Here is a 57,671-nt window from a genome sequence, read left to right as displayed (position 1 = left end):
GGAAAGGCCTGGCCCTGTACGAAGCCGGCGACTATGCCGGCGCCGCGCAACAATTTGCCAAAGGCAGTAGCGCCAGCGCCCATTACAATCGCGGCAATGCCCTGGCCCGCAGCGGTGAACTGGAAGCCGCCCTCGACGCTTATGAGCAAGCCCTGGAGCTTCAACCTGACTTGCAGCCGGCGTTACAAAACAAGGAACTGGTTCAAGGCCTGCTGGACGCCAGTCGCCAGCAGGCCGCTGAAGAAGCCGCCAGGAAGGAACAAAGCGCCAATGAGCAGGCGGCGCAAAACGCTCAGGCCGAAGCCGACAGTGCCGCGCAGCAAGAAGCCGCTGCCAGCGAGTCCGAGCAGAAAAACAGTGAAAATAGCGACGAACAGGCCAAGCCTGCCCAGCCCTCGACCGATGCAGCCCAAAAAACCACCGGCGAAGGCACCGACGACGAGTCGACCACCCGTCCACCGCCACGCCCTTCCAGCAATACACTGGACGGTGAACAGCGCCAGGCACTCGAACAATGGCTGCGGCAGATCCCCGACGACCCGGCGGAACTGCTGCGGCGTAAATTCTGGTATGAACAGCAACAGCATCAGGAAAAAACCCGATGAGTCGCATCAGCGTCATTTTACTCAGCCTGTTGATCGCCCTGCAGGTCGAAGCCGCAGAGCTGGTCGCCAGTGTCGATCGCACGCGGCTCAATTCAGGCGAAACCGTGGAACTGACCCTGGAAACCCGGGATGTCACCCAGTTCGGCAAACCCGACCTGTCGCCCCTGGATGCAGTGTTCGAAGTTCGCGACACCCGCCAGGTCAACCGCCTGACCACCATCGACGGCAACACCCAGGCCACCACCCGCTGGATCATCACCCTGTTGCCGCGCCAGAACGGCACGGTGGAAATACCCGCGCTGCACCTGGGCGAGGCGCAAAGCCAGCCGATCAGCCTGCAAGTCATCCAGAGCGAACAGAATGCTGCCACCAGCCTGGCACCGGTCTTCATCGATGCCAGCGTGGACGAGAACAGCATCTACGTTCAAGCCCAGGTCATCCTGACCCTGCGCATCTATCACTCGGTCTCCCTGTACGACGACAGCAGCCTCACCCCGCTGCAGATTCCCGATGCCCGTATCGAGCAACTGGGGGAATCGCGGACCTATGAAAAACTCATCAATGGCGTGCGTCATGGCGTCATTGAAATGCGCTACGCGATCTACCCACAAAAAAGCGGCACGCTGATCATTCCTGCCCAGGTGTTCAGTGCCACGCCCGTGGAGACCAGCACGGGCCAGGACGCCAGCGCGCCCAGGACGGGCAAGCAGACCCGGGTCAGCTCCAGTGAAATCTCCCTGACGGTCAAGGCCAGACCCGCCGACTATCCGGCCGACCAGCCCTGGCTGCCGGCACGCAGCCTGAGCCTCAGTGAAAGCTGGAACCCGGACACGCCGCAGATCAAAGTCGGTGACTCCGTAACCCGGACCCTGACCCTGAAAGCCGACGGCCTTTCCAGTGCGCAATTGCCGCCCTTGCCCGCCACCGAAGCCAATGGCCTGCGGCGCTATCCGGACCAGCCGCAACTGAGCAACGAGAACAGTGATCGCGGCCTGATCGGCATTCGCGATGAACGTGAAGCGCTGGTCCCCACCCGCAGTGGTAACATCGAGTTGCCGGCACTGGAGGTGGTCTGGTGGAATACCCATGAGGATCATCTGGAACACAGCAGCCTGCCCGCACGCAGTCTGCACGTGCTGATCAACCCGGAGCTGGCGGTGGATACGCCGGCCAGCAGCGACAGCTCGATCCCCTCCAGCACCGCACTGTGGCCCTGGCAGCTGAGCACCCTGCTGCTGGCCTGCACCACCCTGCTGGGCTTCGGTCTGTGGTGGCGAGCACGCCGGCAACCGGCGATCCAGCGTGCAGCGCAGAGCGGGCCCAGCCCGCGCAGCCTGCTCGACGACATCAAGCGCGCCTGCCAGGCCAACGACCCGCAGGCCACCCGCCAGGCCCTCGATGCCTGGGCGCGCCAGCAACCGGAAACCCTGGCCGACATGGCGGCACGCTTCGTGCCCCTGTCCGATGCACTCGATGGCTTGAACGGTGCGCTGTACAGCGAAACGGGCCAGTATTGGCAAGGCGAGGAGCTCTGGCGGGCGATCGGCACCATCCCACCCGCAGAGCATATTCAGGCACCGGTCACCGACCCCAGCAGCCTGCCGCCGCTTTACCCTAAATGAACTCTACATTAAATAAAACTCGGCCCGGATCGACAGGATCCGGGCCCATGTTGCGGAACTCTTCATGCGTCTGTTTCACACCTCCGACTGGCACCTGGGGCAAAACCTGCATGGCCAGGAGCGTGACTTCGAACACGCCTGCTTCCTCGACTGGCTGCTGGGGCAACTGGCCCGGCGCCAACCGGATGTGCTGTTGATCGCGGGCGATATCTTCGACACGGTCAACCCACCGGTCAAAGCCCAGGAACGTCTCTACGACTTCATCGTCAGCGCCCATGAGCAGCAGCCCGGCCTGACCATCGTGATGATTGCCGGCAACCACGATTCCGGCTCGCGCATCGAACTGCCCGCGCCACTGATGCGTCGCCTGCGCACCCATGCCCTGGGCCGGGTGCTGTGGCTGGACGATGGCCAACTCGACGCCGAACGCCTGCTGATCCCATTGCCGGACGCCAGCGGCGAGATTGCCGGCTGGTGCCTGGCGCTGCCCTTCCTGCGACCGTCCGAGGTCACCGGCGCGCACCTGGGCGACGACTACCTGCGCGGCATCGGCCAGGTCCACGAATGGCTGATCGAGGCGGCGCTCAAGCAGCGCAAGCCCGGCCAGGCGCTGATCGCCGTCAGCCATGCGCACATGGCCGGCGGTTCGGTCTCCGAAGACTCCGAACGCAGCCTGATCATCGGCAACGCCGAAGCGCTGCCCGCCAGCCTGTTCGGCGCGGACATCAGCTATGTCGCCCTCGGCCACTTGCACAAGCCGCAACGGGTCAATGGCGAGGAACGCATACGCTACAGTGGCTCGCCGATCCCCCTGTCGTTTTCGGAAATCGGCTATCAGCATCAGATCCTTGAAATCGAGCTGGATGGCGCCGTACTGCGCAGCGTCGAGCCGCGCCTGATCCCCCGCGCCGTGCATCTGCAACGGCTGGGCCCGGCGCCGTTGTCGGAGATCCTCGGGCAACTGGCCGAATTGCCGGACGTCGACCTGCTCGACGATCCGCAGCGCCAGCCCTGGCTGGAAGTGCGGGTACGCCTCGACGAACCGCAACCGGACCTGCGCCAACAGATCGAGACCGCCCTGCAAGGCAAGGCCGTGCGCCTGGTACGCATCGCCGCCGAATATGCCGGCAGCCAGGGTGCCGACGGCGACGACAGCGCGCGCCTGATCGAGCTGGGCCAGCTGAGCCCGCAGGAACTGTTCAGCCGTGCCTGGGAGCAGGCCTACGGCAACAGCGTCGATGAGCAGACCCTGGCCGACTTTGCCCTGCTCCTGCAGGACGTCCAGCAGGAAGAGGAGCAGCCATGAAGATTCTTGCCATCCGCTTGAAGAACCTGGCCTCCCTGGCCGGCCCCTTCGAGATCGATTTCACCGCCGAACCGCTGGCCAGCGCCGGCCTGTTCGCCATCACCGGCCCGACCGGCGCCGGCAAGAGTACCCTGCTCGACGCCCTGTGCCTGGCGCTGTTCGGCACCGTGCCGCGGCTGAGCAGCATCGGTCGGGAAACCAAGTTGCCGGAGGTCGATACCGACATCCTCACCAGTGACCCGCGCACCCTGTTGCGCCGTGGCACCGGCAGTGGTTTTGCCGAAGTGGACTTCGTCGGCATCGACGGCCGCCGTTACCGCGCCCGCTGGGAAACCAATCGCGCCCGCGACAAGGCCACCGGCAAGCTGCAAGGCAGTCGCCAGAGCCTGCAGGATCTGGACAGCAACCAGTTGCTGAGCAATCAGAGCAAACGCGAGTACGAACAGCTGATCGAGGCCCGCCTGGGCCTGAACTTCGAGCAGTTCACCCGCGCGGTGATGCTGGCCCAGAGCGAGTTCAGCGCCTTCCTCAAGGCCGACGACAAGGAACGCAGCGAGCTGCTGGAAAAGCTCACCAACACAGCGATCTACAGCCAGTTGGGACGCCGTGCCTACAGCAAGAGCAAGGAAGCCGAAGAGGCACACAAGGCCCTGCTGGATCAGGCCAGCGGCATCACGCCAATGGCACCCCAGGACCGTGCCGAACTCGACCAGCGCTACACCGAGGCCCAGCACCGGTTCAAGGCGCAACAGGCGCAGCTGCGCCAGCTGGAACAACAACGCAACTGGCTTGCCGAACTCAAGCAATTGCAAGACCAGCAAGGCGCCGCTACCGAGCAACTGCACAGTGCCCAGCAACACTGGGAGCGGCTCCAGGCCGAACGCCTCAACCTGGCGCGCCTCGAACAGCTCGCACCACAGCGTCATCAGTTCGCCCGGCAACTGGAACTGGTCAGCCAGCTCGCGCCGCTGGCCGCCAGCATCGAACAACAACGCCAGCAACACAGCGAGCTGCAGGTTCGCCAACAACAATTGGGGCAGGACCTGGGCGCTGCCAGCGAGGCACTGAGCCAGGCCCTCGCCCGGCAGACGGAAAACGCCCCGCTGCTGCGTCAGGCCTTCGCCCTGCAGAACACGCTGGCGCGCCTTGAGCAGGAATCGAGCACAGGTACCGCGCTCTGCCAGCAGGCCGAGCAGGCCAGTGCCAAAGGCCAGCAACAGCTCCTGGCACTGACCGGACAACAACAGCGCAACAGCGAACGACTGAACCAGATCAGCGAGCAGCTCGACCAGAGCGCGCACCTGGCAAGCCTGGGCGACGCCTGGAGCGCCTATCGCAGTCAGCTGCAGCAATTGATGCTGATCGGCAACCGGCTCAACAAGGGCCGTGAAGAACTGCCCGGACTCAAGCAACGTGCCGACCAGGTGGCTGGTCAGTTGCAGGAACACCGTGCCGCCCTGGCACTGCTCTACCATGAAGCCGGTGCCGAACCCGATGCCCTGGCCGAGCAGATCGGCCTGCTGGGCACGCTGCTGCAGGACAACCGCAAACAACAGCGCGCGGTCGAAGAGCTGGCTCGGCTCTGGGCCAGCCAGCAGGAACTGGAGCAACGTGTCCAGGCCTTGCGTGAACGCCAGCAGGCGGCTCAGCAACATCGCGAACGGCTCATCAGCGAAGGCCTGCAAGGCAAGAATGAGCTGACGGCCGCCGAACAGGCGCTGAACATCACGCGACAATTGCTCGAGCGCCAGCGCCTGGCCCGCAGCGCCAGTGTCGAGGAACTGCGCGCGCAATTGCAGGATGACCAGCCCTGCCCCGTCTGCGGCAGCCAGGAGCATCCTTACCACCAACCTGAAGCGCTGCTGCAAAGCCTCGGACGCCACGATCAGGACGAAGAGGCCAGGGCCCAGCGCGTCGTGGATGGGCTCAAGGACAAGCTCGACGAACTGCGCGCGCAGCTCGGTGGCGTGAATGGTCAGATCAAGGAGTACCTGCACCAGCAAGAGCAGTTGGCCAAGGAGCAGCAAGCGCTGGCACCAAGCCTGGAAGCGCACTCACTTTATCCACAACTCGCCGACCAGGACGCCAGCGCGCGTTCGACCTGGCTGGAGCAGCATCTGCGTCGCCTGAACGACAGCATCAGCCGCGACGAGCAACGGCAGAACACCCTGCTGACCCTGCAAAAGGACGCCGCGCGACTGCAGCAACAACTGCAGGCCACAATCGACGCCAGCCAACAGGCCGCCCAGCAGCTGAGCCAACAGCAGCATGCACTGAGCGCCGACGAGGAACGCCTGGAACAGGAGCTGGCGAGTTTTGCCAACCTGCTGCCGGCCGACATCCTTCAGGCCCTGTGCCAGGAACCCGCTGCCACCTTCCTGCAACTCGACCAGCAACTGGCCCTGCGCCTGGAACTGCAGGATCGGCAGAAGGACGAACAGCAGGAACACGGCGAACGCCAGCAGCAGTTGGAAAAAGCCCAGCTGCTGCAACAGACGCGGGTCCAGAAACAGGAAGAACTGCAACAGCAGGTCGCAGCGCTCGGCAATCAGATGCAACAGACCCGCGAGGCCCTGGCTGCGCTGATCGGCGAGCACAACAGTGCCGAACACTGGCAGCACCAGCAAGAGCTGCGCGTAGAGCAGACCCGCGACGCGGAAGCCACGGCCAACCGGCAATTGCAGGAGGCCCTCGCCCAGTCCATCGAGCAAGCGGGCGAACTGAAGGCCAAAGAGGAACGACGCGACGCCCTGGAACGGGAAAACCGTCAGCTGGACAGCGCCATTGGGCAATGGCGCCAGAGCCATCCGGAGCTGGACGATGCCGGGCTGGCACAACTGCTGGCGGTCGACGACGAGCAGTTGAACCAGTTGCGCCAGCGCCTGCAAAGCGCTGAAAAAGCCATCGAGCAAGCCCGGGTGCTGGTGCAGGAGCGGGAACAGCGCCTGCAGCAACATCAGGCCCTGGCCAGTGGCGAGCTGCCGACGGAGCCACTGGAACAGGCCCTGAGCGACCTGCAACAACAACTGGTCGCCAGCGAACAACAGTGCGCCGAACTCCGTGCCGAACAGGCCGACGACCAGCGTCGCCAGCAGGCCAACCAGGCCCTGGCCGAACGCATTGCCCAGGCCTATGGAGAATGGCAGCGCTGGGCGCGACTGAACGCGCTGATCGGCTCGGCCACGGGCGACGTTTTCCGCAAGATCGCCCAGGGCTACAACCTCGATCTGCTGGTGCACCACGCCAACGCCCAGCTGCGGCAACTGGCCCGGCGCTACCGGCTCAAGCGCGGCGGCAGCCTGCTCGGCCTGCTGGTACTCGACACCGAAATGGGCGACGAGCTGCGCTCGGTGCATTCGCTGTCCGGTGGCGAAACCTTCCTGGTTTCCCTGGCCCTGGCCCTGGGCCTGGCCTCGATGGCCTCCAGCACCCTGAAGATCGAATCCCTGTTCATCGACGAAGGTTTCGGCAGCCTCGACCCCGAATCCCTGCAGCTGGCCATGGACGCCCTCGACGGCCTGCAGGCCCAGGGCCGCAAGGTCGCGGTGATCTCCCACGTGCAGGAAATGCACGAACGCATCCCGGTACAGATCCAGGTGCGCCGCCAGGGCAACGGCTTGAGCAGTGTGGAGGTCAGCGGATGATTCTTTACTCCTTCCGCCGTTGCCCTTATGCCATGCGTGCGCGCATGGCGCTGCGCTACAGCGGCTGTCCGGTGGAAATCGTCGAAGTCAGCCTCAAGGCCAAGCCGGCAGAAATGCTGGCCTTGTCGAGCAAGGGCACGGTTCCGGTATTGAGCGTTGACGGGCAGGTGATCGATGAGAGCCTGGAGATCATGCGCTGGGCACTTGCACGCAACGACCCGCAGGACTGGCTACTGGGTGACGCCCCCGAAGCCCGGCTGCACGCCGACCGGCTGATCAGCGAAAACGATCAGGTATTCAAAGTGCATTTGAATCACTACAAGTACGCCGATCGCTATCCGCAACACTCGCTTGAGCACTACCGCGAGCAAGCCTGCGGTTTTCTGCAAACGCTCGAGGAGTGCTTGCAGCAGCAAGCGTATCTGTTCGCCGATCACCCGAGCCTGGCCGACATCGCCATCATGCCCTTCATCCGCCAGTTCGCCGCCGTCGACCCCGACTGGTTCGGGCAAGCGCCATACCCACGCTTGCAGGACTGGCTCAAGGGATTGCTCGAGTCGTCGCTGTTCAAGGCCATCATGGCCCGTTGAATCAAACCGCCGCCGGGTCCGCCACCGGAATGCAACGTGGCAACACGGAGCAATCGAGCAGGAACGGTCCGGCGATCACCTGCCGCGGCTTGCTCGGCGGCGTGCCGGCCAGCATGCCGTGCGCCTTGGCATTCTCGATACTGTGGGCGATGTTGTGATTGGACTCGATACCCTTGGCCAATGAGCCCGCCGAGGCCTGCCCTACCCCGAGCAGAGAGTCGCCATTGGTGAGCACTGCCAGAAAGGCGGCCACCCAAAGTCTTGTCCCTTTCATACGCCCACCGCGAACTGAGTCGAGATAATCGCGGCGAAGATAACGGCGAGGTACAAGGCAATGACCAGGTAGGCGCCAAGCTTTGCGGAATGAAGAATTGAACTGGCCATGGGGATCTCCGGGGGCGTCTGTCTTGCCCACAGAATCGATCAAACCCAGCTCAATGAGTAGCAACCTATGTTAATGGTCGCTATCGATTTCATTGATCCAGATCCCGCTGCTCAGCGCTGGACCACGCTGGCTTCTCGGTCGCGCACGGCATCGCCTTCCAGCGTGGCAGCCAGAATGGGTGTGGAATAGAGAAACAGAACGACAGTCGCGATACGCCAAATCATGCTTCGAATCCCATAGCGAGATAGAGTCAATATTTCAGCGTCAAATTTAAGCACATGGCTATGTGCCAGTGCCAAGGGTATTTCACCGTCGCGACAAAATAGGTCGAAGGTCTGTCTGCGCGAGTGCTCTGGTCAGGTTCAAGCGAGCATTCGCGCAGGCAGGCGGTTGTGTTCAGTGTTGGGCTTTGTGATCGAGTGCGGCGTAGAAGTGGGCGCTTTTCTGCAGGTATTGCTGGGTGTAGCTGTGGGTACCGGTTTTTTTGTCGTTGATTTCGACCTGAGCGCTGGCGGGCAGTGCGACGGTAGCGGAGATGGCCGATGCAGCGATAACGGAGAAGATATTGAAGTTCATGGCATTAACCCTCGAAGTCTTTGGTTTGAATGCATGCCCGGTTGGGCCGTGAATCAAACTTACGCCGCGAGGTTCATCGATAGAAATGCATTGGAACAGTAGCGAATATCAGCGCCATTAATAGATGAATTTCAGGTCCGACGGTGAGTCGATTGCCAGCTTCTGCACCGTCTTGCCCAGCAGGCCCGTGCGCGGATCCCGCTTGAGTACGGTGATCTCGTTGCTCTTCTGATTGGCAATCAACACGAACTTCCCGCTTGGATCAAGGCTGAACTCTCGCGGATGATCGCCTTCCACCGAGCGCCGCTGCAAGGGTTTGAGCTGGCCGTTGCCCGGTGCAATGGCAAAGGCCAGCAGCTCGTTGGCCGTGCCACGATTGCTGACATAGAGAAACCTGCCGTCGGCAGAAACATGAATCGCCCCGCCCGCCTTCGCCACCGTGTCCGGCGCATCGGTCAACGCCATGACCTGACGCTGCACCAGGTTACCGCCCTGATAATCGAAAACCGCCACCTGGGCACTCATCTCCAGCGTCAGGTAGGCCTGCTTGCCGTTCGCCCCGAACACCAGGTGTCGCGGCCCGCTACCCGGCGGCAAGGCCACTGCCGGCGGGTTGGCGGGAGTCAACGGATGCGTTTTATTCAGCGGGTCGAAACGGTAGACGAACACCTTGTCGGCACCCAGATCACAGGCAAACACATAACGGCCATCCTTCGATGACACGACCGAATGCACATGGGACGAAGCTTGCCGCTCAGGGTTGACGTGACTGGCCTCATGGTTTTCCTGTTGCACCACGGCCGACAACTTGCCATCGGCCGCCACTGGCAGCACGACCAGGCTGCCCCCGAGCTCGGGTTTCACCGCATAGTTGGCGACGAACAGATACGTCTGATCTTTGCTCAGGCTCGAATAGGTCGGTTCATCACCCAGGCTTTGCACCTGATTGATCGGGCTCAGTTCATGGGTTTTCGGGGCGATGGCGAAACTGCTGACCCGTCCGACCGGATCTGCCTGGCCAGGTCCGTTTTCGTTGACCACGAACAGATGTTTTCGATCACGGGACAGGGTCAACCAGGACGGGTTGGGGCTTTTAACCACCTGCAGCGGCTGGCTGGAAATCCGGCCTTTGTTGCTGTCGAAGCGATAGCGGTAGATGCCTTCGCTGCCACCCTGGGTGTAGGTCCCCACCAACAGGTCGTATTCAGTCGCTGCAGCATGCTGGGCAATCAGTCCCAGGGCACCGATAAGCAAAAGAGGGATCAGTAAGCGCTTCATCAAGTCGTTCCTCGCAGGCCCTTTCAACAGACAAGGATTCTGCGAGGCAGTTGGCAACCATCACGAAGGGACTTATTCCTCTTCGCTGTCGTCATCGCTGGCAGAAAAGGCGCTCATGCAGACTAGCTGGTGATTGCCATTGGCGGCGTTGATCAGCCATGCCTGTTGGGTTGCATCGAAAGTTGCTGCCTCGATTTCGGCCGGGGTGAAAAACCAGCGTTTCATGTCGCGGCCGTCCATGGACTCGATGCGCAGCCCTCCCTCCTCGGGCTGGGTGAAATCGAAGGCATGCAGGCCATCGATCAACAACATGTCGCAGGCATCAAGAACATCGAGCAGGGAATCGGTAGTACCAGTCATGACAAACAATCGCTTGGGGGTAGCCGGGCATTATACGCCAGTAAATCGGCAGTGAGGCCATCGCGGGGAAGCCCGCTCCTACAGGGTACGCTCCTCTCGTTCCCACGCTCTGCGTGGGAATGCCGTGTCAGACGCTCTGCGTCGAGCCGTGCGAGCGTGACGCGGAGCGTCTCGGAATGCATTCCCACGCGGAGCGTAGGAACGAGGTGGGGGCACAAAAAAAACCGCAGCCTGGGCTGCGGTTTTTTATTTCTGAGCTAATCAGTGAGCAAACAACGACCCACCCACCTTGCCCGCCAGTTTCTCCGGCTTGATCAGGAACCGGGCCAGCGCCGGCAACAGCCACAACGCACCGAACATGTTCCAGAGCAGCATGAAGGTCAGCATCAGGCCCATGTCTGCCTGGAACTTGATCGCCGAGAAGATCCAGGTCGCCACGCCGATGGCCAGGCACAGGCCGGTGAACAGCACGGCTTTACCGGTGGATTTCAGCGTCTGGTAGTAGGCTTCCTGCAACGGCATGCCGGCACGCAGGAAACTCTCCAGGCGGCTGTAGATATAGATGCCGTAGTCGACACCGATACCTACGCCAAGCGCTACCACCGGCAAGGTCGCCACCTTCACGCCGATGCCCATGAAGGCCATCAGGGCGTTACCCAGCACCGAGGTCAGCACCAGCGGCAGAACGATACACAAGGTTGCCGCGAACGAACGGAAGGTGATCATGCACATCACCGCCACGCAGATGTACACCAGGATCAGGATGGTCAGTTCCGACGACTTGATCACTTCGTTGGTGGCCGCCTCGATCCCGGCGTTACCCGCGGCGAGCAGGAACTCCAGGCCTTCCTTGTTGTTCTCCTGGGCGAACTCCTTGACGGCCTTGACTGCGCGGTCGAGGGTCTCGGCCTTGTGGTCGTTGAGGTAGATCAGTACCGGCGCCAGCGAACAGTCGTTGTTGTACAAGCCATCGGCGCGAGCGATGGAGTTGTTCAGCACATCCGGGTTACGCGACAGGGATTCCCATTTCAGGTTGCCCTCGTTCATGCCCTTGATCATCTGCTTGGACACGGTCACCAGCGAGACGGCCGATTGCACGCCCGGGGTGTTCTGCATCTTCCACATCAATTCATCGATCGGGGCCATGGCCGCATAGGTCGAGCAACCTTCGGCCTTGGTCTTGACCATCACCACCAGCACGTCGGAGCTGGTCGAATAGTTGTCGATGATGAACTGGTTGTCCTTGTTGTAGCGCGAGTCCGGACGCAGCTCCGGCGCACCCTGGTCGAGGTCGCCGATCTTCAGGTTCTGGCTGTACCAGAAGCCGCCGCCGAAGGCGAGCAAGGCCAGGACGATGGACACAGGCGCCACCTTGGGACTGGCGAATTTTGCCAGCAGGCGCCAGAACGGATGCTCGCGGGTTGCATCCTTCTTGCTGCGGGTGATCGCTCTTTTACTGATACCGACATAGGAAATCGCAACCGGCAGCAGGATCAGGTTGGTGAACACGATCACCGCCACACCGATCGATGCGCCGATGGCCAGTTCGCGGATCACGCCGATATCGATGATCAGCAAGGTGATGAAGCCCACGGCATCGGCAAGGATCGCGATCATGCCCGGCAGGAACAACTGCCGGAAGGTACGCCGGGCGGCCGTCAGGGCGTTATCGGCATCACTGGACTGCAGGGCGATACCGTTGATCTTCTGTACGCCATGGGAGATACCGATGGCAAAGATCAGGAATGGCACCAGCATCGAGTAAGGGTCCAGGCCGAAGCCGACCGCATGCATCAGGCCCAGCTGCCAGATCACCGCCACCAGGGTGGTGATCAGCACCGCGATGGTGCTGCGGATGCAGCGGGTGAACCAGTACAGCAGCACCAGGGTAATCATGAACGCGATGCCGAAGAACGCCACCACCATGATCAGGCCGTCGATCAGGTCACCGACCTTCTTGGCGAAACCGACGATGTGAACCTTCACATTGGGGTTTTGCACCTGGAACTTGTCACGGATCTTCTCTTCGAGCTGATGGGAGAACTGCTGGTAGTCCAGCTTCAGTAGCTTGCCCTGATCTTCCGGGTCCGGGTAGGACTCGAGCAGCGGCACGTCGACGATGCTCGACTTGAAGTCGTTGGACACCAGGCGACCGACCTGTCCGGACTTGAGCACGTTGTTGCGCAGGTCTTCGAGGGTGTCGGCCGAACCGTTGTAAGTCTGCGGGATCACCTCGCCGCCGGCGAAGCCTTCCTCGGTCACTTCGGTCCAGCGTACGCTCGGGCTCCACAGCGACTTGAGGCCGGAACGGTCCACGCCGGGGATGTAGAACACCTCGTCGTGAATCTGGCGCAGGGTCTCCATGTACTCCTTGCTGAAGATGTCGCCATCTACCGCTTCGACCGAGATACGCACGGTGTTGCCGAGGTTGGCCAGGTCATTGCGGTGCTCGATCATCTTCTGGATGAAGGGGTGCTTGAGCGGGATCATCTTTTCGAAGCTGGTCGAAGGTCGGATCAGCGTGGCCTGGTAGAACAGGAAGGCACTGACCAGCAGACAGATGAAAATCACTACCGGGCGATTGTTGAAAATCAGGCGCTCGAGAAGGGTCGCCTTTTCTTGTTGCTGGTTATTCATTGGAAACTGCTCCGGACCTGTCATTGCTGGCTCCTTTCGGCGCCGGTGGCCGCCGCAACACGCACGCCCCCCTGTCCGACCAGGATCAACTCGTCACCGTCTTTTGCCGCAACCCCGGCCAGCGAGATGCGGTCCGGACGGTTGTAAACGCGGAAGCTGCGGCCATCGTCGCTGCTGCGCAGCACACTGCCGCCGTTGCCGACCAGGACCAGCGAACCGTCCTTTAGCAACGTGGCGCCGGACAGGCCGAATTCGAGCGAGCCGCGGGCCCCCTTGAGCTCTACCTTTTCCCAGGTGCTGCCGAAGTCGCTGGAGCGGTACAGGTTGCCGCGCAGGCCATAGGCCAACAACGTCGAAGCCTGGGCCGTGCCGACCACACCGAACAGCGACCCCTCGTAGGGCCCGTCAACGCGTTCCCAGGTCTGGCCCCAGTCGGCGGAGCGGAACATGCTGCCCTGCTCGCCGACAATGAACAGACCGGCGTCTTTCACTGCGGCAATGCCGTTGAAGTGATACTGGTCTTCGTTGTCGATGCGGTCGCTGACATCTTCCCAATGCTTGCCGCCATCGGTGGTTGCCAGCAACGCGCCATAGGCGCCCACGGCATAACCGCTGCTGACGTCCTTGAACCAGACATCGAGCAACGGGGCTTCGCGTTTGAGGTCTTCGTATTGCTTGGTCCAGGTGGCGCCGGCATCGCTGCTGACGAGGATCTGCGCGTCGTGCCCGACCGCCCAGCCATGGCTGGCATCGACGAAGTACACCGCCGTCAGCAATTGCCGGGTCGGCACCTTGGCCTGGGTCCAACTCTGACCCTGGTCGTCGGAATAGAGGATGTGACCACGATCGCCCACGGCAACCAGGCGTGCGCCGGCTTGCGCCACATCGAGCATCAGCCCGTGTTGCGCCTTGGTCGATTGAATGGAATAAACGGCATCAGCGCTCTGCGCTGCGTGCACCGGCAGTACGATGGCGGTGGCCGAAAGCACACCGATCAACGACAACGCAGCAGTACGCAAGACGCCTCTGTGAAATGCCGACGGGCGCTTTGCCCCCATCTGGATTACGGGCCCAGTGCCAGCCATCACAGGCTCACTCATAGACTTGTCCCCGATTATTGTTATTTGGGTATAGCCGCAGGTTGCGCCTGGATTGCTCCGACTTCCGCCTGCTTTGGCTGGAAGCGGCAATCTAGAGCCCCTCGGTAGTTACCCCAATCCTATCGGGCTTTGCAAACGGAAAACAACGAATACGACGTTATGATTTGTTAAGAGCGCGCAGTGGCCTTTTGCCAAGACGCACTGGATAAAGGGCTGCGGCGGTGCTGGGGCCATTTTTCAACCCGACCATTGCGCCCGGATGAATACCAGCCCATCAACCAGGCCAATAAAAAAAGGCCCTTTCGGGCCTTTTTCTCACAAGCATCCGTCTCACGCGAGACTCTTGCTCACCACCTCGAACACATCGCTGGACAGCTCACCGGAGGCCAGGATGCGCTCCAGTTCAGCGCGCATCAGTGCCTGACGGGCGCTGTCGTATTTACGCCAGCGGGTCAAAGGCGCCAGTTGCCGCGAGGCGATCTGCGGGTTGAAGGCATTGAGCTCGATGACCAGGTCGGCGAGGAAGCGATAGCCCGTACCATCGGCAGCATGGAAATTGATCAGGTTCTGCCCGGCGAAGGCACCGATCAAGGCGCGGACCTTGTTCGGGTTTTTCAGGTTGAAGGCAGGATGCTTCATCAATTCCTGAACGCGCTGCAGGCCACCCGGCAAGGTACTGGCTGCCTGCACGCTGAACCACTGATCCATGACCAGGGGATTGTCCTTGAAGTGATCGGCGAAGCTCGCCAGGGCCTTGGCCTTCTCATCGGAGTACGGCGAGTTGACCAGCACCGCCATCGCCGTCAAGCGCTCGGTCATGTTGTCACAGCCGTCGAACTGCTCCAGGGTCGCGGCCAGCACTTCGGGCCTGGTGCTGAGCATCAGGTAGGACAACACAATGTTCTGCAGGCTGCGCCGGGCAAAGTGCTCGGCTTCGGCCACGTAGGCGGTCTGCTTCGAGATGTCGCGATTGGCCTGGTAGCGCTTCCACAGCGCATCGAACAGCGAATCGGCCAGCTGCATGCGGGCAAACTCGCGCGCGGCGTGGATGGCATCGACATCGGCCACTTCGCTGATTTCGGTGAGGTAGGCTTCGCTGGGCAGCGAAAGCATTTCGGCGACCATGGCCTGGTCCAGCTGTTCGTTGCCCAGGACGCTGGCGAGCGCCTTGACCAGACGCTGGTCGAGGACCAGTTGAGCACCTTGCTGGTACTGCCCGATCAACTCCTGCAGCACCTGTACCGACAGTTGCTGGCCCGCTTCCCAGCGATTGAAGCCATCGCTGTCGTGTTGCATCAGGAACATCAACTGATCGCGATCGTAAGGGAAGCTCAGCTTGACCGGCGCACTGAAGCCGCGCAGCAACGAAGGCAATGGCTTTTCGTTGATATCGACGAAAGTGAAGGTCTGCTCGGCTTCGGTCACCGATAGCACGCGAGTGGTGCCGGCGGTGGCGGTTTCACTCACAAGACGCAGGGCCAGTTCGTTGCCCTGGCCGTCGAGCAAGCCCACTTCCACCGGGATCACGAACGGCTTTTTCTCGACCTTGTCCGGGGTCGCCGGGCAGCTCTGTTGGAACGTCAGGCTGTAGGTCTTCGCTGTGCTGTCGTAGTGCTCGCTGACGACCAGACGGGGCGTGCCGGCCTGGCTGTACCAGCGCTTGAACTGGGTCAGGTCGACGCCGTTGGCGTCTTCCATGGCCTTGATGAAGTCATCGCAGGTCACGGCCTGGCCGTCATGGCGCTCGAAGTACAGGTCGCTGCCCTTGCGGAAACCCTCGGCACCGAGCAGGGTGCGAATCATGCGCACCACTTCCGAACCCTTCTCGTAGACGGTCAGGGTGTAGAAGTTGGAAATCTCGATGAAGCTGTCCGGGCGTACCGCATGGGCCATGGGGCCGGCATCTTCGGCGAACTGGTGGGTGCGCAGATAAGCCACGTCTTCGATGCGCTTGACCGTGCGCGAGTTCACGTCGGCGGAGAATTCGGCATCGCGGAACACCGTGAAACCTTCCTTGAGCGACAGCTGGAACCAGTCGCGACAGGTCACGCGGTTGCCCGACCAGTTGTGGAAATACTCGTGGGCGACCACCGCTTCGACACGCTGGTGCGCCGCATCGGTGGCCGTCTCGGCGCGGGCCAGCACGCAGCTGGAGTTGAAGATATTGAGGCCCTTGTTCTCCATGGCCCCCATGTTGAAGTCGTTGACCGCAACGATCATGAAGATGTCCAGGTCGTATTCGCGGCCGTAGACCTCTTCGTCCCAGCGCATGGACTTCTTCAGGCTGTTCATGGCGTGCTGGCACTTGTCGATGTTTTCCGGCTCGACATAGATGCGCAGGGTCACTTCACGCTGGGACATCGTGGTGAACGCGTCTTCCACGCACCACAGGTCGCCGGCCACCAGGGCGAACAGGTAGGCCGGTTTCATGAACGGGTCTTCCCAGGTCGCCCAGTGCCGCCCGCCTTCGTCCGGCCCGCTGGCAATCGGGTTGCCGTTGGAGAGCAGCACCGGGTAGCTGTTCTTGTCCGCGCTGAGCGTGGTGGTGAAGCGGCTCATCACGTCCGGGCGATCGAGGTAATAGGTGATCTTGCGAAAGCCCTCGGCTTCGCATTGGGTGCAGAACATGCCGCTGGACTTGTACAGGCCTTCGAGCGCGGTGTTGGTTTCCGGGTGGATGCGCACGCTGGTGTCGACAGTGAACTGTGCCGCGGTGGGCTGCAGGGTCAGGTGATCGTCGCTCAACTGATACTGACCGGCCTCAAGCACCTGGTCGCCCATGGCGAGCGACAGCAGTTCCAGTTGCTGACCGTCGAGCACCAGTGGCGGCAACCCCGGGCCACGCGCCGGATTACGGCGCATGACCAGTTGCGCGTGGACCAGGGTGTGGTCATCGAACAATTCGAAGGTCAGGTGCGTCTCGTCGATCAGGTACTCAGGCGCCTGATAGTCCTTGAGGTAAATCACTTGCGGCTGTTCTGTACGCATGCTGAAGTCCTTCTACTGATGCACGGCGAGCTGGTAGGCCGTGTACTTGCGGATATTGATCACACCGGTATCGAAGATCAGGTACTGGCCCTTGATCCCCAACAACGTGCCCTCGGCCACCGGGTTCTTGTCCAGATTGAAACTGACGATCTTGCCCGGATATTCCTGAACCGGATAGCGGATCTCGATCGGGTCGACATCGTGCACGGGCTGGATGGCTTGCAGGCCAAAGCGCGCCTGCAACTCGACAAGGCCATCGGCGCAGGTCGAGAAGAGCTGCTCACGCACCGCCGGCAGATCCACCGATTCGGCATCGCCCTTGAGCAGCGCGCGCCAGTTGGTGCGGTCGGCAACCTGGGAACGGAACAGGTCTTCGACCAGCCCCGACTGTTGCCGGGTCGCCACACGCATGATCGGCAGGGCCTGGCTGGCGCCCTGATCGAGCCAGCGGGTCGGCAATTGCGTGGCCCGGGTGATGCCCACCTTGATCCCCGACGAATTGGCCAGATACACCACATGGTCGGTCATGCAGAACTGCTCGCCCCACCCCGGCTCGCGACAGGTGCCGGCGTCGTAGTGACACTTTTCCGGGCTCATGATGCACACATCGCACTGGGCCAGCTTGCTCATGCAGGGGTAGCAATAGCCCTGGCTGAAGCTGGTCTTGGTCTTGCGCCCGCAATGGATGCAGTGAATCGCGCCCAGGTACTCCAGGCGCAGGGTCTTGCCGATCAATGGATTGACCGGCACCTCGCTGTCGCCCAGGCGAAAACCGTACTGCACCACAGGCCCGTCAAGACGCGCCGACATTTTGCTGAGGGTACCGCGACCAATCTCGATCAATGGACGGCATCCGACTTGAACAGGATATTGGGCACCGGTGCCGACTTGGAGCTGCACTCCTGCGGGCCCATGTAACCGGTGCGCTGATCCTCGGGCAGGTGCTGCATTTCCCAGGCGATCATGGCCTGCAGCGAGAGTTCGCGCTGCTCGGCGGTGAGCTTGCGGCCATCGGGCCACTTGCCGATCTCCACCGCCAGTTTCAGGCTCTGGTAGATGTCAGGGGTGATGTTTTCGATCATTTCAGCAAAAGAGGACATAACTTCTCCAAATTAGGCGGTCAGTTTACGCCGCGCCAGAGCCCCACCCAAGAGGCCCGTCAAGCAACCGACCAACAACCCGCCGACATGCGCCGCGTTGGCGATCTCGCCGAAGCCGAGCATGCTGATCAGGCCGGACATGCACAGCACCAGCCAGACCAGCATCATCACCAGTACCCCTCGGGGCATCTGGAACACCGGATCAGGCGCCAGCCATTGATAGATCCAGATATGCCCCAGCAGGCCATAAAGCACGCCGGACAGGCCACCAAACAGGCTGGGCCCGCCGAACAGGTACTGGGCGTAATTGGAAACCAGGCTCATGACCAGGGTCAGGCCCAGCATCGACCAGCCCCCCTGGCGCAACTCGACGCGGCGGCCCAGCTCCCAGTACCACATGGCATTCATGGCCAGGTGGAGGATGCCGAAGTGCACCAGCATCGGCGACACCAGGCGCCACCATTGGCCGGCGGCCAGGCTCTCGGCCAGCGGAGTGAAATAGATGTATTCACCCCCTACGCGGAAATCGAGGAAGGTCAGCCAATGCAGGGTCTGGAGATTGTCGCCGAGCCAGGTCAGCCCCGCGACGACCAGGCACAACAGCAGCACGCCCGTGGTGATGGGGCTGCTGCGCATCTGTGCAACGAAGCCTGGCCGGCTGCGTTGCTCGCGCACGGGCAAGTCCGCCAGTTCGTTGTCGATATCGCCCTGGGGAAAGCGCTGATAGAGCTGGCGGATATCTTCAGCCAGCTGTTCGTTGGCCACCCACAGCACCTGATCACCGCCCTCCTCGCTGACCCGGTGCGGCACCTGCAGGCGGCGCAACAAGCCGACGAAGCCGCTCAGGTCGATATTCAAGGGCAGGCGAAATACTGGCACCGGGCTCATTGCAAGACCTCCGGACGTTCCACATCGACCCAGACGAACTTGCGCGGATCGAGCCGGGTTTCCTCATCGAGCCGGTAGGCGACCAGTTTCCCGTAGAGCACCGCACTGTAGTCCAGGCAGGCCAGGTTGGGTCGGATCGGCGCCGGCTTGCCGCTGCGCCAATAATGGCCGACGAACAGCATCGGTTCGTCGAGGCCATAACGCAGCAGTGCGTTCTTCTGACTGGCGCTCAGCGGCGTACGGGCAACCTGCTCGGGCAAGGCGTCGGGCTGGAACACGATATCTCCATAGGTTTGCGGGTCTTCTTCCCAGAATTTGGTGCGAAAGAAGGCCCGCGTCAGGCCGTCGCCGCCGGTCAGCGTAAGGCCGTCCGGCAGGCGCATGTCGGTGCCGCGCAGCAAGCGGTCGAACACCGTACAAGCAAAACTGCCCGGCACGGCGGCGGCCTGGAGGAAGTGTTGGTCGATGCAGCCGTTGGCATGGTGGGCGCGCAACGAATCGATCAAGCCGCCATCCCAGCAGGCATGCACCAGGCGGAAGCGACCGGCATCGAGGAACAGCGGCAGTTCGTAAAACCATCCGAGAAAGTCATGCCAGTCGCCCGGGTGCTGGTCGAACTGGGTCAGCGTGGCCTCGATCAGGCGAGCATGCCGCGGTGTGTGCTCGCGCACATACTGCTTGCCGCTTTCAGGGGGCGCCGCCGTGCTCCAGCCCAGGGCATTGAACTCATGGTTGCCCATGATGCAACGTGCCTGGCCGGCTTCGACCATGTCATGGACGATGTGCAAGGCTTCGCGAATCCGTGGGCCGCGATCGATGATATCGCCCAGAAACAGCGCCATGCGTTGCGGGTGCCGCCAGACACCACCCTGGCGGCGATAACCGAGCATGTCGAGCAAATGCTCAAGGGTATGGGCGCAACCGTGCACGTCACCGATCAGGTCGTAGCTACGCGCGGGATCGAGCATCACTCGCCTCCACCGCCCAATCGGCTACCCCAGCCAAGCTTGGTACGACAGACCTCATAGTAATTGTGGTCCAGCGGATGGATCAGGCGCAGCTTCTGCGGTTTCTTGTTGATCGTGATGGTATCGCCCGGCGCGCAGGTGAAATGATTCTGGCCATCGCAGGAGACTTGCGGGTAGATCTGCATGTCCTTGGATACCACTATCTTCAGCTCGCTGTTGCCGTCGACCACGATCGGCCGGCCCGACAAGGTATGTGGATACATCGGCACGATGACGATGGCATCGAGCTTGGGGTGCATGATCGGGCCGCCGGCCGACAGCGCATAGGCGGTGGAACCGGTCGGCGTGGCGACGATCAGGCCGTCGGCCTTCTGGCTACAGACGAACTGGCCGTCGATGTACAGCTCGAATTCGATCATTCGCGTCGATTTGCCGGGGTGCAGCACCACGTCGTTGAGCGCATCGCCCTGGCCGATGGCCTCACCGTGCCGGCGCACTTCGGCCTGGAGCAGGAAGCGATTCTCCACCAGGTAATGGCCGTCGAGCACCTCGGCGACCTTGACCTCCAGTTCGTCGGGGCGGATATCGGTCAGAAAGCCCAGGCTGCCGCGGTTGATACCCAGCACCGGCGTGTTGTGGCGGGCCAGCGCACGGGCAGCGCCCAGCAGGCTGCCGTCACCACCAACGACGATGACCAGGTCGCAGACCTCACCGAGCATTTTGCGCGAAGACGTCTGCAGGCCGTGGCCGGGCAGCACTTCGGCGATGGTGTCCTCGAGGATCACGTGCAGGTGTCGTTCCAGCAGGAACCTCTTCAGGCGGCGAATGGTGTCGAGCACCTGGGAGCTGCCGAGACGGCCGATGATACCGATATTGCGAAATTGCTCCATGGGGCTCCCGCTGGGTCTGGGCCAGGCGCATAGGCGTGATACGCCAGCCAAAGAAGTAGATTATGGGGGAAAGCGCCGGGTAGCGGCAAACCCGGGACAAAATGCTGAATGCCCGCGCACAAGGGGCTATGCTCGCAGCATGAGCCTGTTTCCCAGCCTGACCGACCTGCCCCGCCAACTCCGCCAACCCCATGTGCGCGATCTGGCGTGGGTGATTCTTGCCCCACCGATGCTCAGCGTCACCCCCTGGACCCAGCGTCATCCCTTGAGTGGCAGCGACTGGGTCGACCAGCCGACGCAGCTGGCGCAGTGGCTGTTGCAACTGGATGAAGACAGCAGCGACCTGCTGGACTGGCTGTCCCAGGGCGCGACCCGCCGCCTGGGGCTGTATTACGAGCGGTTGTGGCAATTCGCCCTGAAACAGGCCCCGGGGGTGGAGCTGATCGCCGCCAACCTGCCGATCCGCAAGGATGGGCATACCCTCGGCGAGCTGGACATCCTGCTGCGCGACCGCGACGGCGTGCATCATCTGGAACTGGCAATCAAGCTCTACCTCGGGCCGCAGAACGGCGACGGCCTGGACCCGGCCCACTGGCTCGGCCCCGGCTGCCATGACCGCCTGGACCGCAAGCTGGCGCACCTGGCCGACCATCAGCTGCCGATCTCGGCTCGCAGCGAAAGCCGCGAGGTGCTGGCGGCACTGGATATCGGCCAGTTCAGCGCACAGTTGTGGTTGGGCGGCTATCTGCTCTACCCCTGGCCCGGCCATGCCGATTCCCCCCAAGGCGCCAACCCGCAGCACCTCAAGGGTCGCTGGCTGCATCAGCGCGATTGGCCGGCCTTCCATGCCCAAAGCCTGCCCGGGCGCTGGCAGTTGCTGCCCCGCCATGCCTGGCTGGCACCGGCGCATTACCCGCTCGAGCAAACCTGGACACCCGAACGCCTGGAGCAATGGCTTGCAGCCCTCGATCCCTTGGCCCCGGCGCAACTGCTGGTGCGCTTGAGCGAAAATGCCGAGGGTGACTGGGAAGAAGCCGAGCGACTGTTCCTGGTTTCGGACCTGTGGCCGAACGTCCCTGGTACGGCCTGATCAGAGCGACAAACGCAGCGCCAGTGCTGCCAATGTCACCAGCAACACCGGTACCGTCAGCACGATGCCGACCTTGAAGTAATACCCCCAACCGATGTGGATGTTCCTGCGCTCGAGCACGTGCAACCAGAGCAAGGTGGCCAGGCTGCCAATCGGCGTGATTTTCGGCCCCAGGTCACTGCCGATCACATTGGCATAGATCATTGCCTCCTTGACCACGCCCGTGGCCTGACTGGCATCGATCGACAGCGCCCCGATCAGCACCGTGGGCAGGTTGTTCATGATCGAAGACAGCAAGGCCGTCAGGATCCCGGTACCCATGGCCGCCCCCCAGACGCCCTGCCCGGCGAAGCGGTCGAGCAGCAGGGCGAGATTGGCGGTCAGGCCGGCATTGCGCAAGCCGTAGACCACCAGGTACATCCCCAGCGAGAAAATCACGATGTGCCAGGGCGCCTCCTTGAGCACTTTGCGCGTCGAGATCTTGTGCCCCCGACCGGCGATGACCAGCAGCACTGCCGCACAGACCGCGGCAATGGCACTGACCGGAATGCCCAGCGGCTCCAGCGCGAAACAGCCGAGCAGCAGGATCAACAGCACCAACCAGCCGGCAACGAAGGTTGCCGGATCGCGCACGGCATCGCGCGGTGGTTCAAGCTGTGCAGGGTTGTACTGCTCCGGTATGTCACGCCTGAAGAACCACAGCAGAATGCCCAGCGTGGCTGCCACGCTGACAAGGTTGACCGGCACCATGACTGCCGCATAGCGATTGAAGCCGATGCCGAAAAAGTCGGCCGAGACGATATTCACCAGGTTCGACACGATCAACGGCAGGCTGGCCGTGTCGGCGATAAAGCCCGCGGCCATGACGAACGCCAGCGTCACCGCCGGCGAGAAGCGCAGGGCCAGCAACATCGCGACCACAATGGGCGTAAGAATCAACGCCGCGCCGTCGTTGGCGAACAGCGCTGAAACCAGCGCGCCGAGCAGCACAATATAGGCGAACAACCGGCGCCCGCTGCCACGCCCCCAGCGTGCGACATGCAGGGCTGCCCAGGCGAAAAAGCCGGCCTCGTCGAGCAGCAGGCTGATGATGATCAGGGCGATGAAGGTACCGGTGGCATTCCAGATGATATGCCACACCAGGGGGATATCGCTGAGCTGGACCACACCCGTGAGCAATGCCAGCACCGCGCCCAGTGTCGCGCTCCAGCCCACGTTCAGGCCTTTTGGCTGCCAGATGACCAGGGTAATGGTCAGCAGAAAGATCATGGATGCCATCAGCACGGGTAGATGCCTCGAAAAAAAGGCGGATTCTAGCGACAGATCAACGGGCTTGCGCTTTTTATTGGTTAAAGTAGGAGCACGGCGACACACAAGATCGCAAGTCTGGGAGAAATGGACGATGAGTTGGAAGAACACCGAGGAGCGCTATGGAAGCCTCTCGATCAGCTTGCACTGGCTGATGCTGCTGTTGATCGCAGTGACCTACGCCTGTATCGAGTTCAGGGGCATCTTCCCCAAGGACAGCCCGGGCCGGGCCTTGATCAAGGACATGCATTTCATGCTCGGCCTGACCGTGTTCGTGCTGGTCTGGCTGCGCCTGGCTCTGCGCCTGTTCGGCCCCACGCCACGTATCGAGCCCAAGCCTTCGGGCTGGCAGATGCTGCTGGCGCATTTGATGCACTGGGGCCTGTATGCCTTGATGATCGGCATGCCGATCGCTGGCTGGATGATCCTCAGCGCAGCCGACAAGCCCGTGCCCTTCTACGGGTTCGAATTGCCACCGCTGATCGGGGCGAACGATGACCTGGCCGAAGAGATCGAGGGCTGGCATGCGCTGGGTGGCACCATCGGTTACTGGTTGATCGGGCTGCATGCAATTGCCGGGCTTTATCATCATTACGTGGTGCGCGATAACTCGCTGTTGCGGATATTGCCCAAGCGCTGAGCGGTCGCTCCGCGTGGGAATGCATCCGCAGACGCGCAGCAAAGTGACGCTGGAGCGTCAGACTCTGCATTCCCACGCAGAGCGTGGGAACGAGGAGCATGTCTTTACAGGAGGCGACTGACCGCATGGCGATCATCGCCTTGCAACCCGCCCGTATGCACAAAGATCAACCGTGAACCCCGCTCGAAAGCGCCCGCCTCGACCCGCTCACGCAACGCCATCAACGCCTTGCCCGTATACACCGGCTCCAAAGGCACCCCAGACTCCGCCTCGCTTGCCCGCATAAACGCCAACAAACCCGCATCCGCCTTGGCAAAGCCACCCCGGCTGGCATCGATCAACTCATAAACGGCATTCCCCGACGGCACCAGCGCCTCGACATTGCCGGCAACCCCATGATCACCCGGTACTGCAACGGCGCCATACACCTTGTGCGCACCTTGTTCGGCCAGCACCAGCCCGGCCAATGTGGTGCCGGTGCCCGCCGCCAGCCACCAAGCGTCGTAATCAGCCCAACCAAGCGCCGCCAATTGGCTGCGTGCCTGCTCGAGGATCAACAAGCAACCCTGGGCGCCCAGCGGTCCACCGCCACCCTCCGGCACAGCGTGCCAGCCGGGATAGCGCTCCAGCCAGGGCAGCCAGAAGCCAGGTTGATGCCGCTCCCGATAACCACCGTAGCCGAGCCAGTGCAACTGCATGCCGAAGGCTTGCAGGTCGCGCACGGTCGGGTTTTCCTGGGCATGCCCGCGCAACAGGCCGGCGGTGGCGAAACCGAAACGCTGGCCGGCCGCCGCCAAGGCATGCAAATGATTGGAGTGAGCACCGCCCAGGCTGATGATGCCGGCTGCACCGCTGTGCTGGGCAAGGCGCAGATGTTCGAGCAACTTGAACCATTTGTTGCCGCTGATCAGCGGGTCGATTCGATCCAGGCGCAGCACCGCCACCTCGACTCCGGCTCGTTCAAGCCAACCGAGCGAAAGCCGCTGCAAGGGCGCAGAGGGAAGACAGTCGAAGGATTCGAGAAGGGAAAAGGACACTGTGGTTTTCTTGCGCGAACGGAAACGCACAGTCTAACAGCGCAGCGACGCCCCCATGGGGGCGCCGCCGCGGATCGATCATTACAGCTGGGCAGCCAGACGCGAGCCCTGGTTGATCGCACGCTTGGCATCGAGCTCGGCGGCAACATCCGCCCCACCGATCAGATGCACCGACTGCCCGGCTGCGAGCAAGCCATCCTGCAACTCGCGCAGCGGGTCCTGGCCAGCGCAGATGATGACGTTATCCACAGGCAGCACCTGCGGTTCGCCTTCACCGATGCGAATGTGCAGCCCGCTGTCATCGATTTTCAGGTATTCGACGCTGTTGAGCATCTGCACGCGCTTGCTCTTCAGGCCCGTGCGATGAATCCAGCCAGTGGTCTTGCCCAACCCGTCGCCGACCTTGGATTTCTTGCGCTGCAGCAGAAACACCTGACGCGCCGGTGCGTGCGGCGCTGGCGTGACACCCGCAACACCGCCACGGGCCTCAAGGTCAGTGTCGATGCCCCACTCCTTCCAGAACGCATCGCGATCCTGGCTGGTGGCCACACCCTGGTGCACGAGGAATTCGGACACGTCAAAGCCAATGCCACCTGCGCCGATCACCGCGACCTTCTGGCCGACCGACTTACGCTCAAGCAACACGTCGAGGTAACCCAGTACCTTCTCATGTTCGATGCCGGGAATCGCAGGCAAGCGCGGGGCAATGCCGGTGGCGAGGATGATCTCGTCGAAGCCGCCATTGACCAGTTGTTCGACATCCACCCGAGTGTTCAGGCACAACTCGACATTCGTGGTCTGCAGCTTGCGTTTGAAATAACGCAGCGTCTCGTAGAACTCTTCCTTGCCCGGCACGCGCTTGGCGACATTGAACTGGCCGCCGATCTCGCTGGCCGAATCGAACAGGGTCACTTCGTGGCCCCGCTCAGCTGCCACCGTGGCAGCCGAGAGGCCCGCCGGGCCGGCCCCCACCACCGCGATCTTCTTGATCTGTTGCACCGGCAGGTAGTTGAGCTCGGTCTCGTGGCAGGCACGCGGATTGACCAGACAGGTGGTCAGCTTGCCGCCAAAGGTGTGGTCCAGGCAGGCCTGGTTGCAGCCGATGCAGGTGTTGATTTCGTCGCCACGTCCGGCTGCCGCCTTGTTCACGAACTCCGGATCGGCCAGGAATGGCCGCGCCATCGAGACCATGTCCGCATCGCCTTCGGCGAGGATCTGTTCGGCCACTTCCGGGGTGTTGATACGGTTGGTGGTAATCAGCGGAATGCTCACCGAGCCGCGCAGCTTGGCCGTGACCTTGGCGAACGCGGCACGCGGCACCTTGGTAGCGATGGTCGGAATCCGCGCCTCGTGCCAGCCGATGCCGGTATTGATCAAGGTCGCCCCGGCCTGCTCCACAGCCTTGGCCAGTTGCACGATCTCTTCCCAGGTGCTGCCGCCCTCGACCAGGTCAAGCATGGACAAACGGAAGATGATGATGAAATTCGGCCCGACCGCCTCGCGTACCCGTCGTACGATTTCGACCGGCAGGCGCATGCGGTTCTCGTAGCTGCCCCCCCAGCGGTCGGTACGATGGTTGGTGTGCGCGGCGAGGAACTGGTTGATGAAGTAACCTTCGGACCCCATGATCTCGACGCCGTCGTACTCGGCGGTCTGGGCCAGTACCGAGCAATTGACGAAGTCCTGGATCTGCTTCTCGATGCCTTCCTCGTCCAGCTCGTTGGGCTTGAACGGGTTGATCGGCGCCTGGATGGCGCTCGGCGCAACTTGTTTGGGGTTGTAGGCATAACGACCTGCGTGGAGGATCTGCATGCAGATCTTGCCGCCGGCCTCGTGTACGGCACGGGTGACGATGCTGTGTTTCTGCGCTTCTTCGAGCGTCGACAGTTTGGCCGCTCCGGCATACACCCCACCCTCTTCGTTCGGGCCGATGCCGCCGGTCACCATCAGGCCGACGCCACCACGGGCACGCTCGGCAAAGTAGGCGGCCATGCGCTCGAAGCCACCGGGCTTTTCTTCAAGGCCGGTGTGCATGGAGCCCATCAAGGTACGGTTGCGCAACGTGGTGAAACCCAGATCCAGCGGGGACATCAGGTGCGGGTAGTGAGCAGCGGCCATAAAGGACTCCACAGCAAGCAATATCACGGGATGCGGGCACCTCGCCGAAAGTGGCGGGCCCCGTCGGTTATCTGCAGCCGACATTAAAGGGCTGTGCCCACACACTCAATGACCGAAAATGACAAGTTATTGATCCTAATGCGCAGCACGACTACCCTAATGCAGACTCCAGAACACGTTGATCCATCCGCTCCATGCGCAGATTCCTGATTTCCCTCGTCGCCCTCCTCGCCATAGCTGTGTTGATCAGCTACGGGCTGTGGACGACGCATCGGCCCATTGGCCACTACCTTTCCGACCTGCGCATCCAGGTGGCGCTCGACGAAGGCGTGCCCGCAGACCGCGGCAACCTGCTGGGCATCGAACCCGAACTGTTTCCCGGCGACTACCAGAGCCTCACGCGCCTGCATCGCAAACTCGCGGCTTACTTCGAACAAGCCCGCGCCAAGGGCTTGCTCAACGCCAAGACAGTCGTCGTCCTGCCCGAACACGTGGGTACCTGGCTGTGGGCCCGGGGCGAGAAAGACGAGCTGTACCGCGCCAATCATCGGGAAGAGGCCATGCAATGGCTCGCCTTGAGCAATCCGTTGAAATTCATGGCTGCACTGCTGGGCGCCAAGGGTGAAAACCGCCTGGAAGACGCCCGCCTGCGCATGAAGGCCCGGCGCATGGCCGAGGACTACCAGGAACTGTTCGGCGGCCTGGCCCGGGAATTCGGCGTGACACTGGTCGCAGGCTCCATTGTCCTGCCCGATCCACACCTGGAAAACGGCACCCTGCGCGTCGGCGGCGGTGCGCTGTACAACAGCAGCCTGGTGTTCGGCAGCGACGGCACGCCACTTGGGCAGCCACAACGCCAGCTTTACCCGGGCAAGGAAGAGCGCCGCTACATCCGCGCCAGCGGCGAGCCGCTCCTGCACGTCGTTGACACCCCGGCCGGACGCCTGGGCGTGCTGATCGGCAGAGACAGCTGGTACCCCGCCAATTACAGCCAGCTCAACGCCCAGGCCGCGCAGTTGATCGCGGTCCCGGCTTTTGTCAGTGGCAAGGGGCATTGGTCGCGACCCTGGCGTGGTTACGCCAGCCGCTCGGTGCCTGAGCAGAGCAACCTGAAACCCGGAGAAGTCAGCGAAGGCGAAGCCTGGCATCGCCTGACCCTGACCGGCCAACCGCCGATCAGCACCGCCGTTGCCGGCATGAGCGTGTTCATGCGCGGGCAATTCTGGGACCAGGCCAACGAAGGGCAAAGCTTCGGCACCCTCCACGGCCTGGTCAATAGCGGCAACAACCGGCGCGGCGCGCGCCTGATCAATCTCTGGTTATAAGTCCATGAATCAACCAAGGGTGCGTCTGGGCGACTTGTCGGTAGGCTTTATCCACAGCCTGGCGAATGCGGTGCGCAGCATGGGCCAGGACCCGACCGCACTGCTCGAACAATACGGCCTGGACGGCGCACGCCTGGCCGAGCCCTGTGCGCGCCTGTCGATACCACGCTATATGCGCCTTGGGCATGCGGCGATTCAACTGACCGACAATCCTGCCTTGGGCCTGCACATGGGCATGTGCAGCCGCCTGAGCGAGGCAGGCCTGGCCGGTGTTACCGCCGCCCAGGCGCCGAACGTGCGCGAAGCCGCGCGCACCCTGATTCGCTTCGAGCCGCTGTACGCCTCCAACTACCGCGGTCAATCGAGCTTTCACGAAGACAGCCAGGGCGCCTGGTTGCGCTTCTATTCGATCAGCCCCTACAACACCTACAACCGTTTCGTGGTCGACTCGATCCTTGGCGGCTGGCTGGCGCAATTGTCGAGCCTGGCAGGCAGCACCCTGCTGGCCGAACGCGTCGAGATAGAGTTCGAGGCGCCCACCTACGCCGGCGAGTATCAGGCACTGAGCCATTGCCCCATCGTCTTTGGCGCGCACGACAATCAGCTACGCCTGAGTCATGCCAGCCTTAACCTGCGCAATGCAGCACATTGCCCAAGTACCTGGCGGCACCTGCTGCAATTGTGTGAAAAGGAACTGGAGCAGCTGACCCGAACCCGAAGCCTGCGCGAACGCATCACTCAGTTGCTGGGACCCTTGCTCAATGGTGGCCGTGAACCGGACCTGGAAGAAGTGGCGGCACGGCTGAAACTGCCGACCTGGACCCTGCGCCGCAAGCTGGCGGATGAAGGTACGCAGTTCCGCGCCATTCTCAACGACACCCGCCGCGACCTGGCCATGACCTACATCCGCGATACGGAACTGGCATTCGGCGAGATCGCCTATTTGCTTGGCTTTGCTTCGGCCGAAGCCTTCCAGCGTGCCTTCAAGCGCTGGAGCAACCAGACGCCGGGAGAGTTCCGGCGCAGCCAGCGGCAGTCAGCCTAGAGCTCGGTAGCGTCTTCGGCCGGCTCCGGTGGATCGAGCTCGAATGCCTGATACTCGAGCAACTCTTCTTGATAATCGTCCATAACCTATCTCCAGGATCATGTTTCGGTCGTTCGTTGGATCGACCCTGGACATCACCCTAATGCTCCCCCATGAAGCCATTGTGACAGTGATGCCCTCCTGGACTTAAACGTAGCAGGCTGGGGAAAATTTATCACCCTAAGGCTTTGCTTCGGTCACCGCTGGCGTTTCGGACGACTCTACCGGCACGTTTTGTTCTGCAGCGGGCGCTGCGGGCGCCTGGGCCGAGATCGGCTCGGGTTCTGCCGGTGGCGTCACAGGCTGGGACATCGAGCCTTCATCGGCACCAGGGGCTGCCTCAGGCTTTGCTTCGGCCTTGGCCGCGGGTGCCAATGGCGCGGCAGCAGGCGTCGGCTCCGGTACGCCCAGGTCGCTCTTGGGCTTGTCGGGAATGTGCGCGGCTTTCTTGGCATCGGCCGGCAGGAAGCTTTCCACCAGGGCAAAGTAGCGCTCGTAGAACTTGGACGCAGCGACGGTTTCGCTGGCAACCTTGACCATCGAATCATCGGACGAGCCTATCGGCATCGAGACCGAGCCCAACACACCGACACCCACGCTGGCCGAGTTGTTCACCTTCTTCAGGGCATAACGGTCCTGCAGGGCATTGGCGAAGATGGTGGAACGGTGCTCATCGCTGCCATCGGCGGCACAGACCACGTTGAAGCTGATCTCCATGTGCGATTCGCCGGTCTGCTGAAAGCTCTTGTGCCCGCTGACAAGCTTGGGATCGCTGCTGGTGATGATATAGCCCTGGCTGAGCAAGGCTCGCCGCGCCGCTTCACAGGACGTCGACTCGCTGACCGGATAGGACCGCGAGAAAGTGCCGGAATCGTCGAAGTTTTCGTGTTCGTAGATGGCTGATTTCTGCGAGGAGCAGCCTGAAGCTCCTGCCAGCACGAGTGCCAGCGCAAGCGCACCGAAGCCGGTTTTATTGAACATTGCAAATCCTGGGGGTAACGGTCTGCACCAATTGTGCAACACATTAGAGGATCAAAGTGTGAAATTGTCTCATTTGCCTTGGACAAAAACAAAAAAAGCGACCCGGAGGTCGCTTTTCTTGTTGCTTCAAGGAGTTCAAGGGCCTTGAAGCGAGTATGGCGCAGCGGACGGGACTCGAACCCGCGACCCCCGGCGTGACAGGCCGGTATTCTAACCGACTGAACTACCGCTGCGTATCGCTCGGACTTGCGCCCGATTGAAACTGGGATCTGGCCTGAAGGTTTCGGTACCCTCAAACCTCAAACCGGACGTTAATCCGACCTGGAGAAAAGTGGCGCAGCGGACGGGACTCGAACCCGCGACCCCCGGCGTGACAGGCCGGTATTCTAACCGACTGAACTACCGCTGCGCGATGTGGACTTGCGTCCGGTTCCTCTCAATTGGCGCTTTCTTTCGAAAGTGCCTGGGTCAGGAACTTCTCAGGAAGTGGTGGGTGATGACGGGATCGAACCGCCGACCCTCTGCTTGTAAGGCAGATGCTCTCCCGGCTGAGCTAATCACCCTTTGCTTCGCTGAGGCCGCGAAATTTACGCAGGTACCGAACCTAAGTCAATAGCCCGTATGAAGTTTTTTTCAAAAAGGCCATTTGAAGCATGTAATTACGTGTAGATCATCTTCTTGGTCATACCGCCGTCGACCACAAACTCCTGTCCGGTGACGAACCCGGCATTCTTCGACAGCAACCAGGCAACCATCGCCGCCACGTCTTCGACCGTTCCCACCCTGCCAGCCGGATGCTGGGCATGATCGGCCTCGGTCAAGGGCTCTGCACGGCGCTGCGACGGGTCGCGCACATCGATCCAGCCCGGGCTCACCGCATTGACCCGGATTTCCGGGCCAAGGCTGATTGCCAGCGCGTGGGTCAGGGCCAGCAAACCGCCCTTGCTCGCCGCATAGGCTTCGGTATCGGGTTCCGATTGCCCGGCACGGGTCGACGCCAGGTTGACGATGGCCCCGCAATGGGCGCGCAGATAGGGCGCACAATGCTTGGCCAGCAACATCGGCCCACCGAGGTTGACCGCCAGCACCCGATTCCAGTGGGCAAGCTCGAGGCTCTCCAGGGTCGTGTTGTGCGGGTCGGCGATCGCCGCATTGCACACCAGGGCATCGAGCCGGCCAAACTGGCCCAGCACCTGTGCCACCCCATTGATGACCTGCTTCTCGTCGGCGACATCCATGGTCACGAACCATGCATTCTCCCCGAGTGCCTTGGCCACCTTGAAACCGCGCGAGCGGTCCACGTCGGTGAGCACCACCTGCCAGCCTTCGCTGATCAGCCAGGCGGCGATGCCCATGCCGATCCCCCGGGCCGCACCGGTCACCAGCGCGACACGGCCGTTATGGCTTGCGCGCTGCGAGGACCAATCGATCACAAGGCAGCCAGCCCGCGGGCCAGATCCGCCTGCAGGTCGGCAACGTCTTCAAGGCCCACCGCCACCCGGATCAGGCTGTCGCGAATCCCCGCCGCAGCGCGTTCTTGCGGCGTGAGACGACCATGGGAGGTTGTTGCCGGATGGGTGATGGTGGTCTTGCTGTCGCCCAGGTTGGCGGTAATCGAGATCAACCGGGTTGCGTCGATAAAGCGCCAGGCGCCCTCCTTGCCCCCCTTGACCTCGAAACTCACCACCGCACCGAAGCCACGCATCTGACGCTTGGCCAGTTCATGCTGCGGATGGCTCTCGAGCCCGGCAAAGTGCACCTTCTCGATGCCGTCCTGCTGCTCCAGCCACTCGGCCAGCACCTGGGCATTGGCACAATGTGCCCGCATGCGCAGGTTGAGAGTTTCCAGACCCTTGAGGAAAATCCAGGCATTGAAGGGGCTCAGGGACGGCCCGGCGGTACGCAGGAAACCGACCACTTCCTTCATCTGCTCGCTGCGACCGGCCACCACTCCGCCCATGCAACGGCCCTGACCGTCGATGAACTTCGTCGCCGAGTGCACGACGATGTCGGCACCGAGCTTGAGCGGCTGCGCCAGCGCCGGCGTGCAGAAGCAGTTATCCACAACCAGCAGCGCACCTTTGGCGTGCGCCACTTCAGCCAGGGCGGCGATATCCACCAGCTCGGCCAGCGGATTGGACGGCGATTCGACAAACAGCAGGCGGGTATTGGCCTTCATGGCCTTTTCCCAGCCCGACAGATCAGCCAGCGGCACATAGTCGACCTGCACGCCGAAGCGCTTGAAGTACTTTTCGAACAGACTGATGGTGGAGCCGAACACGCTCTGCGACACCAGCACATGGTCGCCGGCGCTGCACAGGCTCATCACCGTGGACAGGATCGCCGACATGCCGGTTGAAGTCGCAACCGCCTGTTCTGCCCCTTCCAGGGCCGCAATGCGCTCTTCGAACGCGCGCACGGTCGGGTTGGTGTAACGCGAATAAACGTTGCCCGGCACTTCGCCCGCAAACCGCGCAGCGGCATCGGCCGCCGTGCGGAATACATAGCTGGAGGTGAAGAACAGCGGATCGCCGTGTTCACCTTCCGGCGTGCGGTGCTGGCCGGCACGAACGGCGAGTGTGTCGAAAGCGACCCCTTCCAGGTCGCTGTCCAGTCGCCCGGCATCCCATTCCTGTGTCATGCCGCCTGCTCCTATTTAGTTGTTGTAGAGATCGATGATCGCACTGACGACCTGGGTCTTGACCTTGGAGGCGTCGTTGCGCGCCTGCTCGATCTTGTTCAGGTAAGCCTCGTCGACATCCCCGGTCACGTACTTGCCGTCGAACACCGCGCAGTCGAAGTGCTCGATCTTGATCTTGCCACCGCCGACGGCTTCGATCAGGTCCGGCAGGTCCTGGTAGACCAGCCAGTCGGCACCGATCAGGTCGGCAACGTCCTGAGTGCTGCGGTTGTGGGCGATCAGCTCGTGAGCGCTCGGCATGTCGATGCCGTAGACGTTCGGGAAACGTACCGCAGGTGCAGCCGAGCAGAAGTAGACGTTCTTGGCGCCGGCTTCGCGGGCCATCTGGATGATCTGCTTGCAGGTGGTGCCGCGCACGATGGAGTCATCCACCAGCATCACGTTCTTGCCGCGGAATTCCAGCTCGATCGCGTTGAGCTTCTGGCGTACCGACTTTTTGCGGGCAGCCTGGCCAGGCATGATGAAGGTCCGGCCGATGTAGCGGTTCTTGACGAAGCCTTCGCGGAATTTCACGCCCAGGTGGTTGGCCAGTTCCAGCGCCGCGGTACGGCTGGTGTCGGGAATCGGGATGACCACGTCGATGTCGTGTTCCGGACGCTCGCGCAGGATCTTCTCGGCCAGCTTCTCACCCATTCGCAGGCGCGCCTTGTACACCGAAACGCCGTCGATGATCGAGTCCGGACGCGCCAGGTAGACGTGTTCGAAAATGCACGGAGTCATCTGCGGATTGGTCGCGCACTGACGGGTGTGCAACTGGCCGTCTTCAGTGATGTAGACCGCTTCGCCGGGTGCCAGGTCGCGAATCAGGGTGAAGCCCAGCACGTCCAGGGAGACGCTTTCGGAAGCGATCATGTACTCGACGCCTTCGTCGGTATGACGCTGGCCGAACACGATCGGACGAATGGCGTTGGGGTCGCGGAAACCGACGATACCGTAGCCGGTGATCATCGCCACGACGGCATAACCACCACGGCAACGCTTGTGCACGTCGGTCACGGCCGCAAAGATGTCTTCTTCGGTGGGCTGCAACTTGCCGCGCACCGCCAGTTCATGGGCGAAAACGTTGAGCAGGACTTCCGAGTCGGAGCTGGTGTTGACGTGGCGCAGGTCGGATTCGTAAATCTCCTTTGCCAGTTGCTCCACGTTGGTCAGGTTGCCGTTGTGCGCCAGGGTGATGCCATAAGGCGAGTTGACGTAGAACGGCTGGGCTTCGGCCGAAGTCGAGCTGCCCGCGGTTGGGTAACGCACATGACCGATGCCCATGTGCCCGACCAGGCGCTGCATATGGCGCTGCTGGAACACATCGCGCACCAGGCCATTGTCCTTGCGCAGGAATAACCGGCCTTCATGGCTGGTCACAATACCGGCAGCGTCCTGGCCGCGGTGCTGGAGGACGGTTAGCGCGTCATACAGCGCCTGATTGACGTTCGACTTACCGACGATACCGACGATGCCACACATGCGACGCAACCCCTACTTGATTAAATCTGTACTGAACACGACTCAAGGCGTTTTGGGCCCCAGGAGGTGCTCCTTGAACGGAAGATCAGCCGGTGCGCTGATTCCGCTGGCGAGCCACTGACTGGTCATCCCCAGAATGAGGTTTTTCGACCAGTCTGCAACCAAAAGAAATTGTGGCACGAGCCTCGACTCCTGCCACCAGTGATCCTGCTGTACCGGCCCCAGGCTCAGCAGCCCGACGCCGACGACCACCAGCAAGGCGCCACGCGCCGCGCCGAAGGCCATGCCGAGGAACCGATCGGTCCCGGACAGGCCGGTGACGCGAATCAGTTCGCCGATTAGAAAATTGATCATCGCGCCGACCAGCAGGGTGGCGACGAATAGAATGGCACACCCGGCGATCACGCGGGCCGACGGTGTCTGGATGTAGCTTTCAAGATACTGCGACAACCCGCCGCCGAACATCCAGGCGACGGCACCGGCGATGATCCAGGTGAGCAGCGACAAGGCTTCCTTGACGAAACCACGGCTCAAACTGATCAATGCGGAGATGGCGATTATCGCGATGATCGCCCAGTCAACCCAGGTAAATGCCACAGTGCAGCCTACAGACGGATAAGGCGGCGCATTTTAGCAGAGCCCATGCCCGTCGGTAAGCAGCGATTGTCAGTACTGTGCGCTTTAACCCCGATCAGTTGCGCTCAGGCTGGAAACGCACGACAAAACCCTTGAGGTTCTGTTGACGCCCCAGCAGGTCGCGCAGGCGCTCGGCTTCGGCACGCTCGATCAAAGGCCCGACGAACACCCGGTTCATGCCATCGGCCGAACGGATGTAGGCATTGTACCCCTGACTGCGCAGGGTCTTTTGCAGATTATCGGCGCTGGCGCGATTGGACAGGCTGGCCAACTGCACCGACCAACTGACCGGCAAACCATTGGTATCGATCTTTTTCGCCGGTTCAGGCTTGGCCGGGGCCGCCGCAGAAGCTTGTGCGGGGGTCGGCTTGGTGGCGGGCGCAGGTGCAGGCGCAGGAGTCGCCGGCGTGCTTGCAGCGGCAACAGCGGGCACCGCAGGAACAGCTGGAACCGCCGGCACGGCCGGAACAGGCGCGATCGGCCTGGCCGGTGCCTGCGGGGCCGCTTCGGCAGTGTCCGGCACCGGTTCATCGGCAGGCACCGGCTCGGGCACCTGCACCGGCTCGACCTGCACTTGCGGCATCACCGGCGTCGCCGGAGCCGCTGGCGCCTCGACGCGCACCTGACGCAACTCGTCTTCACGGGAAAACAGCATCGGCAGGAAAATCACTGCCAGCGCGACCAGCACCAGCGCGCCGACCATGCGTTGCTTGACCACGTTATCGAGCAATGCCATCTGCCACATCCTCCTTGGCGTGACGGGCCAGCCATTCCAGGGCCTCGCCGACACAGTAAAATGATCCGAACAACAGAATTTCGTCCTCGGCCATCGCCCTGGCACACTGCGCCTCAAGCGCAGCCTGCACGCTTGCATGAGACGTCACCGAGGCACCAAGGTTCTCCAGCGCGGCCTGCAACTCTGCAGCCGGGCGGGTACGCGGGGTCGGCAAAGGCGCTACCGCCCACTCCTGCACCTGCCTCTGCAAGGGCTCCAACACGCCGTCGAGGTCCTTGTCCGACAATAGACCAAATACCGCCAGACGCTTGCCCTTCGGCGCACGCGCGACCAGGCGTCGAGCCAGATAGTCGGCCGCATGAGGATTATGGCCGACATCGAGCAACAGCGTCAGGGACTTGCCTTGCCAACTGAAGTTGCGCCGATCCAGACGACCGACCATGCGAGTTCCCAGTAGCGCCGCAGAGATCCGTCTGGCTTCCCAGGGCAGATCCAGCAGCAGATACGCCTGGAGCGCCAGCGCGGCGTTTTCCATGGGCAAGTCCAACAGCGGCAAGCCCGTCAATTCGACGCTCTGCCCCTTGCCGTTGAGCCCGCGCCAATGCCAGTCCCGGTCAGTGATGCCCAGGTCATAGTCACGGCCTCGCAGGAAAAACGGACAGGCGAGTTTCGTTGCCTGATCCAGCAGCGGCTGCGGGGGATCGAGATCGCCACACAGCGCCGGACGGCCCTGGCGGAAGATCCCGGCCTTTTCGAAGGCCACCGACTCGCGGCTATCGCCAAGCCAGTCGGCGTGATCGATACCGATGCTGGTCACCAGCGCCAGGTCAGCATCGACCAGATTGACTGCATCCAGGCGCCCGCCAAGGCCGACTTCCAGCACCACGGCATCGAGCCCGGAACGCTGGAACAGCCAGAAAGCCGCCAAGGTGCCCATTTCGAAATAGGTCAGGGAGATTTCGCCGCGCCCCGCCTCAATGGCCTCGAAGGCCTCGCACAAGGCCTCATCGCTGGCCTCGACACCCTCGATCTGCACCCGCTCGTTGTAGCGCAGCAGGTGCGGCGAACTGTAGACACCGACTTTCAACCCCTGGGCGCGCAGCAAGGACGCGACAAACGCACAGGTCGAACCCTTACCGTTGGTACCGGTAACGGTAACCACCCGTGGTGCCGGCCGGCCAAGCCCGAGCCGGGTTGCCACCGCTTGCGAACGCTCCAGGCCCATGTCGATGGCCGAAGGGTGTAACTGCTCGAGGTAGGCGAGCCAGTCACCAAGGGTACGTTTCGTCATACCGTGGCAGGTGCCGGCGGGACCACCATCGGCTCGATCGGCGTAGCGACGAAGGCCGGGGTCGGCAGACCCATGAACTGGGCCAGCAGGCTACCCAGGCGCGGACGCAGCTCCTGGCGCGGGATGATCAGGTCGATGGCACCATGCTCGATCAGGAATTCGCTGCGCTGGAAGCCTTCAGGCAGCTTCTCGCGCACGGTCTGCTCGATCACGCGTGGGCCGGCGAAGCCAACCAGCGCCTTGGGCTCGGCAACGATCACATCACCCAGCATCGCCAGGCTCGCGGAAACACCGCCGTAGACCGGGTCGGTCAGCACCGAAACGAACGGCAGGCCTTCTTCGCGCAGACGCGCCAGCACCGCAGAGGTCTTGGCCATCTGCATCAGCGAGATCAGCGCTTCCTGCATCCGCGCACCACCGGAAGCTGCAAAGCAGACCAGCGGGCAGCGGTTTTCCAGGGCGTAGTTGGCCGCGCGCACGAAACGCTCGCCGACAATGGCACCCATCGAGCCACCCATGAAGGAGAACTCGAAGGCACAGGCCACTACGGGCATACCCAGCAGCGTACCGCTCATGGACACCAGGGCATCCTTCTCACCGGTCTGCTTCTGGGCAGCGGTCAGGCGGTCCTTGTATTTCTTGCCATCGCGAAACTTGAGGCGATCCACCGGCTCCAGATCAGCGCCCAGTTCGGCACGACCGTCGGCATCGAGGAAGATGCCCAGGCGCGCACGTGCACCGATACGCATGTGGTGGTTGCACTTGGGGCAGACATCCAGGGTCTTTTCCAGCTCCGGACGATAGAGTACGGCCTCACAGGACGGGCACTTGTGCCACAGCCCCTCGGGAACCGAGCTTTTTTTCACCTCGGAACGCATGATCGAAGGGATCAGTTTGTCTACTAACCAGTTGCTCATGCTTTCTTTCTCCAGTACCGGCGACCTGAACGCAATTGCGTTACAAAGTCCCGCGTATGCCCTTGAGCCAATTCATGTTTGAAGCGATGAGGTTGCAGCCCGGCGACCCGCGTACAGCGTCTAGCCGCCCTGACCCGCACCCTCCTCAACCTTTAAAGCGACCAGCCCCGGGGCCGTCACCGATTAATTTTGACCGTTCCTGCAACCCGGCCCGGCAGCACAGGGCTGCGGAGTTATGGACGGTGGCAGACTGCCAACCGTCACATCGGCGCATCGGGAGCTTTTCATGCGCTGCGCACAGCTTGCATGAATGCCTCGATCTTCTGGCGATCCTTGATGCCCTTGCCCTGCTCTACCCCGCCACTGACATCCACCGCATAAGGGTGTACCTGGGCAATGGCCTGGGCCACATTGGCAGCCGACAGGCCACCGGCCAGAATGATCGGCTTGCTCAACTGCGCGGGAACCAGAGACCAGTCAAAAGCTTCGCCGGTTCCACCGGGCACGCCGGCAACATAGGTATCGAGCAGAATGCCGCTGGCTTTAGCGTAAGCCTTGCAGCTGGCCTCCAGATCATCGCCCGGACGCACTCGCAGCGCCTTGATCCACGGGCGGCTATAACCTTCGCAATCGGCCGGCGTTTCATCACCGTGGAACTGCAGCAAATCCAATGGCACCGCTTCGAGAATCTCGTTCAACTCGCCGCGCGTGGCGTTGACGAACAACCCCACCGTGGTGATGAACGGCGGCAACGCCGCGATGATCGCCCTTGCCTGCTCCACCGTCACCGCACGCGGGCTCTTGGCATAGAACACCAGGCCGATGGCATCGGCGCCCGCCTCTACAGCGGCCAGCGCATCCTCTATGCGGGTAATCCCACAAATTTTGCTGCGAACGGCTGACATATCGCGTGAACCTCTAGAGGATCGGAAAACCCAGGATGTTAGCAAATGAGCTGGGGATCGTCAGCCGCCAGTGCATCAAAGCCGGTGAGGAAGTGTGGGCCAATGTAACGCTCCGGCAACGGGAACTCTTCGCGGTACTCAACCTGGACCAGGTACAGGCCAAACGGATGGGCGGTCACCCCGCCGGTTCGCCGCACACGGCTTTCCAGCACGTCCCGGGCCCATTCGGGTGGACGCTCACCGGCGCCGATGGTCATCAGCACGCCAGCGATATTACGCACCATGTGATGAAGGAAGGCGTTGGCGCGGATATCCAGCACGATCATCTTGCCGTGCCGGGTCACCCGCAGGTGATGGATCTGCTTGATCGGCGACTTGGCCTGGCACTGACCGGCACGGAAGGCACTGAAATCATGAGTGCCAACCAGATAAGCGGCAGCGGCGGCCATGCGTTCGACATCCAGCGGTCGGTGGTTCCAGGTGATTTCATCGCCCATGTGCGCCGGACGGATCTGATCGTTGTAGATCACATAGCGGTAGCGCCGGGCGATGGCCTTGAAGCGCGCATGAAAGTGCGCCGGCATCACACGAGCCCAGCTGACACTGATATCGTGGGGCAGGTTGATATTGGCACCCATCACCCAGGCCTTCATGGTACGCACCGCCTGGGTGTCGAAATGCACCACCTGGCCGCAGGCATGCACGCCTGCGTCGGTACGCCCGGCACACATCAGGGACACGGGCGAATCCGCCACTTTCGACAAGGCTTTTTCCAGGGTTTCCTGGACAGTCGGCACACCGGAGGCCTGACGCTGCCAGCCGCGATAGCGCGAACCTTTGTATTCCACGCCCAGCGCGATTCTGAAAAAGCCTTCGGCCGCCACTTCGGCAGCCGCGTTATCTATGATTTCCAAGGAAGTTACAGCCTGTCGGTTTGCGCAATGCGCGGCATTATAACGACAACGGCAGCCACCAGGGCTGCCGTCGGGATCAAGAGCCAGTCAAGTCAGGCCAATCGCGAGAGCATTTCCTTTGCTTCGCTGCGCTGCTCGTCATTGCCCTCCTTGAGGACCTCATCGAGAATATCGCGCGCACCATCGCTGTCGCCCATGTCAATGTAGGCCCGGGCCAGATCGAGCTTGGTTGCGGCCTCGTCGGTTCCGGAAAGGTAATCGAACTCGAGCTCGTCGTCGGCTGCGGCGGCGTCTTCGGCGGTGAAGGTAGGCGTCGCCAGGGGGGGTTGTTCCAGACTCCGGGACAAGCGGTCAAGCTCCGCATTCACATCGTCCAGTTCGGAGGCGAAGCTGTCACCGCTCTCGTCGGACAAGGACAAGTCGAAGTCTTCCGGCAATTTCAAGTCTTCGTCCGTCAGTGAATCGATTGCCTCATCGTCCAGCGTCAGGGAATCGTCGAATGCAGCCAGTTGCGCCTCGACATTCAGGCTTGGCCGGTCATCCGGGATATCCAGGTCGAAGTCCACCAGATCATCATTGCGCTGTGCCGCGCCCTGCTGCCGCAGCACCGACTCGAAGCTCAGATCTTTGTCACTGAGAGTCGGGATATCGAAATCGGCCGCATCGAGGTGCGCTTCAGGGGCAGCACCGGCCGGCGACACCCCGTCCAGATCGTCCAGGCTCAAATCGAAGACCGAATCGTCCGGCATGGCATCAGGTACCTGAGGCTCATCGAGCAACAGATCCTTGACGTACTGGGCATCCTGCTCGGCAGCGAGCGCCGCCGCGCTGACCCCGGCCGCCGCTACTGCCAGCATGGCCGGGAAGCGACTTTTCAATTGTTCGACGTCAGCGTGATTCTTGCCGGTGGCAATCAATTGGCGCTCCTGGCCGACGAACGCATCGCGGTCACCCTGATGGGCGTAGACCTCCATCAGCTTCAGACGCAAGTCACTGCGCTGCGGCTCTTTCGCGATAGCCGCCTCCAGCAGGTCGGCTGCGTGATTGAACCGCCCTTGTGCAATGCTACGGTCGGCCTCGACCAACACCTCGTCGCTGGCCGTCGCTGGAGCAACAGGCGCCCGAGCAGGAGCCAGTGCGACGAACACGGGTTCTGGCTGTGGGGCGGGCGCGGGAGCCTTCATTTCCGGTGCCAGTCCCGGTATCTCCGCCGCAGTGGCTGCAGCAGCGGAAGCAGCGACGAACGCAGGGGCCAGTTTCACGTTCGGCGCAGACACTTCCAGACCTTCGAAGCTGCTCGGCGGCAGATCGATGTCTGCACTCTGCTCGGATTCTTCAGCCAGCGCCCGGGCCATGCGCATATGCTTCTCGGCTTCCTGCTGTGCCTTGCGGCGCCGTGCCAGAAGAAGCAGCAGGAGCGACACCACCAGCAACCCGCCGCCACCGACCAATCCAACCAGCACCGGGTTGGCCAGCAAATCATTCAGGCCCTTGTCCGATGTATCCGTCGCCGCCTCTGGCTCCTGGACTTCGATCGGCTCTTGCGCAGGGGCTGGAGCGGTAGTTGCCGCATCCGCTGCAGGCGCTGCTGCCGGAGCAGGCTCGGCTTGCGACTGCGCGGCCAACTCCGCCGATATGGCCGGCGTTTCCGGAGTTGCCCGGGGCTGGGCAGCCTGCGCGGCAGCGTCCGCCGCGTTTTGTGCCTCAAGCTTGGCCAATTGATCATTCTTCAATTGGATCAAACGTTGCAGCTTGTCCAATTGGCTTTGCAGATCCGTCATCCGACTTTTCAACTCGGCATTGTCGCGCCGAGTCGTATCCAGACTCTCTTGTGCCACTGCCAGCTTGTTACTCACGGCCTTGCTGTCGCCGCCTGCGCCCTTGCCGGCCGACTTGCCACTGGCAGATACCAGGCTCAGTTTGTCCTTGATTTCGACTTGTGCCGGCGCGCCTTGCTTGCCGCTGCGACGCGTTGCATCGAGTTGTTGCGCCCGCGGCCCAAGGCGACGACCCTGGCGCCAGGCAGCGTTCTGCTGGGCGACTTCGGCGATTGCCTGAGGTTGTGGCGTGCTGGAGATCTGCTGCCCATCAGGCATGCGCAAGACCTGCCCGGTCTTGAGCCGGTTGATGTTGCCGTCGATAAAGGCATCCGGATTGAGCGCCTGGATGGCCAGCATGGTCTGCTGCACCGAGCCACCCTGACGCACCTTCTCGGCGATTTCCCACAAGGTATCGCGCTTGCTGGTGGTGTACTCGGACGGTGCGGTCACGGCCGGCGTGGCACCGTTGATATCAGGCGTCTGCGCCGCCTGCGGGGAGAATTTCGAAGGATCGAGCAACACGCTGTAGTCGCGCATCAGACGCCCACTGGGCCATACCACCTGCACCAGGAACTTCACGAAAGGCTCAGGCAGCGGCTTGCTCGAGGTGATACGCAAGACGCTCTTGCCGCTGGCGTTGATCACCGGGGTGAAGGTCAAGTCGTCGAGAAACGCCTGACGATCCACACCTGCCTTGGCGAACTCCTCGGCCGGCGCCAGGCTGGGCACCAACTCGGCAGCCGTAAGATCGCGAACATCGAGCAATTCGATTTCGGCCACGAGCGGTTGGTTCAGCGTCGACTTCAGGGTCAGTTCCCCGAGACCAAGCGCATGCGCCATACCGGAAGACAGCGCCGACGCAGCGGCTATTGCTAACACCAGTTTGCGAACTCGAACCATGACCTAATCCTATGTGTGAACGTTCCTCGGCAAGTGACGTCCAGCCAGTATCTTTAAAGCAAATTGTTGCCAAGTATCTTTTACAGAAGGTCTTTTATCAACAATTGTGCCAGCTGCACAGCGTTCAATGCCGCCCCCTTGCGTACGTTGTCGGTGGTCAGCCACAGATTCAGTTGCTCAGGGTCATCGATTCCACCGCGTACCCGGCCGACATAAACCACGTCCTGGCCCACGGCATCACCTACCGGAGTCGGGTAATCGCCGGCCTCGACCAGTTCGACCCCCGCTGCACCTTCGAGTGCAGCGTTGACCGCCGGCAGGTCGACCGGCGCGGCGCTACGCACCGACACACTGAAGCTATCGCCAAAAAACACCGGAGCTTGAATGCAGGCGACGGAAATCTTCAGCGCAGGCAGCTCAAGCAATTCGCGCAATTCTTCAACCAGACGACGCTCCAGCAAAGCATGGCCTTGCTCATCCGGCGTGCCGACCTGGGCCAGCAGGTTGAACGCCACTTGGCGGTCGAAGTAGCGCGGTTCAAGTGGGCGTACATTCAGCAATTCGGCCGTCTGGCGCGCCAGCTCGCTGACTGCTTCGCGGCCCTGGGCAGAAATCGCCAGGCAGGCGGTGACATTGACATGCTGCAGGTCGAGCAGCCCGCGCAGGGGCGCCAGGGCTACGGCTAGCGATACCGCCGATGCACTCGGGCTGCTGACCTGGACCGGCGCCGCCAGCGTTGCCAATACCTTGGCATTGGCCTCGGGCACGACCGCGGGCGCCTGGCTGGCCGGCAAGCCACCCGACAGGTCGATCACCATGCAGCCGGCGGCCGTGGCCCGCGGCGCGAAACTGCGGGTGACTGCGGGGCCAGCGGCGAAGAACGCCAGCTTGACCAGGCTGAAATCGAACTGGTCGACTTCCCGCACACGGACGTTCTTGCCCCGAAACGGCACCGAATGCCCGGCCGATTCACTGCTGGCCAGCAAATGCAGGGTGCCTACGGGAAAATCGAGTTCTTCAAGGATCTGGACAAGGGTCTCGCCCACGGTACCGGTGGCGCCGATCACGGCGATATCGAAAGACTGGCTCATGCAAATACCTCAGGTAGAACGGGGGGAGCGGCACTTTACTCGGATTGGAGGGGTTTGTCCGCTCCCCTCCTGCCTGGCTCCCACGCTCCGCGTGGGAGCCCATGTACTGACGCTCTGCGTCGAGACGCTGAGCGTCGGCGGCTGCATTCCCACGCAGAGCGTGGGAACGAGAAACCGCGTAAAAACAAAAAACCCGCATCTCTCACAAGACGCGGGTTTCAAGTTCAACGACTCAAGCAATCAACGCTCAAGCAGAATCCGCAGCATGCGGCGCAGCGGTTCGGCCGCGCCCCACAGCAGCTGGTCGCCCACGGTGAATGCACCAAGGTACTGCGAACCCATGTTCAGCTTGCGCAGACGACCGACCGGGATGTTCAGCGTGCCGGTCACCTTGTTCGGGCTGAGCTCCTGCATGCTGATTTCGCGCTGGTTAGGCACCAGTTTCACCCAAGGGTTGTGCTGGCTGATCATGCCTTCGATATCGGCGATCGGCACGTCCTTGTTCAGCTTGATGGTCAGCGCCTGGCTGTGGCAACGCATGGCACCGATGCGTACGCAGATGCCATCGACCGGGATCGGGCTCTTGAAGCGCCCCAGAATCTTGTTGGTCTCGGCCTGGGCCTTCCATTCTTCACGGCTCTGGCCGTTCGGCAGTTCCTTGTCGATCCACGGGATCAGGCTGCCAGCCAGCGGCACGCCGAAGTTCTCGGTCGGATAGGCTTCGCTGCGCATGGTTTCGGCAACCTTGCGGTCGATGTCGAGGATGGCGCTGGCCGGGTTGGCCAGTTCATCGGCGACGGCAGCATGGGTTGCACCCATCTGCTTGATCAGTTCACGCATGTTCTGCGCGCCGGCACCCGAGGCCGCCTGATAGGTCATGGCGCTCATCCACTCGACCAGGCCGGCTTCGAACAGGCCGCCCAGGCCCATCAGCATCAGGCTGACGGTGCAGTTGCCGCCAATGTAGTTCTTGGTCCCGGCATCGAGTTGCTGATCGATCACCTTGCGGTTGACCGGATCAAGCACGATGACCGCGTCGTCCTGCATGCGCAGGCTCGAGGCCGCGTCGATCCAGTAGCCCTGCCAGCCGGCTTCGCGCAGTTTCGGGAAGACCTCGTTGGTGTAGTCGCCACCCTGGCAGGTCAGAATCACATCGAGGGTCTTGAGCTCTTCAATACTGTAAGCATCCTTGAGCGGAGCAATATCCTTGCCCACTGCCGGACCCTGGCCACCCACATTGGAGGTGGTGAAGAACACCGGCTCAATAAGATCGAAATCCTGCTCTTCCAGCATCCGCTGCATGAGCACGGAACCGACCATACCGCGCCAACCGATCAGACCTACACGTTTCATCGCAACTACACCTTTGACAAAAAAGTGGGCGCTGGCTTCAAAAGAAGACAGCGGGCCCGAGAGATTACAGATTCCGCAGAGCTGCGACTACTGCGTCGCCCATTTCCTGCGTACCCACCTTGGTACAACCCGTCGACCAGATGTCGCCGGTGCGCAAACCTTGATCCAACACCAGGCTCACGGCTTTTTCAATGGCATCGGCCGCCGCGATCTGGTTGAAGCTGTAACGCAACATCATCGACACCGACAAAATGGTTGCCAGCGGGTTGGCAATACCCTGACCTGCGATGTCCGGCGCCGAGCCATGGCAAGGCTCGTACATGCCCTTGTTGTTGGCATCCAGAGAGGCCGAAGGCAGCATGCCGATAGAACCGGTGAGCATGGAAGCCTCATCCGACAGAATGTCACCAAACATGTTGTCGGTGACCATCACGTCGAATTGCTTGGGCGCGCGTACCAGTTGCATTGCGGCATTGTCGACGTACATGTGGCTCAGTTCGACATCAGGATAGTCCTTGGCCACTTCCTCGACCACTTCACGCCACAGTTGGCTGGATGCCAGCACGTTGGCCTTGTCCACCGAGCAGAGCTTCTTGCCGCGCACGCGCGCCATGTCGAAGCCGACCCGGGCGATACGACGGATTTCGCTCTCGCTGTACGGCAGCGTGTCATAGGCCTGACGCTCGCCGCCTTCCAGCTCGCGATTACCCCGTGGCGCACCGAAATAGATACCGCCGGTCAGCTCACGGACGATCAGGATGTCCAGGCCGGAAACGATCTCGGGCTTGAGCGACGAAGCGTCGGCCAGTTGTGGATAAAGGATTGCCGGGCGCAGGTTGCCGAACAGGCCCAGTTGCGAACGAATCTTCAGCAGGCCGCGCTCGGGACGAATGTCACGCTCGAGCTTGTCCCACTTCGGTCCACCGACGGCGCCCAGCAGCACGGCATCGGCAGTACGAGCACGGGCCAGGGTTTCGTCGGCCAGCGGCACACCGTGCTTGTCGATGGCAGCGCCGCCAATCACGTCGTGCTCCAGGGTGAAACCGAGCTGGAACTTGTCGTTGGCCAGCTCTAGCACCTTGACCGCTTCGGCCATGATTTCCGGACCGATACCATCACCTGGGAGAATCAGAATCTGCTTGCTCATGCTTTCCTCTATTCAATTGAAACGGCACGCCAAACAAGGCTGCCTGGTCAAGACTATCGCTCGGCCCAAAGCACCAGAACATCGGTACTGAAGGAGCCGTCGTCGCTGATTTCGTAATACTGCCGCACTTCTGCGCCCATGGCTTGCTGCAAATGGAGGATGGCAGCGCGCATCACTTCAGGCGCGCGCATACGCTCGACCCAGGAGCTGTACTCCAGGCGCAGGCGCTGACGGCTGTGGCTGCGCGTTTGCAACCCAGCCTCACTGACCTGGCGCAACCACTCTGCGGCAGAGTAATCGCGCACGTGACTGGTGTCGCGCAGCACTTCAACGCTCTGCAGGTAGGTGTCGAGCAGAGGGCTGCCCGGCGACATCACGTCGATGAACGCTGCCACGCCACCGGGCTTGAGCACGCGCCGCACTTCGCGCAGGGCCAGGCCCAGATCGCTCCAGTGGTGGGCCGAATAACGACTGAAGACGAAGTCGAATTCGCCGCCGGCGAACGGCAGGCGCTCCGCTGCACCCAACTGGGTGACGACATTGCCCAGGCCGCGCTCGCCAGCGGCAGCCGCCACCACGTCGAGCATCTTCTGGGAGAGGTCGTAGGCCACCACTTCGGCGACCAACGGTGCCACATGAAAACTGACATGACCGGCACCACAGCCCAGGTCCAGCACGCGAGCCGCGCCCTGCCCGGCCAGTTCGGCCTGGAGCAGCGCGAATTCAGTGCCCTGAGCGTGCACGGTGCTGCTCAGGTAGGCGGCGGCCTGTTCGCCGAATTGGCGCTGGACGACATCGGTGTGGGCGGTGGTGGTCATCTGGGAGTCCCTTTATTTATGGATTGGCCTTGAGGGCCTCATCGCTGGCAAGCCAGCTCCCACAGAGACAGGTGCAATGCCAACCACCTGTGGGAGCCGGCTTGCCGGCGATGAGGCCAGTACAGCCAACAACTACTCAAGCATCACGAAACAACCAAGGCTGGCTGGCCCGATGCTTGGCTTCGAACGCCGCAATCGCATCACCGTCCTGCAAGGTCAGGCCGATATCGTCCAGACCATTGAGCAGGCAGTGCTTGCGGAACGCATCGATCTCGAAGCTCAGGACCTTGCCGTCCGGACGGGTCACGGTCTGCGCCGCCAGGTCGATGGTCAGCTGATAGCCAGGGTCGGCTTCGACCTGCTTGAACAGCTCGTCGACTTCCGCATCGCTCAAGATGATCGGCAGCAGGCCGTTCTTGAAGCTGTTGTTGAAGAAAATATCGGCGTAGCTCGGCGCGATGATGCTGCGAAAGCCGTATTCCTCGAGCGCCCACGGCGCGTGCTCGCGGCTTGAACCGCAGCCGAAGTTTTCCCGCGCCAGCAACACGCTGGCCCCTTGGTAGCGTGCGTGATTGAGCACGAACTCAGGGTTCAACGGACGCCTGGAGTTGTCCTGGTAAGGCTGGCCGACATCCAGGTAGCGCCATTCGTCAAACAGGTTCGGGCCGAAACCGGTGCGCTTGATCGACTTCAGAAACTGCTTGGGAATGATCTGGTCGGTGTCCACGTTGGCGCGATCCAACGGCGCGACCAGACCGGTATGCTGGGTAAAGGCTTTCATGCTGCGCTCCCTTGAATCAACTCGCGTACATCGATAAAACGACCGGTCACTGCCGCTGCTGCCGCCATGGCCGGGCTGACCAGGTGCGTACGTCCACCGGCACCCTGGCGCCCCTCGAAGTTACGGTTGGAGGTCGAGGCACAGTGCTCGCCCGACTCCAGGCGGTCCGGGTTCATCGCCAGGCACATCGAGCAGCCTGGTTCACGCCATTCGAAACCGGCCTCGATGAAAATCTTGTCCAAACCTTCCTGCTCGGCCTGCGCCTTGACCAGGCCAGAACCCGGCACCACGAGGGCTTGCTTGATGGTCGAAGCCACCTTGCGACCCTTGGCGATTGCCGCTGCGGCGCGCAGGTCTTCGATCCGCGAGTTGGTGCAGGAACCGATGAACACGCGATCGAGCTGAATGTCGGTGATCGCCTGGTTGGCGCTCAGGCCCATGTACTTCAAGGCACGCTCGATCGAACCACGCTTGACCAGATCCATTTCCTGCGCCGGGTCCGGCACGTTCTGATCGACGGCCAGGACCATTTCCGGCGAAGTGCCCCAGCTCACCTGTGGCTTGATTTGCGTGGCGTCGAGTTCGACCACGGTGTCGAATTTCGCATCGGCATCGGAAACCAGGTCTTTCCAGGCTGCTACGGCCAGGTCCCATTCGGCGCCCTTGGGTGCGAATGGGCGTCCCTTGACGTATTCGACGGTCTTTTCGTCGGCGGCAACCAGACCCACGCGGGCACCGGCCTCGATGGCCATGTTGCAGATGGTCATGCGCCCTTCGATGGACAGGTCACGGATCGCGCTGCCAGCGAATTCGATGGCATGGCCATTGCCGCCGGCGGTGCCGATCTTGCCGATCACGGCCAGGACGATGTCCTTGGCGGTCACGCCAAAAGGCAGCTGGCCTTCGACGCTTACCTGCATGTTTTTCATTTTCTTGGCGACCAGGCACTGGGTCGCGAGCACATGCTCGACCTCGGAAGTACCGATACCATGAGCCAGGGCACCGAAAGCACCATGGGTCGAAGTGTGCGAGTCGCCGCAGACCACGGTCATGCCCGGCAAGGTTGCGCCCTGCTCCGGGCCGATCACGTGAACGATGCCCTGGCGCACGTCATTCATCTTAAATTCGGTGATGCCGTACTCGTCGCAGTTATCGTCGAGGGTCTGGACTTGCAAACGCGAGACCTGGTCGACAATCGCATCGATGCCGCCCTTGCGCTCCGGGGTGGTCGGCACGTTATGGTCGGGCGTGGCGATGTTGGCATCGATGCGCCAAGGCTTGCGCCCGGCCAGTCGCAGGCCTTCGAATGCCTGCGGCGACGTCACTTCGTGAATGATGTGACGGTCGATGTAGATCAGCGCCGAACCATCGTCGCGCTGCTTGACCAAATGCGAATCCCAGAGCTTGTCGTAGAGCGTTTTGCCAGCCATCAGACTGTTCCTCATCAGCGTCTTTCTATGCCAATAACCCCTTGGCTTGTATGGGCGATCCTATGGGGTTACATTGAATAACTCAAATTCATAATTTTTATGCTTTGGATAACCAATAGGAATCCAGCCAGATGGACCTCGCCAACCTCAATGCCTTCATAGCCATTGCCGAGACGGGCAGCTTCTCCGGCGCAGGCGAACGCCTCCATTTGACACAACCGGCCATCAGCAAACGCATTGCCGGCCTCGAGCAACAACTCGATGTACGCCTGTTCGACCGGCTGGGTCGCGAAGTCAGCCTCACCGAAGCCGGCCGCGCCCTGCTGCCAAGGGCCTACCAGATTCTCAATGTGCTGGATGATACCCGGCGAGCCCTGACCAACCTCACCGGCGAAGTCAGCGGACGGCTGACACTGGCCACCAGCCACCATATCGGCCTGCACCGCCTGCCGCCGCTGCTGCGCGAGTTCACCCGGCGCTACCCGGACGTGGCCCTGGACATCCAGTTTCTCGACTCGGAAGTGGCCTACGAAGAAATCCTCCATGGCCGCGCTGAACTGGCGGTGATCACCCTCGCCCCCGAACCCCATGCGCTGGTCAAGGCCGTCCCCGTCTGGGAAGACCCACTGGATTTCGTCGCCGCCCCCGAGCACAGCCTGGTGCTGCAGGGCCCGGTGAGCCTGGCCGATATCGCCCATCATCCGGCCGTGTTCCCGGGCGGCAACACCTTTACCCATCATATCGTCCAGCGCCTGTTCGAAGCCCAGGGGCTGACGCCCAACATCGCCATGAGTACCAACTATCTGGAGACCATCAAAATGATGGTTTCCATCGGGCTGGCCTGGAGCGTATTACCGCGTACCATGCTCGATGAACAGGTTGCACGCATTCCATTGCCGGGCATTCAACTCTCGCGCCAGCTAGGCTACATTCTGCACACCGAACGCACGCTCTCGAATGCAGCGCGCGCCTTTATGTCATTGCTCGACATGCACCGAGCCTCGCACTGACGCAAAAGCCTGGAAGTTCGAAGATCTGTCGCTCCAAGGACGCTTTACCCGCCAAAGGTCTGGTACCGATGCCCAAAACAGCTAGACGCTTTCCATATATGCCGCGCATTCATGCGGCAGACCCTCAAGAGTCGGAGCAAACCTGGGAGAGCGCACCCCAGTTGCTGGCCGCGCTCAATGGCGCGCACCTGGGCGCCTGGTTCTGGGATATCGAGAGTGGGCTGCTGAGCTGGTCGCGAGGTACGCAGGCACTGTTTGGCTTTGACCCGCAACAGCCGCTGCCCAATGACATCGACTACATCGATCTGCTGCCGGTGGAAGATCGGGCCCGGACGATTCAGGCCTTTCACGCGGTATTGTCCGGCGAGCCAATAGAACAAGCCATGCGCCATCGGATCCGCTGGCCCGACGGGACGATCCATTGGCTGGAGATCAATGGCAGCCTGGTCAAAAGCAAAAACGGTTCGCTACAGATGATTGGCGTGATTCGCGAGATCACGCGCCAGCGCGAGCGGGAAACCGCACTGATCAACTCGGAAAAGCGCTTTGCCACCCTGTTTCACCTGAGCCCCAATGTCATTCTGCTGACCCGCCGCGCCGATGGTCTGATCTACGAAGTCAACCAGCACTTCGAGAAGATCCTGGGCTGGGCGAGCCACCAGATCATCAACAAGACCACCATCGAACTGGGCCTGTGGGCCGACCCGGAACAACGCAAACAGGTACTGGAAGCGACCCGGGACAACAGCGAACCGGTCAACCTGGAAGTGCAATTGCGCGCCAGCAGCGGTCAGGTCCATGACGGCATACTGTGTGCGCAGAATATCGAGATGGAGGGTGTTGCCTACCTGCTCAGCACCTTCATCGATACCAGCGAACGCAAGCGCGCCGAGCAAGCCCTCAAAGACAGTCAGGAACGCCTCGACCTGGCCCTGGACTCGGCCCAGCTGGGTACCTGGGACTGGCATATCCCCAGCGGCATGCTGTATGGCTCGGCACGCGCCGCCGAGCTGCATGGCCTGGACCCCGTCCCATTCCATGAACCCTTCGATGCCTTCTTCGAAGGTGTGCCGCAAGAGGAACGCGGCAGCATGCGCCAGGCTTACCGCAGTCTGCGCGAAGGCCCGGCCGGCAACTATCAGGTCACGTACCGCATCCAGCTGGAAAACGGCGCTTCTCGCTTTATCGAAAGCCGTGCCCGCCTCTATCGTGACGCTCAGGGCAACCCGCTGCGCATGGCCGGCACCCTGCTCGACATTACTGATCAGGTCGAACGCGAACAGCGCCTGACCAGCTCCGAAGAGAAGTTCGCCAGCCTGTTCCAGGCAAGCCCCGACCCGATTTGCGTAACGCGCCAGGAAACCGGCCAGTTCATCGAGATAAACCCGGCCTTTACCCAGACCTTTGGCTGGACCGCCGATGAAGTGATCAACCAGAACGCCGAAGACATCGGTTTCTGGGCCGGCGCCGGCAGGCGCCCGCAACGGATCGAACAAGGCATTCGCGACAAGGACCTCGATAATGTCGCAGTCACCGTCAACCACAAGGACGGCAGCGTCCTGACCTGCGTGATCTCCAGCCGACTGATCAAGGTCGAGGACCAGCAGTGCAGTGTCACCACCCTGCGCGATATCACGGCGCAACAGCGCGCCGAAGCGGCCCTCAAGGCCAGTGAAGAGAAATTCGCCAAGGCGTTTCACTCCAGCCCCGACGCCATCACCATTACGGATCGCGAAACCGGCCGGTACCTGGAGGTCAACGACGGCTTCTGTCGCCTGACCGGTTACCGCGCCGACGAAGTCATCGGGCGCACGGTCTACGACATCGGCATCTGGGCCGACGAAAAGCAGCGGGCCAACTTGCTTCACGACCTGCAGGAGAATGGCCGCGCCCATCACCGCGAGATGCTCGGACGTAACAAGCGCGGCGAGATTCTCAGCGTCGAGGTTTCGGTAGAGCCGCTGACCCTCAATGACGCACCGTGCCTGCTGTTGACCGCCCGGGATGTCAGCCAGTTGAAAAACGCTCAGGCGCAGATTCGCCACCTGGCCTATCACGACTCCCTGACCAATCTGCCCAACCGTGCCCTGCTGATGGACCGGCTGAGCCAGCAGATCGCCCTGCTCAAACGCCACAACCTGCGCGGTGCGCTGCTGTTCCTCGACCTGGACCACTTCAAGCACATCAATGATTCGCTCGGCCACCCGGTGGGCGATACCGTGCTGAAAATCATCACTGCCCGCCTGGAAGCCAGTGTGCGCATGGAAGACACCGTCGCTCGCCTGGGTGGCGATGAATTCGTGGTGCTGCTCAGTGGCCTGGAGGGCTCGCGCAGCCAGGTCACCGAGCAAGTACGCAGCCTGGCTGATACCTTGCGAGAATTGCTCGCCGAACCCATGTCGCTGGACGGCCAACGCCTACAGGTCACGCCCAGTATCGGCATCGCCCTGATTCCCGACCACGGCACGACACCGGCCGACCTGCTCAAGCGCGCCGACATCGCCCTCTATCGGGCCAAGGACTCGGGGCGCAATACCACGCAGCTGTTCCACAACACCATGCAGAAAGCCGCCAGCGAACGCCTGCAGATGGAGAGCGACCTGCGCATGGCCATGACCCGTGGTGAATTGAGCCTGCACTTCCAGCCGCAGATCGACGCCCGGGATGACAGCATTGTCGGAGCCGAGGTGCTGCTACGCTGGTTTCACCCGCAACTGGGCCAGCAGTCTCCCGCCCAATTCATCCAGGTACTGGAAGAAAGCGGGCTGATCCTGGAGGTGGGCTCCTGGATTCTCGAAGAAGCTTGCGGCGCCTGCGCACAACTGCTCAAGGAAAACCTGATCGACATCAACGACTTCAGCCTCTGCGTCAACATCAGCCCGCGGCAATTTCGCCAGAACGACTTCGTCGAGCGCATCGAGCGCAGCATGAAATCCAACCACCTGCCCTGCTCGATGCTCAAGCTGGAAATCACCGAGGGCGTGGTGATCCAGAACCTGGATGACACCATCGCCAAGATGCGTGCACTGAAGAAACTCGGCGTGAGCTTTGCCATGGATGATTTCGGTACCGGCTACTCCTCCCTGACGTATCTCAAGCGCCTGCCCGTGGACGCACTCAAGATCGACCAGTCGTTCATTCGCGACGCCACCCAGGATCCCAACGACGCCGAAATCGTCCGCGCGATCGTGGCCATGGCCCGCAGCCTGGACCTGTCCGTGATTGCCGAAGGGGTAGAAACCTCCGAGCAACTGGAGTTTCTCGAGAAACTGGGTTGCCACCTGTATCAGGGCTACCTGTACAGCCGGCCCCTGCCGTTGATCGAGTTCCGCAAGTTGTTGCTCGAACAGTAGACCGCCGCCTCCTGCCCCTCGTTCCCACGCTCCGCGTGGGAATGCAGCAGACGCTCGCATGATCGGCGCGCGACGCGGAGCGTCGTTGGAGGCATTCCCACGCGGAGCGTGGGAACGAGAAAGAAAGCAGTTGTTCTACGTCCGTCAGCCACAAAAAAGGGCGCCCTGAGGCGCCCTTCTTGTTGGTTACAGCTATCAGTTCTGCAGGGCCGGCTGCACGCCGTTGATCGGGATGCGTTTGGCCTTGGCCTCTTCCGGCACGACGCGCAACAGATCGATGTTGAGCAAGCCGTTGACCAGCGCCGCCGCCTTGACTTCGATATGGTCGGCCAGGCGGAAGGACAGCTTGAAGGCTCGCTGCGCGATGCCCTGATGCAGATAGGTAACGTTTTCAGTGCTGCCGTCACGCTTACCGCCACTGACGGTCAAGACGCCTTTTTCGACTTGCAGTTCCAGATCCTGCTCCTGGAAACCTGCGGCGGCAACAACGATACGGTATTGGTCATCACCATGTTTTTCCACGTTGTACGGAGGGTAGCTGCTACCCGAGTCGTTACGTGCCGCCGATTCGAACAGATCATTGAAACGATCGAAACCGACGGAATGGCGGAACAGTGGAGCCAGAGAAAAAGCGGTAGTCATGGTACATCTCCTGAAAATCAGCGAGTGGTTGTCTTCGCGACCCGACTTCGGCATCGCTTACCCCCTAGATAGGGACCACCCACTGCATTTCAAGAACTGGCCTGCAAATTTTTTCAGGCCGCGATGCGATGCTCCACGCCGACAAGACGGCTGATCTGCGCCAAATCGCTCTCGCGGCGCAGGGCTGTGAACAACTCCACGGCCTCGGGATAACTGCGGGTCAACATGGCCACCCACTGCTTCAAGCGGCCCGGTGCGCTGCGTGGCGTGAGCTTGTCGACAACCTGGCACCAGAAGTCCTGGATCAGCGGCATCAACTCATTCCAGCCCATGGCTGGCAGTTCGATGCCGGCCCGTGCGGCTGCGATTTGCCGTGCCAGGTCGGGCCGCGAGACCAGTCCCCGGCCCAGCATGATGTCTTCCACGCCACTGACTTCGCGGCAACGCCACCAGTCCTCGATCGTCCAGACTTCGCCGTTGGCGAACACCGGCACCTTGACCACATCCTGCACGCGCGCCACCCACTCCCAATGGGCCGGAGGCTTGTAGCCGTCAACCTTGGTCCGTGCATGCACGACGATTTGCTCGGCGCCACCTTCGGCCAGGGCAATGGCGCATTCCATGGCACCGTCAGGGCTGTCGAAGCCCAGACGCATCTTTGCCGTGACCGGAATATGCGCCGGCACGGCCCGGCGCACGTGCACGAGAATGCTGTGCAGCAGCTCCGGCTCCTTGAGCAGCACCGCGCCACCGCGGGACTTGTTCACGGTTTTGGCCGGGCAGCCGAAGTTCAGGTCGATCACCGGTGCACCCAGCTCACAGGCCAACGCGGCGTTTTCAGCGAGGCACACAGGATCGGAACCGAGCAATTGCACCCGCAGAGGGACGCCGGCGTTGGTCACAGCGCCCTGCTGCAGCTCCGGCGCCAGCTTGTGGAATTGGCTGGGCGGCAGCAGAAGGTCATTCACCCGGATAAACTCGGTGACACACCAGTCGATACCGCCGACCTGGGTCAGCACGTCACGCAGGATGTTGTCGACCAACCCCTCCATCGGCGCCAGGGCAATTTGCATGGGAACATCTCGAGCGAAAAAGGCGCGCAGTGTAGCAAACCTGCGCTCGCAGCGGTTCAAGCGGTGGTGACGGACAGCGCGGCACCATAACCCTCGATAAACTCTTCCGGCATGCGCTTGGGCCGCCCAGTGGAAAGCTCGATGCAGACGAAGGTAGTTTGCGCGCGCAACAACGTGGTGCCGTCGCTGGGGCGTACCAGCTGAAAACGCCGGGTCATCTTCAAGCGCTGGTCCCAGTCGACGATCCAGGTCGCCAATTGCAACTCATCGCCCTCATAGGCGCTGGCCAGGTAGTCGATCTCATGGCGCACCACCGCCATTGCCCGGTCCAGGCGACGATATTCGACCAGGTCCAGGCCCAGGCGCTGGGAATGCCGCCATGCACAGCGCTCGAGCCAGGTGACGTATACCGCGTTGTTGGCATGCCCGAGGCCGTCGATATCTTCGGCGCCCACGCAAAGGTCAATTGTAAATGGCGATGCCAGATCCCAACTCATGCCTGCTCCCCGTTACATTGATTTGGCCGGGCTCCAGTGTAACGGATGCTCAGGCGGTTTGGCGCTCCTGATGACCGCTACGTACCAGCAACGCGAGTACCGCCTCGACCAACTGCGGATCGGCCAGCACACGCTGATGGCCGCCTTCGGGGAGCATCAACAGTCGACTGTCGAACCAGGCATCATGAATGGCCCGGGCTTCGCCGGCCGGCACCACCGAGTCATCCTCGGCATGCACGATCAGACCAGGCATATCCAATTGGTAGTGACTGACATCCAGATGGGTTGTCCGCAGCCCCACATCGCGCTCGACCTGATGGATGAACGCCGCCCGAGCCGGTGATGGCAAACCTACCTGCCGGGCAAATCCGCGCAGCACACCGATAAGCCTGGCCGGCGCCGAGATGCTCACCACCACGTCGGCCCGCAGGCCCATCTGCGTCGCCAGCAACACGGCCGCGCCACCCATGGAATGGCCAATCACCGCGCGCAAGGGCGGCAGTTCAGCAGCGGCTTCCAGCAATGCCCGAGCGAACAAGCCCACATGCGCCTCACGACCAGGAGAGCGTCCGTGCCCCGGGCCATCGAGCGCCACCGCCGTGTACCCTGCCGCCACCAAGGCATTGATCAGGCTGGCAAATTGAGTCGGCCGCCCTTCCCAGCCATGCATCAGCAGCACTGCCGGTCCCTGCCCCCAGCGCAGTGCCGAAAGTCCGAAGCGCAAGGTCACGCGCTCGGCCTTGGCCAGCAGCGGCAACTCCCACTCCTTGGGCGGCAGGTTGCGCGGCCGCATAAAGGCGAGCCGCATCTTGTTGGCGACCATATGCGGTGCCAGCCAGCCCAGCGTGCCATTGAAGCCTCGAATCCAGCTCATGGTGTTCATCGCTTCTCTCCTCAGGGATAACGCTCGATCAGATCACCGCCGACTTGGCGGCACGCAGGATTCGGTCAGACAACTGGTCGGTGCCCAGGGCTCGCGCCAGGGCCAGGCCACCGACCATCAGCGCCAGGTCGGCCAATACCTTGTCGGCTTCTTCGGGGCTGCTGGACAGTTGCGCCATCATCAACTCCACATGATCGGCGAGCGCCTGGCGAAACGCCTCAGGCAGGTTTGCCATCTCACCCAGGGAAGTCGGCAGCGGGCAGGCAGACTCTGTGGCATCGCGGTGCTTGCGCGAGAGGTAGAACGCTGCCACCAGGGCCCGCCGCTCATGCCCACTCATCGCCGGGTCGACTTCGGCAAGCAAGGCGCGGCGCTGGCTGAGCAACTTGTTGAAGGCCTCCAGCATCAGCGCATCCTTGCTCTCGAAATGGGCATAGAAGCCACCCACGGTTAGCCCCGCTGCGCCCATGACATCACTGACGCTCGGCTCGACCGGGCCGTGCTGGATCAATGCGCAACTCGCCGCCTGCAGAATGCGTTCGCGGGTTTTCGCCTTTTTATCGTTCATGGGAACCTCCGAATATTATGCAAGTAATATTATATGCATAATATTTTTTCGCAAGCGCACAAAAATACCGTTCGTCTAGATCAACGAAGCGCAATGCTGGAAAGAGACTAGGGGGGAGCTGCCAAAAAGATTTTCGAGGCAGAAAAACAAAAGGCTCATTCAATAATCGAATGAGCCTTGAAATCCCGCAGAGCGGGTAAAAGTGGCGTCCCCTAGGGGACTCG

General features: G+C 61.9%; 48 protein-coding genes and 3 tRNA genes (1 of these 51 running past the window's edge). 11 read left to right on the top strand and 40 right to left on the bottom strand.

Going from position 1 to position 57,671, the window contains the following annotated elements:
- The 5 genes from F2S13_RS14530 to F2S13_RS14510 all read left to right on the top strand — a co-directional run.
- Positions 1-605, top strand: the final stretch of a protein-coding gene (locus F2S13_RS14530; RefSeq protein WP_166361918.1) for a VWA domain-containing protein. 1,135 nt of this gene lie to the left of the window's left edge; the window shows 605 of its 1,740 coding nt (coding positions 1,136-1,740); the start codon falls outside the window, past its left edge; it ends in the stop codon at positions 603-605.
- Positions 602-2,227, top strand: coding sequence for a BatD family protein (locus F2S13_RS14525; RefSeq protein ID WP_166361916.1), 1,626 nt, complete (start codon positions 602-604; stop codon positions 2,225-2,227). The genes F2S13_RS14530 and F2S13_RS14525 overlap by 4 nt, the downstream gene beginning before the upstream one ends.
- Positions 2,228-2,291: 64 nt before the next feature.
- Positions 2,292-3,533, top strand: coding sequence for an exonuclease SbcCD subunit D C-terminal domain-containing protein (locus tag F2S13_RS14520; protein ID WP_166361914.1), 1,242 nt, complete (start codon positions 2,292-2,294; stop codon positions 3,531-3,533).
- On the top strand, positions 3,530-7,177 hold the full coding sequence (locus F2S13_RS14515) for an AAA family ATPase (protein WP_166361912.1): 3,648 nt from the start codon (positions 3,530-3,532) through the stop codon (positions 7,175-7,177). Before F2S13_RS14520 ends, F2S13_RS14515 begins: the two co-directional genes overlap by 4 nt.
- Positions 7,174-7,767 carry a glutathione S-transferase gene (locus F2S13_RS14510; RefSeq protein ID WP_166361910.1) on the top strand — a complete coding sequence of 198 codons (594 nt, stop codon included), beginning with the start codon at positions 7,174-7,176 and terminating at the stop codon, positions 7,765-7,767. The genes F2S13_RS14515 and F2S13_RS14510 overlap by 4 nt, the downstream gene beginning before the upstream one ends.
- Before the next feature lies 1 nt (position 7,768).
- Here F2S13_RS14510 and F2S13_RS14505 read toward each other — a convergent pair whose 3' ends face one another.
- From F2S13_RS14505 to F2S13_RS14450, 12 genes are all read right to left on the bottom strand, one after another.
- Positions 7,769-8,041 carry a hypothetical protein gene (locus F2S13_RS14505; protein WP_166361908.1) on the bottom strand — a complete coding sequence of 91 codons (273 nt, stop codon included), beginning with the start codon at positions 8,039-8,041 and terminating at the stop codon, positions 7,769-7,771.
- 507 nt (positions 8,042-8,548) lie between these two features.
- Entirely contained in the window at positions 8,549-8,728 is a 180-nt protein-coding gene (locus F2S13_RS14500; RefSeq protein ID WP_166361906.1) for a hypothetical protein, read from the bottom strand.
- A gap of 117 nt (positions 8,729-8,845) precedes the next feature.
- A complete protein-coding gene (locus F2S13_RS14495; protein WP_425500230.1) occupies positions 8,846-10,009 on the bottom strand; it encodes a lactonase family protein in 1,164 nt (387 codons plus the stop codon).
- Positions 10,010-10,078: 69 nt separating this feature from the next.
- Positions 10,079-10,366: a DUF5629 family protein gene (locus tag F2S13_RS14490; RefSeq protein ID WP_166361902.1), complete on the bottom strand. Its 288-nt coding sequence runs from the start codon at positions 10,364-10,366 to the stop codon at positions 10,079-10,081.
- A 261-nt stretch (positions 10,367-10,627) separates the two neighbouring features.
- Entirely contained in the window at positions 10,628-13,003 is a 2,376-nt protein-coding gene (locus F2S13_RS14485; RefSeq protein WP_166361900.1) for an efflux RND transporter permease subunit, read from the bottom strand.
- 20 nt (positions 13,004-13,023) lie between these two features.
- Complete coding sequence (locus tag F2S13_RS14480) at positions 13,024-14,103, bottom strand: WD40/YVTN/BNR-like repeat-containing protein (RefSeq protein ID WP_166361898.1); 1,080 nt, start codon at positions 14,101-14,103, stop codon at positions 13,024-13,026.
- A gap of 330 nt (positions 14,104-14,433) precedes the next feature.
- A complete protein-coding gene (gene pepN, locus F2S13_RS14475) occupies positions 14,434-17,091 on the bottom strand; it encodes an aminopeptidase N (protein ID WP_166361896.1) in 2,658 nt (885 codons plus the stop codon).
- Between the two features lie 12 nt (positions 17,092-17,103).
- Positions 17,104-17,934 (bottom strand): DUF2797 domain-containing protein, encoded by an 831-nt coding sequence (locus F2S13_RS14470; protein ID WP_178119013.1) that lies wholly within the window; start codon positions 17,932-17,934, stop codon positions 17,104-17,106.
- Positions 17,931-18,191, bottom strand: coding sequence for a YeaC family protein (locus tag F2S13_RS14465; protein WP_166361892.1), 261 nt, complete (start codon positions 18,189-18,191; stop codon positions 17,931-17,933). The genes F2S13_RS14470 and F2S13_RS14465 overlap by 4 nt, the downstream gene beginning before the upstream one ends.
- A gap of 12 nt (positions 18,192-18,203) precedes the next feature.
- Positions 18,204-19,079, bottom strand: a complete 876-nt coding sequence (locus F2S13_RS14460) for a rhomboid family intramembrane serine protease (RefSeq protein WP_166361890.1) — start codon at positions 19,077-19,079, stop codon at positions 18,204-18,206.
- Complete coding sequence (locus tag F2S13_RS14455; protein WP_166361888.1) at positions 19,076-20,050, bottom strand: metallophosphoesterase; 975 nt, start codon at positions 20,048-20,050, stop codon at positions 19,076-19,078. The genes F2S13_RS14460 and F2S13_RS14455 overlap by 4 nt, the downstream gene beginning before the upstream one ends.
- Complete coding sequence (locus F2S13_RS14450; protein ID WP_166361886.1) at positions 20,047-20,937, bottom strand: NAD(+) kinase; 891 nt, start codon at positions 20,935-20,937, stop codon at positions 20,047-20,049. The genes F2S13_RS14455 and F2S13_RS14450 overlap by 4 nt, the downstream gene beginning before the upstream one ends.
- Before the next feature lie 139 nt (positions 20,938-21,076).
- Between F2S13_RS14450 and F2S13_RS14445 the strand changes: the two genes are divergently transcribed.
- Positions 21,077-22,027, top strand: coding sequence for a DUF1853 family protein (locus F2S13_RS14445; protein ID WP_166361884.1), 951 nt, complete (start codon positions 21,077-21,079; stop codon positions 22,025-22,027).
- On the opposite strand, the gene F2S13_RS14440 is transcribed toward F2S13_RS14445, so the two are convergent.
- Positions 22,028-23,311 (bottom strand): arsenical efflux pump membrane protein ArsB, encoded by a 1,284-nt coding sequence (locus F2S13_RS14440; RefSeq protein WP_166361882.1) that lies wholly within the window; start codon positions 23,309-23,311, stop codon positions 22,028-22,030. It abuts the gene before it with no gap.
- Between the two features lie 118 nt (positions 23,312-23,429).
- Here F2S13_RS14440 and F2S13_RS14435 point away from each other — a divergent pair, with 118 nt between their 5' ends.
- A complete protein-coding gene (locus tag F2S13_RS14435; protein ID WP_166361880.1) occupies positions 23,430-23,975 on the top strand; it encodes a cytochrome b in 546 nt (181 codons plus the stop codon).
- 104 nt (positions 23,976-24,079) lie between these two features.
- On the opposite strand, the gene F2S13_RS14430 is transcribed toward F2S13_RS14435, so the two are convergent.
- Together F2S13_RS14430 and F2S13_RS14425 are read right to left on the bottom strand one after the other, a co-directional pair.
- Entirely contained in the window at positions 24,080-25,012 is a 933-nt protein-coding gene (locus tag F2S13_RS14430; protein ID WP_166361878.1) for a pyridoxal-phosphate dependent enzyme, read from the bottom strand.
- 81 nt (positions 25,013-25,093) lie between these two features.
- A complete protein-coding gene (locus tag F2S13_RS14425) occupies positions 25,094-27,130 on the bottom strand; it encodes an NADPH-dependent 2,4-dienoyl-CoA reductase (protein WP_166361876.1) in 2,037 nt (678 codons plus the stop codon).
- 194 nt (positions 27,131-27,324) lie between these two features.
- Between F2S13_RS14425 and F2S13_RS14420 the strand changes: the two genes are divergently transcribed.
- Both F2S13_RS14420 and F2S13_RS14415 read left to right on the top strand, forming a co-directional pair.
- Positions 27,325-28,455, top strand: a complete 1,131-nt coding sequence (locus tag F2S13_RS14420; RefSeq protein WP_166361874.1) for a carbon-nitrogen hydrolase family protein — start codon at positions 27,325-27,327, stop codon at positions 28,453-28,455.
- 4 nt (positions 28,456-28,459) lie between these two features.
- Positions 28,460-29,500 carry an AraC family transcriptional regulator gene (locus F2S13_RS14415; RefSeq protein ID WP_166361872.1) on the top strand — a complete coding sequence of 347 codons (1,041 nt, stop codon included), beginning with the start codon at positions 28,460-28,462 and terminating at the stop codon, positions 29,498-29,500.
- A 219-nt stretch (positions 29,501-29,719) separates the two neighbouring features.
- Here the strand turns inward: F2S13_RS14415 and F2S13_RS14410 are convergent, their stop codons facing one another.
- The 20 genes from F2S13_RS14410 to leuC form a co-directional block, all read right to left on the bottom strand.
- Positions 29,720-30,520 (bottom strand): DUF2242 domain-containing protein, encoded by an 801-nt coding sequence (locus tag F2S13_RS14410; RefSeq protein WP_166361870.1) that lies wholly within the window; start codon positions 30,518-30,520, stop codon positions 29,720-29,722.
- 156 nt (positions 30,521-30,676) lie between these two features.
- Positions 30,677-30,753, bottom strand: a tRNA-Asp gene (locus F2S13_RS14405).
- A gap of 99 nt (positions 30,754-30,852) precedes the next feature.
- Positions 30,853-30,929 (bottom strand) — tRNA-Asp (locus F2S13_RS14400).
- 78 nt (positions 30,930-31,007) lie between these two features.
- Positions 31,008-31,083: transfer RNA gene (locus F2S13_RS14395), tRNA-Val, on the bottom strand.
- A gap of 96 nt (positions 31,084-31,179) precedes the next feature.
- Positions 31,180-31,953 (bottom strand): SDR family oxidoreductase, encoded by a 774-nt coding sequence (locus tag F2S13_RS14390; RefSeq protein WP_166361868.1) that lies wholly within the window; start codon positions 31,951-31,953, stop codon positions 31,180-31,182.
- Entirely contained in the window at positions 31,950-33,161 is a 1,212-nt protein-coding gene (locus F2S13_RS14385; protein ID WP_166361866.1) for an O-succinylhomoserine sulfhydrylase, read from the bottom strand. Before F2S13_RS14385 ends, F2S13_RS14390 begins: the two co-directional genes overlap by 4 nt.
- 15 nt (positions 33,162-33,176) lie before the next feature.
- Positions 33,177-34,682, bottom strand: coding sequence for an amidophosphoribosyltransferase (purF, locus tag F2S13_RS14380; protein WP_166361864.1), 1,506 nt, complete (start codon positions 34,680-34,682; stop codon positions 33,177-33,179).
- 42 nt (positions 34,683-34,724) lie between these two features.
- Positions 34,725-35,279, bottom strand: coding sequence for a CvpA family protein (locus F2S13_RS14375; protein ID WP_166361862.1), 555 nt, complete (start codon positions 35,277-35,279; stop codon positions 34,725-34,727).
- A gap of 94 nt (positions 35,280-35,373) precedes the next feature.
- A complete protein-coding gene (locus F2S13_RS14370) occupies positions 35,374-36,054 on the bottom strand; it encodes an SPOR domain-containing protein (protein WP_166361860.1) in 681 nt (226 codons plus the stop codon).
- A complete protein-coding gene (gene folC, locus F2S13_RS14365) occupies positions 36,038-37,345 on the bottom strand; it encodes a bifunctional tetrahydrofolate synthase/dihydrofolate synthase (RefSeq protein WP_166361858.1) in 1,308 nt (435 codons plus the stop codon). The genes F2S13_RS14370 and folC overlap by 17 nt, the downstream gene beginning before the upstream one ends.
- Positions 37,342-38,262, bottom strand: coding sequence for an acetyl-CoA carboxylase, carboxyltransferase subunit beta (accD, locus tag F2S13_RS14360; RefSeq protein WP_166361856.1), 921 nt, complete (start codon positions 38,260-38,262; stop codon positions 37,342-37,344). The genes folC and accD overlap by 4 nt, the downstream gene beginning before the upstream one ends.
- Positions 38,263-38,546: 284 nt before the next feature.
- Positions 38,547-39,167, bottom strand: a complete 621-nt coding sequence (locus F2S13_RS14355; RefSeq protein WP_166361854.1) for a phosphoribosylanthranilate isomerase — start codon at positions 39,165-39,167, stop codon at positions 38,547-38,549.
- 38 nt (positions 39,168-39,205) lie between these two features.
- The gene (truA, locus tag F2S13_RS14350; RefSeq protein WP_166361938.1) at positions 39,206-40,051 is read right to left on the bottom strand and encodes a tRNA pseudouridine(38-40) synthase TruA; all 846 of its coding nucleotides are present in this window, start codon (positions 40,049-40,051) and stop codon (positions 39,206-39,208) included.
- Positions 40,052-40,173: 122 nt separating this feature from the next.
- A complete protein-coding gene (locus F2S13_RS14345) occupies positions 40,174-42,801 on the bottom strand; it encodes a motility hub landmark protein FimV (RefSeq protein WP_166361852.1) in 2,628 nt (875 codons plus the stop codon).
- An 80-nt stretch (positions 42,802-42,881) separates the two neighbouring features.
- Entirely contained in the window at positions 42,882-43,892 is a 1,011-nt protein-coding gene (locus tag F2S13_RS14340) for an aspartate-semialdehyde dehydrogenase (protein WP_166361850.1), read from the bottom strand.
- 240 nt (positions 43,893-44,132) lie between these two features.
- Positions 44,133-45,245 carry an aspartate-semialdehyde dehydrogenase gene (asd, locus tag F2S13_RS14335; protein WP_166361848.1) on the bottom strand — a complete coding sequence of 371 codons (1,113 nt, stop codon included), beginning with the start codon at positions 45,243-45,245 and terminating at the stop codon, positions 44,133-44,135.
- Positions 45,246-45,309: 64 nt separating this feature from the next.
- Positions 45,310-46,392, bottom strand: coding sequence for a 3-isopropylmalate dehydrogenase (leuB, locus tag F2S13_RS14330; RefSeq protein WP_166361846.1), 1,083 nt, complete (start codon positions 46,390-46,392; stop codon positions 45,310-45,312).
- A gap of 53 nt (positions 46,393-46,445) precedes the next feature.
- Complete coding sequence (locus F2S13_RS14325; protein ID WP_166361844.1) at positions 46,446-47,210, bottom strand: class I SAM-dependent methyltransferase; 765 nt, start codon at positions 47,208-47,210, stop codon at positions 46,446-46,448.
- A gap of 136 nt (positions 47,211-47,346) precedes the next feature.
- Positions 47,347-47,991, bottom strand: coding sequence for a 3-isopropylmalate dehydratase small subunit (gene leuD / locus F2S13_RS14320; RefSeq protein ID WP_166361842.1), 645 nt, complete (start codon positions 47,989-47,991; stop codon positions 47,347-47,349).
- Positions 47,988-49,421 carry a 3-isopropylmalate dehydratase large subunit gene (leuC, locus tag F2S13_RS14315; RefSeq protein WP_166361840.1) on the bottom strand — a complete coding sequence of 478 codons (1,434 nt, stop codon included), beginning with the start codon at positions 49,419-49,421 and terminating at the stop codon, positions 47,988-47,990. Before leuC ends, leuD begins: the two co-directional genes overlap by 4 nt.
- Positions 49,422-49,552: 131 nt before the next feature.
- Here leuC and F2S13_RS14310 point away from each other — a divergent pair, with 131 nt between their 5' ends.
- Both F2S13_RS14310 and F2S13_RS14305 read left to right on the top strand, forming a co-directional pair.
- Entirely contained in the window at positions 49,553-50,431 is an 879-nt protein-coding gene (locus F2S13_RS14310) for a LysR family transcriptional regulator (RefSeq protein WP_166361838.1), read from the top strand.
- A 68-nt stretch (positions 50,432-50,499) separates the two neighbouring features.
- Positions 50,500-53,784 (top strand): EAL domain-containing protein, encoded by a 3,285-nt coding sequence (locus F2S13_RS14305; RefSeq protein ID WP_166361836.1) that lies wholly within the window; start codon positions 50,500-50,502, stop codon positions 53,782-53,784.
- A gap of 195 nt (positions 53,785-53,979) precedes the next feature.
- Here the strand turns inward: F2S13_RS14305 and F2S13_RS14300 are convergent, their stop codons facing one another.
- From F2S13_RS14300 to F2S13_RS14280, 5 genes are all read right to left on the bottom strand, one after another.
- A complete protein-coding gene (locus F2S13_RS14300) occupies positions 53,980-54,426 on the bottom strand; it encodes an Hsp20 family protein (RefSeq protein ID WP_166361834.1) in 447 nt (148 codons plus the stop codon).
- A gap of 113 nt (positions 54,427-54,539) precedes the next feature.
- A complete protein-coding gene (locus tag F2S13_RS14295; protein ID WP_166361832.1) occupies positions 54,540-55,499 on the bottom strand; it encodes a tRNA dihydrouridine synthase in 960 nt (319 codons plus the stop codon).
- A 56-nt stretch (positions 55,500-55,555) separates the two neighbouring features.
- The gene (locus tag F2S13_RS14290) at positions 55,556-55,996 is read right to left on the bottom strand and encodes an acyl-CoA thioesterase (protein WP_166361830.1); all 441 of its coding nucleotides are present in this window, start codon (positions 55,994-55,996) and stop codon (positions 55,556-55,558) included.
- 49 nt (positions 55,997-56,045) lie between these two features.
- A complete protein-coding gene (locus F2S13_RS14285) occupies positions 56,046-56,879 on the bottom strand; it encodes an alpha/beta hydrolase (protein WP_166361828.1) in 834 nt (277 codons plus the stop codon).
- Positions 56,880-56,907: 28 nt separating this feature from the next.
- Complete coding sequence (locus F2S13_RS14280) at positions 56,908-57,447, bottom strand: TetR/AcrR family transcriptional regulator (RefSeq protein ID WP_166361826.1); 540 nt, start codon at positions 57,445-57,447, stop codon at positions 56,908-56,910.
- Between the last annotated feature and the right edge of the window lie 224 nt (positions 57,448-57,671).

Origin of the sequence: Pseudomonas akapageensis (genome assembly GCF_011355085.1) — a bacterium.
Taxonomy (GTDB): domain Bacteria; phylum Pseudomonadota; class Gammaproteobacteria; order Pseudomonadales; family Pseudomonadaceae; genus Aquipseudomonas; species Aquipseudomonas akapageensis.
The sequence above is the reverse complement of the archived record's forward strand: the minus strand, read 5'-3'. Positions and strand labels throughout refer to the sequence as shown.

Coding starts and splice junctions, on each gene's coding strand:
- F2S13_RS14525 (WP_166361916.1), top strand. CDS start 602: ATGAGTCGCATCAGCGTCATTTTACTCAGCCTGTTGATCGCCCTGCAG.
- F2S13_RS14520 (WP_166361914.1), top strand. CDS start 2,292: ATGCGTCTGTTTCACACCTCCGACTGGCACCTGGGGCAAAACCTGCAT.
- F2S13_RS14515 (WP_166361912.1), top strand. CDS start 3,530: ATGAAGATTCTTGCCATCCGCTTGAAGAACCTGGCCTCCCTGGCCGGC.
- F2S13_RS14510 (WP_166361910.1), top strand. CDS start 7,174: ATGATTCTTTACTCCTTCCGCCGTTGCCCTTATGCCATGCGTGCGCGC.
- F2S13_RS14505 (WP_166361908.1), bottom strand. CDS start 8,041: ATGAAAGGGACAAGACTTTGGGTGGCCGCCTTTCTGGCAGTGCTCACC.
- F2S13_RS14500 (WP_166361906.1), bottom strand. CDS start 8,728: ATGAACTTCAATATCTTCTCCGTTATCGCTGCATCGGCCATCTCCGCT.
- F2S13_RS14490 (WP_166361902.1), bottom strand. CDS start 10,366: ATGACTGGTACTACCGATTCCCTGCTCGATGTTCTTGATGCCTGCGAC.
- F2S13_RS14485 (WP_166361900.1), bottom strand. CDS start 13,003: ATGAATAACCAGCAACAAGAAAAGGCGACCCTTCTCGAGCGCCTGATT.
- F2S13_RS14480 (WP_166361898.1), bottom strand. CDS start 14,103: ATGAGTGAGCCTGTGATGGCTGGCACTGGGCCCGTAATCCAGATGGGG.
- pepN (WP_166361896.1), bottom strand. CDS start 17,091: ATGCGTACAGAACAGCCGCAAGTGATTTACCTCAAGGACTATCAGGCG.
- F2S13_RS14465 (WP_166361892.1), bottom strand. CDS start 18,191: ATGTCCTCTTTTGCTGAAATGATCGAAAACATCACCCCTGACATCTAC.
- F2S13_RS14460 (WP_166361890.1), bottom strand. CDS start 19,079: ATGAGCCCGGTGCCAGTATTTCGCCTGCCCTTGAATATCGACCTGAGC.
- F2S13_RS14450 (WP_166361886.1), bottom strand. CDS start 20,937: ATGGAGCAATTTCGCAATATCGGTATCATCGGCCGTCTCGGCAGCTCC.
- F2S13_RS14445 (WP_166361884.1), top strand. CDS start 21,077: ATGAGCCTGTTTCCCAGCCTGACCGACCTGCCCCGCCAACTCCGCCAA.
- F2S13_RS14435 (WP_166361880.1), top strand. CDS start 23,430: ATGAGTTGGAAGAACACCGAGGAGCGCTATGGAAGCCTCTCGATCAGC.
- F2S13_RS14425 (WP_166361876.1), bottom strand. CDS start 27,130: ATGGCCGCTGCTCACTACCCGCACCTGATGTCCCCGCTGGATCTGGGT.
- F2S13_RS14420 (WP_166361874.1), top strand. CDS start 27,325: ATGCGCAGATTCCTGATTTCCCTCGTCGCCCTCCTCGCCATAGCTGTG.
- F2S13_RS14415 (WP_166361872.1), top strand. CDS start 28,460: ATGAATCAACCAAGGGTGCGTCTGGGCGACTTGTCGGTAGGCTTTATC.
- F2S13_RS14410 (WP_166361870.1), bottom strand. CDS start 30,520: ATGTTCAATAAAACCGGCTTCGGTGCGCTTGCGCTGGCACTCGTGCTG.
- F2S13_RS14385 (WP_166361866.1), bottom strand. CDS start 33,161: ATGACACAGGAATGGGATGCCGGGCGACTGGACAGCGACCTGGAAGGG.
- purF (WP_166361864.1), bottom strand. CDS start 34,682: ATGTGTGGCATCGTCGGTATCGTCGGTAAGTCGAACGTCAATCAGGCG.
- F2S13_RS14370 (WP_166361860.1), bottom strand. CDS start 36,054: ATGGCATTGCTCGATAACGTGGTCAAGCAACGCATGGTCGGCGCGCTG.
- folC (WP_166361858.1), bottom strand. CDS start 37,345: ATGACGAAACGTACCCTTGGTGACTGGCTCGCCTACCTCGAGCAGTTA.
- accD (WP_166361856.1), bottom strand. CDS start 38,262: ATGAGCAACTGGTTAGTAGACAAACTGATCCCTTCGATCATGCGTTCC.
- F2S13_RS14355 (WP_166361854.1), bottom strand. CDS start 39,167: ATGTCAGCCGTTCGCAGCAAAATTTGTGGGATTACCCGCATAGAGGAT.
- F2S13_RS14345 (WP_166361852.1), bottom strand. CDS start 42,801: ATGGTTCGAGTTCGCAAACTGGTGTTAGCAATAGCCGCTGCGTCGGCG.
- F2S13_RS14340 (WP_166361850.1), bottom strand. CDS start 43,892: ATGAGCCAGTCTTTCGATATCGCCGTGATCGGCGCCACCGGTACCGTG.
- asd (WP_166361848.1), bottom strand. CDS start 45,245: ATGAAACGTGTAGGTCTGATCGGTTGGCGCGGTATGGTCGGTTCCGTG.
- leuB (WP_166361846.1), bottom strand. CDS start 46,392: ATGAGCAAGCAGATTCTGATTCTCCCAGGTGATGGTATCGGTCCGGAA.
- F2S13_RS14325 (WP_166361844.1), bottom strand. CDS start 47,210: ATGACCACCACCGCCCACACCGATGTCGTCCAGCGCCAATTCGGCGAA.
- leuD (WP_166361842.1), bottom strand. CDS start 47,991: ATGAAAGCCTTTACCCAGCATACCGGTCTGGTCGCGCCGTTGGATCGC.
- leuC (WP_166361840.1), bottom strand. CDS start 49,421: ATGGCTGGCAAAACGCTCTACGACAAGCTCTGGGATTCGCATTTGGTC.
- F2S13_RS14310 (WP_166361838.1), top strand. CDS start 49,553: ATGGACCTCGCCAACCTCAATGCCTTCATAGCCATTGCCGAGACGGGC.
- F2S13_RS14305 (WP_166361836.1), top strand. CDS start 50,500: ATGCCCAAAACAGCTAGACGCTTTCCATATATGCCGCGCATTCATGCG.
- F2S13_RS14300 (WP_166361834.1), bottom strand. CDS start 54,426: ATGACTACCGCTTTTTCTCTGGCTCCACTGTTCCGCCATTCCGTCGGT.
- F2S13_RS14295 (WP_166361832.1), bottom strand. CDS start 55,499: ATGCAAATTGCCCTGGCGCCGATGGAGGGGTTGGTCGACAACATCCTG.
- F2S13_RS14290 (WP_166361830.1), bottom strand. CDS start 55,996: ATGAGTTGGGATCTGGCATCGCCATTTACAATTGACCTTTGCGTGGGC.
- F2S13_RS14285 (WP_166361828.1), bottom strand. CDS start 56,879: ATGAACACCATGAGCTGGATTCGAGGCTTCAATGGCACGCTGGGCTGG.
- F2S13_RS14280 (WP_166361826.1), bottom strand. CDS start 57,447: ATGAACGATAAAAAGGCGAAAACCCGCGAACGCATTCTGCAGGCGGCG.